The sequence below is a fragment of the Gottfriedia luciferensis genome (assembly GCF_002156865.1).
GTDB classification, from domain to species: Bacteria; Bacillota; Bacilli; order Bacillales; family Bacillaceae_G; genus Gottfriedia; species Gottfriedia luciferensis.
The window spans coordinates 57,672-115,342 of sequence record NZ_NCTA01000011.1; the positions used below are offsets into that span (position 1 = coordinate 57,672).

The following is a 57,671-nucleotide window of genomic DNA, read 5'->3' on the forward strand; positions in this document are numbered from 1 at the left end:
ATTGTGATTGGATTCAAGTATACGTTAAAGGATTTGTATAGGACTCAAAGAGAAAGAAACTGCGCCCAATCTTAATAGAATCTCAAACGTTATGAATTCCCTATTTAACTTCTGCTTCTATTATCTTGCCAGGAACATTTAACAAATAAAATTAATGGAAATTGGTTATCTTAATCTGTAATAGCTAGGAGGGATGATAAAATGGAACAAGTTAATCGCCATCCTAAAAATTACTGCATCAGAAAATGCTGTCATTGGGTCACAATATGCTAATGACAGTTTGTCGCGATGTAATCTTCGCTATAATGTAAAGGATGAAGATATTCGCGATTTACTGGAATTTGCCTTAGAATTATCAGAAACTCATTTAGAAAAAACGAAGCAATTCCTATCCTTAGAAAATTTTCCATTCCAATAGGCTTTACAGAGGAAGATTTCACAGTAGACGCTCCTATTTTATTTACTGATACATCTAAGAATATTTATTTACATATTATTACAATTCACGGTTTGACGAGATATCTTGGTGCCACTAGTGATTGTATACTAGAGGATGCCAGAAAATACTTTATTGAATGTACTTCGCAATCATTGGAACTATATGATAGGGTAACTAGTGTTTCCTTAAATATGGGAATTATTTATAAACCTCCTACTTTTAACAATCAACAAAAGATTGATTTTGTTAGGAAGCAAAAGGGTAGAGAAATTAGGTGTGTTTCGATTGCCCGTAGAAGTTATTCTGTTCGGTTATGAAATGACGAAAAAACATATTAGAGCCATTGAATTAGTCCCAGAAATTCGATTAAACAGAGAAAATTCGTTTATTACTTGATAATGGAAACTATATTTTTGACTGTAAAAATCCTAATCACGTTCAGTTGAAACGTTAGAACGGCTTAAAATGATACCGGGAGTCGTTGGAAATGGTTTGTTAGTTGGAATGACTGACTTGGTGGTCACTTTATATCAAGAAAAAATGTTGTCATGTTAAGAAGGTAAAAACATAAGAGAGAGACTTTGAGTCCCTCTCTTATGTTTTCTATATCTTTACAATGATTCTACCTCTTGCTTGTCCTTTTAAAATAGTAGGCAAGTTTTCAGGTAATTCTTCAAGTGTAATTTCTTTCTGTATAATTTCAGAAAAAGTAGAAGGTTTTAAATCGGTTGCCATGCGATTCCATAGTTCTTGCCGAACATCCATTGGACAATTAACAGAATCAATTCCGAGAAGGTTTATGCCACGTAAAATAAACGGAAACACGGTGGTAGGAACGCTTCCTCCACCAGTTAAACCACTGACCGCAACTGAACCATTATAGTGGATTTTACTTAAAATGGAAGCAAGTGTCTCTCCTCCGACTGGATCAACCGCTGCAGCCCAATTTTGTTTATCAAGAGTTTTTATTTTACCATTAAAGACATCTTCACGAGAGATAATCTCTTTTGCACCAAGCTTATGTAAAAAAGTATGCTCAGAATTTTTACCCGTACTAGCGACAACTTCGTATCCTCTTTTAGAAAGCATGGAAACAGCTAAACTTCCTACCCCACCAGTAGCTCCAGTGACAAGGACTTTGCCTTTTTCTGGCGATAAACCGTTATCTTCTAACCTTTGAATGGAGAGGGCTGCAGTAATACCTGCTGTCCCCAAAATCATTGATTCCATCAACGTTAAATTTTCGGGTAAAGGGACAATCCAATCACCAGGAATGCGGGCATATTCACAATAACCACCATAATGGGATACCCCAAGATCATAGCTTGTTGCTATGATCTTATCTCCTTCGCGGAAGCGTGGATCTTTAGACGCTACGACTACACCTGCTAAATCAATACCTGGAATAAAGGGATAGGTTATGACAATTTTTCCATTGGGAATACTAGCTAAACCGTCTTTATAGTTAATCGCAGAATAAGAAACCTTGATTAAAACATCACCTTGAGGTAACTCATTTAAGGTAATATTTTTGACTTGAACAGAAAAATCGTTTTCATTTTTATCTATCATCAATGCTTTAAATTGTTCCATCATTCTTTAACTCCTTACTTGAACAGCAGAATAGAATTATATATTAACTGCTAATATATAACGTATGGAAGAAAATTACAAGTACATACTTTTATATTATATAGTGAAAAAAGTATACTGTGGGTTATAATAAATATGGAGGTGATGTGAAATGTCGCGAATGCAGGATAAGATGTTTAATTGTGAAAAAGAATTAACTCTTTCTGTTATCGGTGGTAAATGGAAGATGCTTATACTATGGCATCTAGGAAAAGAGGGAACGAAGCGATTTGGTGAACTGAAAGCTCTTATGCCAGGGATCACGCAGAGAATGCTAGTTAATCAATTGAGAGAACTGGAAGAAGACTTGATTGTAAAACGCGAAGTCTATCCGGTGGTTCCTCCAAAAGTAGAATACTCCCTTACTGAACAAGGAAGAAGCTTGATGCCGATTCTCGATGCTATGTATAACTGGGGAAAAGATTATATGGAAACTGCTGGGTTGAATCCTTTAGTAAGACAAGAGGCGATTAGGTAAATTTTAACTCGCAATCTAAGGTTGACTCCGGCCAAGGGGGTCAACCTCTTTTTATGATAATTTAATAATTATTTTTAGTATTTTGTAATGCCTGAAAATAAAAGTGTTAATTAACTTTTATTTTCATTTACTGAATTAGAAATGAAAACTATGGACCTTATAAAAAAAATGCAAGAGCTGAAGGTGGATCCTCTTCAAATCGGGGTACGGGGTACACACCCTTAGTCCCTTTTCCAAACCCATCAGCGAGAAGGTATGGTTAGCCGCTTGGGGAATGGTTGAAATACAAACTAATACAATTAATACTTTGCTCGCAAAAACCGTTTCAACCTCTGCTTGACCGATAACTATACCACCAATACCCCCTAAGGTTTGACTTGATTTGGTCGGTATCCGTAAACTCGCTTCTTTTATGATTTCAAGAACAGTTAACATCACTATTGTTCTCCAAATGGTGTAAACAGTATTTTACTTCTAGATTCCACTATAACAAGTATTTGTAAGGTAATCATTTGATAATGGTGGGTTGTTAGTGCAACATAAAATGGTATCAGTGTGACGGACAAAAAAAAGCTTAATATCGATCGAATAACTCTTGAAAAACTTGCAACCGGCCAACGATTAATATAATCCTCAGGTCATTGGAAAAAGTGTAAAAAGGTGATTGGTGCAATTAATACAAACGGAGTGTTCTCTACCAAGACTAGTTAATTTACCGAGCCCTGAGGAATAAGCACAAACATCTGGGCGTTCAGTTTGTTTTGACTAGATCCTCTACAACAGCTAATCCAAGATCATGTTTTGATTGAAAATAATGGTAAAATTGTCCTTTTCTTATATTAGTAGCTACCATAATAAAATATAGTTGACATCCTAAACTGTAAACAATAAAATTACAGTACACTCATTTAAATTGAGTTTGGAGGTCAACCTAATTCGTTTTATTAGATAATACATTATTACTCGTTTTTATCTTAACTGTAATTTTTTTTGTTACATTTCAAATATAAGGAGTGTGTAAAAGAATGGTGAATCTATATGTAACATCAAGTTGTACATCCTGTCGCAAAGCAATAACATGGCTAGAGGAACATCATATTAATTATAGTGTTAAAAATATTATGAATGAATCACTTTCACTTGAGGAGATTAAATCTATTCTTCGCATGACGGAAACTGGTACGGAAGAGATTATATCGAAAAAATCAAAAACGTTTCAGGAATTAAATATAAATATTGAATCGCTCCCACTTAATGAATTATATAAATTAATAATAAATAATCCCAAAATGTTGCGAATGCCAATAATCCAAGACGAAAAAAGATTACAGGTTGGTTATAATGAAGATGAAATTCGTAGTTTTCTTCCTCGTAAGCTACGAACATTCTCATACATTAAATCACAAAAAGTAGCTAATTAATAAATAATATTAATAGTAATAAAATATCAGTTTTCTTGACAAGACAATTTGTAACACATAGTATTACAGTACTTAATAATATCATCGAAGAATTTAAGAAATTAATGATTTTTAGGAGGCAGGCCATGAATAGTGATTTCACTCTTGCCATTCATAGTTTAACTTATCTTGCGCTACAGCTGGATCGGATGTCTACAAGTGATGCAATATCTGCGAGTGCCTGTGTCCATCCAGTACGTATTCGTAAAGTGCTTAGTTTGTTAAAAAAGCATGGATTTATTAAATCGAAAGAAGGAACTGGTGGTGGTTTTATATTTGCCTTAGATTTAAATGTAGTTAATCTATGGGATATTTATATGATCACTTCTGAGGGGGCATTGCAGCCTAAGTGCCCTGAATCAAATGAAAAGTGTGTTGTTGGGGCAAATATGCAAAATGTTCTTTTTAATATTTTCTTAGGTGCGGAAGAACATCTTGGAGGATATTTAAAGCAATACACTATTAAGGACATTGTCGAACATATCAAATGTGAGAAATGAGCAGCTAAAAAAAGTGAAGGCTAAGCCTTCTATTAATCGAAATGTAATAAAAAAAATTACAGTTCGATTTAGTACTGTTATAATCACAAATTTTTTTAACTTATAACTCTAAATAAGAAGGTGGAAAAAATGAACTTAAATAAAGATTCTATTTTAAAAACAGGTGACTGGGTTAAAGGTAAATCAATGGATGGAGAATTAGTAATAGGTTATATTGAATCACTTTCTATTCTTGATGAATTAGTAAAGGTGAATGTAATAACTTCAGATAATAAAACAACTGTTGGGAAAACCATTCAAATGCTAAATAAAAACGTAAAGAAGATGCCTTATTCGAAAGTGGCAAACAAAGAACAGCTTCGATTTCTAATTGACTTGGCCCTCTCGACGGGCGATGAGGATTGGTTTAATGAGTTATCTTCTCAGGTAAACTCCATGAGGCAACTTGTTAATGGCGTAAAATAGGGATTAAACTATTTGTCGAATTATGTAAATTATTTCATTAATCTATATAGGTGCGGTTTTAAGTGTAAGAAAGATTTAGAACAAGTTTTCTGAGACTTTTATCTCTTTTATGAGATGATGATTGATATTTAGTACATTGAAAAGTCTAGGAGTGAGATTGTTTAAGGATATAAACATCGCTTTGAGGGAAAAACAAGCACAACTAAATAAAAAACTTATAGATTTTAAAAATTGTTCCTATGATCCTTTTGTTACAAAAAATCATTCTAGTTATATGAGTAGGAGGGCAATAAAATGGATTTTTCAAATAACTGACTCAGCAAAAGAAGAGTTTAGAAAAAAAATTGGGGATAATCGATTTATACAATTATCATTCGATCGTGGAAGTTGCAATATTGTAAATAATATATACGAGATGAAGATCGTTAACAAAAGATGAAGTGACCCTTATGAAAAAATATTATCAGTTGATAACATTGAATTTTTAGTTAATAATGACTTTGACGAAGTGTATGATAATCAATTAGTAAAAGATTATTCAATCGGATTATTTATCTTTAAAAATAAAAACCAAATATTTAATAATAAAAATAGGCCTTAGATATGTTTAGTATTAAAAACACACCATTGGTAGTCATAAAATATTAAAGTACAAAAACTTCCGACAAAATAATATAGAACTAAGAAGGATAGAAAAGCAGAAGTAATATCTGCTATTTCTATCCTATTTTTGTACTACAAATGACATCATTTACTACAACAACATTTTTAGAAGATTATTTTACTAACGTATGCGTTAGTTGAACAACAAGCAGAGGATTATGATCGAAGAATAGTCGGTCTATTATTCTAACCCATGCTTTAGTGCTTTAGTTAGATTATTTATGTTGAGGTGATCCGTATCATAAGTAAATGAGGTGTATTTCGACTGAAAAAAGTATTAGGAATACCTAAAAAAATGGGAGTGTGCATATATTAATGGATATTTTACTATGAAATATAGCAAATTTGGAAAAGAAATAGTAATTTCTCCTCTTTATAATCTAAGTTAGGGGGGAAGAAAATGAATTTATTAAAGAAACAGGATTCATATCAAGTTTATATTTATACATGCTTCTTGTCGCAATTATTTTTTACTTTTATTACTACTGTTAATCTGTTATATCATGTGAAAATAGTATTGCTTGATCCAATGCAACTTGTTTTAGTTGGAAGCGTGTTAGAGGTTGTTGTTTTCCTATTTGAAATTCCGACGGGATTACTCTCCGATGTGAAAAGTCGGAAGCTTTCTGTCATAATTGGATATTTTTTAATTGGTGCTGGGTTTTTAATTGAAGGATTGTTTCCGTATTTTGTAACTGTTATATTCTCCCAGATAGCTTGGGGAATCGGATATACATTTACTAGCGGTGCTCATCAAGCTTGGATTGCAGATGAGATAGGAGAAGAGCGTGCTTCATTAGCATTTGTAAGTGGTGCAAAGGCTGGTAATCTTGGAAAGGTCATAGCGATACCTTTTAGTATTATTACAGGTTATTTTATGATTAATCTACCAATTATTATTGGTGGAATATGCATGGTTGGATTAGCTTTCTTTTTAATATTTTTTATGAAAGAGGAGAATTTTAAACCAATCAACAAGGGAGAAATATCAACATGGAAGACCATACAGAGTAATATTAGCGAAATTATTCATTACTCTAAAGCTAGTTATTTAATGCGAATTCTCTTCCTTATTGCATTGTTTTTTGGATTATATAGTGAAGGGTTCGATCGTTTGTGGATTTCCCACTTCATGGAGGAAACCTATTTTTCATTATTGTCTGAAGGCAATTTAGTGGTAATTATGGGAGTTATTCAATTTGTCGTTGTGCTTACTTCATTTGCAGCACTCCATTTAATTAGTAAAAACTTAATACATCAGCAGCTTAGACAAATTTATGTTTCTTTATTTATCGGAAGTATACTTATTATTACTTCATTGATAGGTTTTGCTTTATCTACTCATGTTATCTTTTTACTAAGCTTTTATATCATTATTCAAGTGGCAAGAACTGTCATGTCACCAATGGAGGATATCTGGTTAAATAAAATCATTCCGGATTCCTCAACACGCGCTACTTTCTTTTCAGTAAAAGGTCAAGTCGATGCAATTGGTCAAATTAGCGGTGGCCCGGTTATTGGCATGATCGCAACGAACTTTACTATTAAAATAGCCATTATAGTAAGTGCTGTTCTTTTAACTCCTGTTATATTTTTGTATAACCTAATCTTGAAAAAATTTCGAGGGTGATCATGTCACCCTCTTTCTTTTATCGGAATGTAGATTTCCATATAAATCTTTTCAAAATCCCAGTAGTGGCAATGTTCATCATAAAATTCAAAGTCAAAGCTATCTTCATCCACTTCATATGCTGATTGAGGAAACCAATCTTCCAATATATAGATCCAAGTCCCTTTAATGGCTGAAACGAACTGTTCCAATTCAACAAGAGGTGTTCTAAAAATGGCATAGGTAGTATCCGGAATTTGTAAATGGGTTATTCCATCAGGAAGCTCAATGTCTTGATCATATTCTACAGCAAATAAATAGTTAAATTTATCTTCATTATAGGAACTAGTTAAATTGATACAATATTCCCCGTGCTTTCTCGGGGATAATAATTTATATAGAAACCTTTCAATGGATCCGTCTGTTAAACCTTCTTGTTCCCAATAGGCTGGTGCGTCTCTTGTATAAGTTACATTTTCCTTATTAATTTCAAACGTTTTACCAGCAACAGAAAAAGACTTTGTTTTAACAATCTTTGGCTGCATTACAATTCCGCCAGTATTTTTTTTATGAAGGCTCATTAAATCTAGTTTTTGTGGCAACGATTTCGGACAATGTTGCTTATATAAACTTGGAGGAGTTCCAAAACATTTCTTAAAAGCTTTTGTAAAACCAGAATGTGTTTCAAACCCATAATCTAGAGCAATTTGAAGAATTTTATTGCCATTCACTAATTCGTGTAAAGCAAACTGGAGCTTTCTTTTTAAGACATAATCCATTATGGTATAACCGATATGTTTATAAAAAATTCTAGAAAAGTGATAGGGAGAATACCCAACCAATTTCGCTAGTTTCTCAGGATTAATTTCATCCTTGATATGTTCCTCTATGTAATCGATTACTTTTTGAAGTAAAGTTAACTGTTCGATTTGACTCACCACTTATTTAATCTCTTTTTTTAATAAAATCATGTTCTTTAAATTATACAAGATATTTTATTAATTATATCATTAGATTTATAAAACTGTGAGGTGAACCACATTTAGGGAGTATGACAGAAGCTGCTTTTTATTATCGTCAAGCTATCTTTCAATTAAAGTAATTCAGTTTGAACCTGGGAAATTGTTTTTCAATAGCATCTATTATATTAATTGGTCAGGCAATTGGAGAAAAAAATAAATCAGATATTAAGGAATATCGAAAATGGAGTTATTTTCAGTCTGCTGTTTCAATGACATTTGTTACAGGCACTCTAGCAGTTGCAAGCCCTTTGATTGGAAAATTATTTACTCATAATCAAACAGTGCTTCACTTATTAGTAATTACTTTATTAATCGATACTGTATCTTAGCCATTTTTAGCTTCTGTTACTATTGACACTGCTGTGGTACAAGAAGGTGGTAACAGTAAATTACGATTTAGGCCGCTATATATTAATATAAATTGAACTCTACTTGAAGAAGTTTCCTAATTGTTTCATTCCCTGTTAAATCTAAGCGAATGAATTTCGACTCCCCACTCACATGGAGAGAAAAATTAATAAATGGACAACAACGATTTTCGTACGCGATCCAATCAACAATTTTTTGTAAAAATGATGGTTCGTTTGGATAAACAAACGTATAGCCAGCAGTGGGGTGTTGATAAAAAGGCACCTGATTTATACGATTGGATCGGTGCAGCAATTTGTTTAGTGGGTGTGTCTGTTATTTTATGGACTCCTCGAAATTTACTAGTTAATCACAGTTCCTAATTCAATTAACTAACGCATTAGTTTTATTCACTCATTTTCTTAACTAACTTTCGGATGCATTAGTTGAATAGGTCTCTTTAAATCAAATAGTCGCCCTTTCAAATCCATCTTTAATTGCACTAGCTAATTCACCAGTTCTTATTTTTCCTTATTTCTTTTTTTCTTGAGATTCCTTTTTGATTTTCGCTTTGGCTTTATCTAGAATAAAAACCGATCATAAATGCTTCTAGGTTGTCTTTTATAAATTCTTCCATCGTAATTGGTTCTCTACCAAGTAATTCTTTTAATTCATTAGTTACGGTTTTCGCCAAGCCAAGCTTGGCAGTTGTATAGATACCAATCATCACAATAATAAAATCTCTTTTTAATCCTTTTTTCCTCATTTTTCTCCAAAACGCTAAGATGCTAGGGTTTGTATAACGAATTTCTTTTTGTAAATGTTTCGTTAGTAACCTTGCGACATCATAGTAACTAAGAGCTTCTTTTCCAGTTAATGAATAAGCTTTAAAACGATGTCCACTTTCAGTTAATGCTTTTGCAGCAACTACCCCAATATCACGAACATCGATAAAACTTGTTTTCCCTTGCCCTGCTGGCACAAAAATAATCTGTTCGTTTAACAATTCATCACCATGTTGTGTCAATAAATTTTGCATGAAAAAGCTAGGTCTTAAAAACGTATACGGAATACGAGACTGAATGATCAGGTCCTCAATTTTTGCATGGGGAACGATCTTGTTTTTTTCGGCTCCTAACAAAGATAAAAAGACAATTTGTTCAATTCCTACTTCCTTAGCTGCTTCAATGACTGGTTCAAAGTACTTCTTATCGGCAAGGTGTGGTGGACGAATGAGAAATAACTTCTTAATTCCTTGAAGAGCTGGGCGAATTGAAGAAGGATCTTCAAAGTCCAAATAAATATGATCTGTATTTTTTCGATGCGTAGATAGCTTAAATTCACAATGTAATCTTTGTAATTCTTTTACGACTTCTCTTCCGACATTTCCGTTTGCACCGGTTACTAATATCATTCTATTTCCTCATTTCTTTTTTCATTTGATACAAAAATTTTATCCAATAATACTAAATAGTAAATTTTATCTTCAACTATCAGCCTTAAAGACAAAAAGAGTAACGATTACGGAAATATATGAGTAAAATTGCGTTATGTTATATTGTGCTCTTTTTGTTTTGTAGGATTCAAAAAAATAACTATTGATTTAGAAGAAATACTTGGTAGAGAGCCAATCACAATTGAAAGATTTATTATATATAACTTAAATGCTTTTAAACATTAAATCAAATAAGCATAAAAATATAAAAAGGCTCGTTCTTATAATATTCTTAGATGCAGTTACAGAATATATAAGAACGAGTTAAATAGGGTTAGTATTCAACGTGTGACAGTAAAATACCCAAGGCAAAATATATCATAATTTTTCTCAGGTATACTAATTTGATCGGTAGATTACTGAATAAAATTGTTAATAAAGGAGAGTTAAAATAAATGGTTGTAGAAGGAAGTATAGTTAAGCGAACTTTAGCATCTTTAAAAAAACGTTTAGAGGAAAATGGGAATATTATTCGGTTTCAAGGTGAAGAAGGTTATTTATCAAGAGTGGAATGTACATTTAATTCACCAGCAAGCGATGAGGAATTAAAGAGTTTTGAAAAGGAAACAGGTTTTATCTTACCAAATGATTATAAAGAGTTTTTAAAGATTTCTAATGGATGTCGATTATTTGATGATGTTGAATATGCGGAGAAATCGAACTATATAGCTTGAGCAAATTATTGAATTAAATGATCATTATGATGAATTTGAAGGATGTTATGATATAGCCTACATTTATCAAGATAATATAGTAATAAATTCAAAACATTTAAGTGAGAAAAAAAAGAATTACCTTTTCTGGAAAGGTCATATCGATCAATTTGAAGAGGCAGTTCCACTAGAGATGAACTTTGAATTATGGTTGGATAGATTTATCATTAGCTCTGGTGCGAAGTTTTGGTCATGGTCAATTTATACAGCTGAAAATTACTATGAATTATCATAGCCTTATGCAACTAACGAGCGCGTTAGTTCAATATCATGAGTAGCATATTACAACTTTTTTTATGGAGAAGCTTGCAGTTAGTTATTCATCGTAAGAACAGCTTAGATTAAATTGTACAATAATGCTAAATATGGCCATGGAAAAGGGTCCTTCATATTTCAATCAGTTTGCTTGATAATAAAAAGAGATGAATGATTAAAGGAGAGAAATAAATGACATTAAATGAGGGATTTATTGATGTAACAGGTGGGAAGGTGTGGTATCAGGTTCATGATACGGATACAAATAGAACACCTGTAATTGTTTTACATGGAGGGCCTGGTTCTTCCCATTATTCAATGCAGGGGTTACAAATACTTGCAGAAGATCGTCCGGTTATTTTTTATGATCAGTTGGGATGCGGGAAGTCTGATCGTCCAACAGACACTTCTTTGTGGAAAATTGATCGGTATGTTGAAGAATTAGGTCAAATCCGCGAGGCGCTTTCTCTTGATAAATATCATATACTCGGTCACTCTTGGGGGACAACCCTTGCTGCAGCTTATTATTTATCCAAACCAGAAGGCGTGAAGAGCATTATATTTTCAAGCCCTTGTTTAAGCGCTCCGTTATGGGCGGAGGATCAAGATAGAAATCGGAAACTGCTGCCTTTGGATGTTCAGCAAACATTAAAGAGATGTGAGGAAAATGGAACAACAGAGACGGAAGAGTACAAGAAAGCTACAGCCGTATTTAATAAACATTTCGTTTGTAGGTTAGACCCGTATCCGGAATTTCTGAAAAAAGGTGCACACTACAGAAATCCAGAAGTATACAATATCATGTGGGGACCATCAGAGTTTCACGTAACCGGAAACTTAAAGGATTTTGACTGTACTTCGCAATTAAATGAAATTCATGTTCCAACTATTTATACTTGTGGGCGTTACGATGAAGCAACTCCTAAATCAACCAAACATTTCAGCGAACTAACGCCGAAAGGAAAGTTCCACGTATTTGAGAATAGTGCTCATATGCCATACCTAGAAGAGCCGGAAGAGTATTTACGAGTGATTAGAAGCTTTTTGAAGTATGTTGACTTAAACAATTAATCTCGATTCATAGGAAATGAATCTGAGAGTATTCAAGATAAAGATTGTAGGATTAAGTTTAATATTCAAAAGGTGAAGATTTTATTCAGATTTTTTACAAACATTATACAGAAGCAGGTTTTAACCTGGATGCAGAAAATACTGAAGTTGTAAAGAAGTATGTTGGGCAAACAACTAGAGTGATTAGAGAAGTAATATTAGAAATGGTTAGACTACAAGAATATCCAGAATATCCTTCTAGATTGTCTTGCTTATATGCCGCCAAATGTTACGAGGATGCTCTGAAATGGAAGGATATATTCGATTCGTTCAATAGGAATGTTTTGCAAATCGTTAAACTTAGAGTTAAGGGGAGTTCATTTGAAGGGGATGGAAATCTTTTACCAAAAGAGGATGGAGTTCTATTTGCTCGGAAAATTGAACAGGCTAGAGAGTATTGGATGGGTAATGTTTCAAATGATCTTCCAGAGCTTTTAATTAATGGGAAAATCGAAGTAGTAGAGATTATTGATGATTTTACAGTTTAATTTAACCGTGTTTAATATTATTTGTTGCTCAACTAACTAGAAAAAGTTGAAGAAGATCAACGAGTCGCAAATGCGGCTTTTTTTAATGAAGTAAATAGCAGTTTAGCTTAAAGACATTTATTCACAAAGTTATAAAGTAAACTTTCCATTCATAAGGCTTAACGTTGACTCTGGAATATTGAACTTCGCTACCTGCTAATTGAATTCTACTTCATCTGGAGACCTTTAAATTAAAATGTTTCTATCTTCTGACAGACTTAAACAAACAATTCAATCATCTTTTCGTATAGAAAAACTTATTAAGAAACATGCACTAGAAGAAATATAAATCATATATAGGAGATATCCCGTTTGAATGCTTGAGGAGGATATTATGAAACCTATGTTACCTAGTGAAAAATATTTCGGTAATTTAGAATTAGTTTATGAATTTTATGGAGCTATGCCTACAGGTGTTACTGTTTCAGAAACCGGTCGTATTTTCATTTGCTTTCCGAAATGGGGAGACGATGTTAAATTTACGGTGGGGGAAATTGTTGAGGGTAGATTGCAGCCTTATCCTAATTTACAAGCCAATTTGGTTAACCCCGAGAATATCACAATGACTTTCATCAGTGTCCAAAGTGTAGTTGCTGATGGAAGGGGAACACTTTGGATATTAGATACAGCGGCACCCAATTTTTCTGAACCAATTAAAGGAGGGGCAAAATTAGTCGCTGTAGATTTAGAAACTAATACAATTAGTAAAGTATATACCTTTACAGAAGAGGTTGTCCTGCCAACAACTTATCTGAATGATGTCCGCTTTGATTTTCGTGCTGGAAAAGCAGGTTATGCTTATATAACGGATTCATCTTCAAGAGGACCAGGAGCTATTATCGTCGTAGATTTATCAAATGGAAACGCGTTTAGACGGTTAAATGGGGCAAATTCAACTTCACCTGATCCCTATTTTTTACCGAAAGTAGAAGGTCAAATTTTAGTGAATCGAAACAAGGACGGTTCAACTTCTCCATTTAGATTGGCGTCTGATAGTCTTGCCATTTCTGCCGATGGAAAGATATTATTTTTTGCTCCACTAACCAGTCGTCACTTGTTCTCGATTTCAACAGAAACCCTGAGAGACAGAACGATACCGGACATGGATGTATCTTATCATGTGAAGTATTGGGGAGAAAAAGGTGCGTCTGATGGAATGATCACCGATGCAAAAGGAACTGTCTATGCTGGTGATTATGAAAACAACTGCATCCGTAAGATATTTCCAAATGGTATAATGGAAACTATCGCACATGATCCGAGAATTTTGTGGCCGGATACTTTTTCAATTGGTCCTGATCAGTATTTGTATTTCATTGTGAACCAGTTACATCGACAGCCTAGATTTCATTATGGAGAAGACTTAAGACAGAAACCTTATAGTTTACTTCGTATGAAAATTGATGAATTCCCTGCTCCGACATATTCATAATAAAAATAGTGAATTAATTTGTAAAACAAGCACGAGTAAACATGAGGAATTAACTGTATTAACTTCTGCCTAATAAACACAAAATGAAAAATAGGAACAGTTTATTTGGTAAGAGGTAAACTGCTCCTTGAAACTTTTTATAATGTCGGTAAGTTCAATGCTGTATTGATATTATTTAAATCCAAGCTGATCTGTTCGTTTGTATCCCATGCATGGTACCATCCTTTTTCTGCCATATATGTGGATATTTGTTCATGCATATTAAGAGCTTCTTCTAAATGGCGAGTGAGAATTTCTTTAATTTCCGGTGTTCCTGCCTCTGTAGCTGCCATGGCATAATTTCTAACACCACTTTTAGCTGAAATGAGTAGATCCATTGCAACCACTTGATCCGTTATTGCGTCCATGCCAGTTAAAGTTTCAATAATTGGATTCATGTTTATTCATCTCCTAATTTACTGCTTAGCGTTGGAAAGGATTGAAGCATATTCTTGTAATTGTCTAGTAGATAGATCAATGTCTTGCTGCATAATATCTTTTAATAGTTGATCTGTGACTAACGCTTTCATCGTTTTGGATTTCGTTAAACAAGTGGTCTTAAATGCAGCTATCTCATGGACCTCAAGAACTTCATGTAAGGCGTAGTTCATTTTTTATACCTCCTTCCTCAAGGTTTCAAAAGGACTTTTATACAATTATCCATTTTTGTGTCAAAAATCTCATAGCCACGCTTTGCTTCACTAAGTGGCAGTACATGACTTACGACATCACCTGGGTCAATTTTCCCGGTCGACACTAATTCAAACATATATGGCATATAATGAATCACAGGTGCTTGTCCGGATCGAATATTGACGTTTCGGTTCATAATATCTCCAAATGGGAATCCATTATATTTCCCACCGTAAACACCAGTAACTTGAATTGTCCCGCCTTTACGAACTGCTTGTGTAGCCGTGATAAACGCACCGAATGAACCACCATGAAGTTTTAATCCGCTTGCCAGGAACTCTAAATCAGTCATTTTACCGTCCATTCCAACTGCATCAATGACAACATCAGCGCCGCCCTTTGTTATTTCTTTCAAATGCATTCCTACATTTTCAAAGTGTTCGAAATTTACAATCTCCACTTTGTTGGTACGTTTGGCGTGTTGCAAACGATAGTCTACATAATCTACGGCAATGACACGCTTCGCTCCTTTTAGCCAACAAAATTTTTGAGCAAAAAGACCAACCGGACCACAGCCAAGAACAATAACTGTATCTCCACTCTTTACTCCTGCATTGTCAACACTCCAAAAACCAGTAGTCATCGCATCGGCAATAACTGCTAACTTTTCATCTGGTTCTTCACAAGTCTCTGGAATTTTGAAATGGGTAAAGTTGGCAAAAGGAACTCTTAAATATTCGGCTTGCCCACCTGGATAGCCACCCGTATTACCAGAATATCCGAAATAGGCACCCATATCACCATTATCATTCGAATTATCACATTGGCTTTCTAAATTTGTTTTACAGTAATGGCATTCACCGCATGCTATATTAAAGGGGATAATTACTCGATCTCCCTTTTTTAGCTTAGTCACACCTGGACCTACTTCTTCTACGATTCCCATTGGTTCATGGCCAATAATATAGTTTTCCTGCAGGTTAGGAATCATGCCATGAATTAGGTGAAGATCAGACCCACAAATAGCTGTACTTGTTACTTTTATAATCATGTCATCTGGTTTTTCAATCTTCGGATCTGGAACTTCTTTCACTTCTACATTTTTAATACCTTGATAAGTTACTGCCTTCATTAGTTACAAGCCTCCAGTGTTAATGTTCATCAGGTGTTCGGTCAAACAAGCCTTTTCTATTGTTATCAGCAGGAAATAGATGCATTTTGCCAATCATTAATGTATTGTTGGCAGACAGTTGGTCTAATTGATATTGTTCACTTAGTTCGTATGGATGGAACCATTTTTTACTAATCATTAGTTCTGTAATTTCTTGGTGCATAGCAATCCCTTGCATTAAATGGCTTCGTAAGAGCGTTCTAACATCAGGCGATGCTGACTCTGTTAATGCGACCGCAATATTGCGAACACCTTCTTTGGCACGAAGAAGAAAATCCATCGCAAAAGTAGTATCTGCTAGTTCTGGTACGTGTAACGAGTTTATAGGATCTAAATAATCATTGTTCAATGAATTTGCCTCCTTTTCAATTAATTATTGGTGTTGGCCGGTTTTGAGGAACTGGAGCTTCAAAAGGTGCACGTTGATAAATTGACTGTAATTCCCCTAGCTCTTGCATGGATTGTTCAACATCTTTTTGCATTAATGCTCTCAAATCATCATCAAATACCAATCCTTGCATTAGTTTTGATTTCGCTAAGCAAAGGGTTTTGAAATTAATAACTTCATGTAAATCCAATGATTCATGATCTGCTAATTTTTGATTATCCATTTAATTCCCTCCTTTTTGAACAAATACAAGAGTATTATTCCAAATGCAAAAAGAATCATTCTTTAGAGGCGGAAAAATGTTGATTAAATCATAATGTAATGAAAAATTCTATTCGATATATTTTGATTAAAAGGGCATAGGGTTAGTCCATACAACTTAGATTGATGGCAAATTATTCGATAAATTAGTTATGTATTATAGCGCTAAAGAGTCATAATTTGTTGGATGAATGGACTTGTCCTTCTGAAATTGGAAAAAATATAAATGGTACTGAATTTAGAATTGAAGATTAATTTAGAGAATGTTTATATTAGTTCAATGATCAGCTCGTTACCAGAAACTAATCTATCTAATTTAAGGTTTATTCTCTTGTCAAAGCATGAATGGACACTTGAAGAAAAAAACTCGATTTTATATGAAGAGGAACTTGGCCTTGGAAAAGTCATTAGATATAGAAAAACTGGGATTATTTGTAGAAAAAGCAAAAGAGGAGACAAACTCTTAAATAAAGTAATTTTTTCTCAAATTAATAAGGTGAAATGGAAATACATGAATTTGAATAGAATGGATAAGCTTTAGTTTGACATACTAAATAATAATTAAAGAAATATAAAAAAGGAAGCATAAATTTATGAGAAGTCAAGTTACAGTAATAGATGCTCTTAAGCAAGAATTTCAGGCATCAAAAGATTTAATTGTCCATTCTTTTGAATATTACGAACAACAAATCTGTTTGATCTATCTTCAAGATCTATGTGACTCAGATAAAATTAAAACTGATATTATCCAACCACTTATGCTTTGTGAAAAAGAGAGTAAATTTCTTTTACATTTACTCTCCTTATCTTCTTGCGAATCGATTCAAAACAAAAGATATTTAGGTGAGTATATTATTTCCGGTAACGTTTTAATTTTCATATCCAATGGGATATACTCTTATAATGCGATTCGTTCTATGGATACTCAATCTGAAGAGGCCACAGTGGAGACATCAGTTCAAGGGCCTCAAAAAGCTTTCTCTCATGACCTAAGTACAAATATTGCATTAATCCGCAAAAGATATCCTTCCAATAAATTAAGCGTTGAATATCAAACAGTTGGAACAATATCAAAAACAAGTATTGCAATCATTTATGATGTTGACTTTGCAGATAAAAAGGTAATTCAAGAATTAAATAGTCGCCTCAAGAGGGTAAAGATTGATGTTATTCAAGCAGTTGGCCAATTAGAAAATAAACTTTCAAATAAAAAGATTCATTTATTCCCTTGCATGATGATAACAGAAAGACCTGATCGAACTGTCCTAAACCTTGCCCAAGGTAAGGTTGTTATTATTATGGATGGAACTCCCTTCTCTTTAAGTACGCCTACCGTTTTTTTTGATTTTATTACATCAATGGATGACATATATCATTCATTCTGGATAAAAAAACTATTGCAAGTCATACGCTATTTAGCCCTTATTATAACTTTGGTGTTACCTGCTCTTTATATAGCTATTACTTCATATAATCCTGAAATATTAAGATCGCAACTTTTATTGACAATAGCAGGTAGTAGGGCAGGAGTTCCTTATCCATCAATTTATGAAGTTCTTTTTATGATGGTAGCTGTAGAAATGTTAGTGGAAGCTAGCATTAGACTACCAAGAGTAATGGGACCTACAGCTACTACAGTTGGTGGACTTATACTTGGTCAGGCCGCACAACAAGCTCAACTTGTAAGTTCTATCATGATTATTATTACAGCTTTTGTGGCTATTTCTAACTTTACAATGCCAATCAGTGCCATGAGTTTTGCGATTCGTTGCATTAGATACCCATTGATAATATTAGCAACTTTATTTGGGATGGTTGGATTAGTTGGAGGATTAATTGCACTTATTTGTTATTTAGCTAATAAGCGAAGCTTTGGGACTCCTTTTTTAGCAATCGAATGGGGATCTACCAATAAAATTGAAACGATAACTCAGAATCCAAAGGAGGGACATAGCTAGTTGACTCGTCACTTTTACTATACTGTTCTACTAACCATGATGTTGAACATTATTATCAATGTACCAATGGTTTTAATTGGCGAACGTTACAATGGATCTCTAATGGCTATGTTGTTAAGTGTTTTTATTGGTGGACTTTTTATTTATTTGTTTACGATTGGCATTAGTAAATTTTCAAATAAAGGATTACCCGAAATATTGGATAAAAGAATACCTTCTCTTATGAAAAACTCCTATTTAGCATTCTTAGGAGTAATGTGGATGGCTGCAGGTGCTTTTGTATTAATTTCTTATAGTTATATCATTAAACTCTATTTAAACACTGAATTAAGTATGGAAGTCATTTTAGCTTTTTTTCTAGTAATCGTTATTTTTGGAGCGAGTAATAATACAAAATCAATACTTAATGTAATTGAAATAATCGTTCTTGTCACTACTCCAGTTGTAGTTTTTATCATCTATAAATCGATAACTAGCCAATACTTTTATTTCGACCATATTAAAAGAATACTACATTATTTTTGGCAAATGCCGAATTATAATTCTCTTTCTGCTTCCACGTATTTTTTCACAGGGTATATAAATTTAGTAATCCTTAATCGTTATCTTGATACTAAAAAGGTTATTAAATATATTTGGATCTTGCCTATTATAGGTTTGGTTGTAATTAGTTTTACATTTTTTGTGCCAATTGGATTTTTAGGGGTGAGAGGGGTTAACGATGTAGTGTTTCCTTGGTTATTTATATCGGATTCTTTAAGAATGGAATATGGATTTATTGAAAGAGTTCTATATTTGAACCTTTACTTATACCTTTTGTTGTCACTGTTATTTGGCATATTAACATGGCATGTTGGGTTAAAACTATTTGAAGGAATGTTCTTTAATTATTATATGAAACCTGAAAAAAAAAGAAAAGTTAATGGCTATCTATTCTTACTATTTTTTGGAGTTATTACTATGATACTACAAACAATCACTAACCAGCGAGAAATATTTGAACTTATTAAACTATGGCAAGATATACGGTTTCCATCTGAGTTCATCTTAGTGGCTTTGATATTTTTCTTGTCTCTAAGGCAAAGAGTAGCATGAAATGTATTATAGGGATTTTGTTAATATTTGCATTATGTTTTATGTCAGGTTGCCAATTAGTTGATGTAGATAAACGTTTCTTTGTTGTATCCATAGGGATCGATAAAGCAGATGATGATGATACTAATAAATACATTGTGTCATTGAAATTAGCAATACCTTCAGCACAAATTGAACCAGGTAAATCCGATTTTCAAATTATTTCTCAAAGCTCAACTTCAGTAACTGATGCAATTAGAATTATCCAATCATTAGTAGATAAAAAGCTGGATTTTGGGCAATGTAGGGTATTACTAATTGGTAAGCAACTTTTAGGTGATAACCAAATAGATTTAATGAATTGGTTTATTAAAAGGCCAGATATTCAAGGGATTGCTTACGTAGGTGTAGGAGAACCTTCTGCAAAAGACGTTTTATCGTGGAAGGTTAAATCAGAAAGATTACCAGGTAATGCACTTGTCTTAACTTTTAATGAAGAGGCAAATAAATCACCGTATATAATGTCAGAAATACTTAATGACTATTACATGAGATTGAATGAAGAAGGGATCGATCCATATTTACCGATTATACAACCTATCGAAAATACCTTTAAAATCAATACATCTGCCGTTTTTAAAGGAACAAAATTTAAAGCGGAATTAAATCCAGACGAAACAAGGTTACTAAATGAGCTTATAAACCCAGAAAAAACAAATATAATTAATGTCGGAAAAGGAAAAAATCAATTTTCCATAAATGCTGAAAAGACTAAAACAGACATGAAAATCGTTATACCAAAAAACAAGAAACCATATGTAGATGTTCATATAAAGATAAAAGGGGTTATCGAAGAGTCAAAAAAAACATTACATAAAATTGGTCAATTAAAAGAATATGAAAATAAAACATCGAAATTAATAAACTTAAGAACGAAACGATTTCTAGAACATCTTCAAGATTTAGATGTTGATCCACACGGACTTGGGTTAAATTATCAAGCAAAATACGGAATGTCAAAAAAAGAAATAAATAAGTGGAAACAAATTTATCCAAAAATAGAATTTCGAGTTAAATCTGAAGTTATTCTTAAGGCAACTGGAACTATGTACTAATTTTGATTTACAGTAAAAACTAATTAAAGTACATAAACATAATAGGGAAAAATTATTTATTATAAGGGCTACCGTTGAGAAGGTTGATATCAAATTAAATTTTATTAGGCATAAGAAAAAGAACTTCAATTTGAAATGAACAATTGGAAAAGGACAAACTTGATATAAGATAATACTGAAAGTGAGATCCCAATTCAAATAACGAATGCATTAGTTGAACAACATGAGCTGCAAATATGCGGCTTTTTTTATTTGTGTAAAAGGCAGGGATATCAATGAAAATTTTGAATATAAATGGATATGTACTTATTAAACAGAAATCTTTATTTAAAAGGTTTTGTAGTAAGACAACCAAACCTAAATGATCGAAAGGGCTACTAATGTCGTACTGACAGAAGAAGGAAGAGCATTACTGACGAGATTTTTCCCAAACACGTTCCAACCAGTTCTCATTCATTTATCTAGAATGATGAAAAAGAACAGCTAATTGATTTATAAAAGAGAATTGGAATTGGTGCAAAAAATTTGGAAAAATAAACATTAATAAGCTAAATAGGAGGAAAAAGACAATGACTAATGAAAAATTAAATGTAGGTATTATTTTAGGTAGTACAAGACAGGGACGAGTTAGCCCACAAGTGGGAGAATGGGTTAAAGGAATTGCTGACAAACGCGGAGATGATGCAAACTATGAAATTGTAGATATTGCAGATTATAAATTACCTTTTTTAGGAACAACTGATGGGACTGAACCAGAAATTGCAGCTTGGAACGAAAAACTTAAAAGCTTGGATGGATTCGTATTTATCGTTCAGGAATATAATCACAGTATAACAGGAGTATTAAAAAATGCACTTGATTTAGCTCGTGAAGCCTGGAATAACAAAGCAGCAGGTATCGTTAGTTATGGTTCAACTGGCGGTGCTCGTGCAGCTGAACATTTACGAGGAATAATGGGTGAGCTAATGATTGCAGATGTTCGTGTTCACCCTACACTGTCTTTATTTACCGATTTTGAAAACTTTACTACTTTCAAGCCAGCTGAATTACACCTTAATAATGTAAATGCAATGCTTGACCAAGTTGTTGCTTGGAGTGGTGCATTAAAATCCTTGAGAAAATAGCCTTATAAAGTACTATTTTAGAATATCAGACGCTAAAAAAAATGTCTGATATTCTTTTTTTAACTAGTGAAACTAATCATTTTCGAGAATGCTCTCTACAATGAATAGTTTGTGAACCTTTACTAAATTTAATTAATGCTTATTCAACTAACGCTCAGCATTAATTTAAGTTCACGAGTCACATAAGTGGCTTGTTTTTTATTAAACAAACTGGCAATTAATTTTAAATAAGAACATGGTAAAATGATGTGAAAAGAGGAAAATTAATGGTTACACAATCTATGTTAGAGAGAAAGAAGGCGACTACAATATGTCCGAAGATGAATTATTCTCAAATAAGGCATCAAATATTAAAGAAATATATTCAAAAATACTCGATTTATTGAAAGAAATAGGACCATTTGAAATTGAGTATAAAAAGACCTCTATTCATCTTTTAAATAAATCTTCCTTTGGTGGGGTTCATCCAAAAAAGAAATGGTTAGATTTTAATTTAGTTACAAACTATCAAATTGAACATGAGAAAATTACTAAAATTGAACAAGTTTCTAAAAACAGATTTCACAATAACTTTAGATTCTATAATATAAACGACTTAGATCAAGAGTTTTTAGTTCTTCTAAAAGAATCATATAAATTGATGGGTTAATACGAGAAATGGAATTTATTACAATGAACAGCATTTACTTAGGAGTTATTTGGTTTAGTATCTGTACTAATAATGCTCCCGATGAAATTTGAAGATAAACGCATAGCTCTTATTAGTTCGTTTATCAATCGTTTTACGTTTGGTTTCATAATATCAGTAACTGTCCTTCCTATGTATTGTTGGACGAAAGGAATTTTAATAGGCTTGTTAATTAGCCTCCCAGATGCACTGATTACAAAAGCCTATAAACCAATTATTGGCTTAGGAATAATCTGTGGAGCAATTATAGGAGCCTTTATCGGCTAAGGTGATTAGAAGAGGGTTTATAAAATATTATATATAATACATAATCTAGATTGGGAAAATCGAAAATCCATTAGTAAAATTCATTTCAAAGAATAAAGATGAGGTTACTACTAAAATAGAAGAAATGATAAATTCTTTTTGAACTAACGAGAACGTTAGTTTCATAAAAGTACAATAATTTTGTTGTAGTAAATGAGGTCATATGTAGTATAAAAAGGATTGAAATAGCAGATAACATTCCTGCTTTCCTATCCTTCTTTTTTTACAATATAATGTGTGACATTTAATAATATAACCTTATTATAAAGAGTTATTGAAATTCAGTTGACTTTTAATAAAAAACTTGTCTTCTACTTTTTTAATTTCTATATATGTTAATCTAACTTAGAACCGTTTTTTTGGTGGTACGAGTTCGGAAGTTAGTGCACTCTCAAAGTAGATTCTAATTCATATTTATTTGCTTAATGGTTTTTAATCACTCTTTCCAAATGTTCTCTTAATTCTTTTAGATATTTTTCAATATTAGGATTACTTACAACATCATACGCCGCAAAACTTTCTAAGTGTGTCAAACCTACGAATTGTTGTATTTTATGTAGATGTTCAATAGCCTCATCTAATGGTTTTCCATTAAAGAATTTTTCTTTCACGTTAAACTCGTTTTCAGGGGCATTCCATGTAGTTGAATACATATATTTTTTACCAGTCATTAAACCGCCCTTACCGTATCCTTCAGGAGATCCAATGAAAAATACACCATATGAGTACACTTCATCAATATATTTCTTAAACAATCCTGGTAAAGAAAACCAATAAATTGGTGTTTGAAAAATAATAAGATCAGCCCACTTATACTTTTCTTGTTCCTCTTCTATGGAATATCCATCTTGAATAGTTGTGGTCTCAATTTCAAAATCGTTTGATAATACTTTTTTAATTTCTTCAAAAAGTGTTTTATTTAATTGCCCTTTCGCGAAATCATAATATTCATGCCCATTAATGATTAAAACGTTCTTCATAATAGCTCTCCTTTATTTATAAAAAATAAAACTATCTTTACCTTATTAGCCTAGAACAAACTCTTATTGCGCTAATAGAAAAAAGAGTACAACTTGGGTGACTCTTTTTCTATTAGTTTAAAGGTATTTGATAATTTGAAAATAATATCATGCTGAGTTTCAAAATTGAAATAGAACATGCCAGTAAGTTTGTTTATAGTTTGAACAATGATTTTCATTTTAAACCCACAAAAATTGTGATTTAACCATATATGACATCCTTACCTTGAGTTATAGATCTTAAAGGCTATAGTCCTTTAAATTCGAAATAAATTTATAAACTAGATTTGTATTGGTATTCGTTTTACAGAATACAACTAACGGAAGCGTTAGTTGAAGTACTAGAAGACTGCTTCGGCAGTCTTTTTAATATATTTTAGATTTTTTATGTGAACAAGGAAGTGTTCAAATAATGTCGAATTTTATATTTATAGAATCTTAATCAGCTACTAAAATCATTAAGGTTAAATATAGGTGAGAAATAATGTATGAAGTAAAAAATAATACGATTACTGAAGAAGTTATAATAGCATGGGATCAAAAATTTGTCCCTGAAGTAGATTACTTTTATTTTGAGGACCTTCCGTATTTTGTTCCGGTTAATGAACGTGAAACAGTTGAGTTTTCACTAGATATTAAAACCTCTTATTTACCTTGGAATATTTCTGCAAAAGCTCGTTATATTGGTATTGTAACTAAAGATGAGTTTTTTAAATGGAAGAAAGAGGTACAAAAAGAAGTCTTGAAAGGACAAATACGTCTAAACAGAGGTTACATATTTGAGTTAGATCATTTACTAAACGAAATTGGAGACGTTTCAATAGAAGTAAAAAATGCTCTAGATACTTTTTCAATTAATATTGATGGAAAGAAAATGATCACATTTCAAAACTTTTCATGGAAAGCTCTGCCTTTCCAAGTAAGGACGAGCATTTTACTTTATGTTGCAAATATGTTTGTTGATATGCATTCATTTTCAGTTACAACAGACCTGAATGACTTGAAGATTAATTATCCAACATTTGCTTCTTTACTAAATACATTTGGAAACATGAATGGACCAAACTGCTTGGGAGTTGTATTAGCAGCATTGCAAACGGATGAAGGTAAAATTAATACTCTTTTAAGTAAATGGGTACTACCAACAGAATTTTATAAAGAACTTGAAAATAAAGATTATGTAAAAATTAATACTAGTACTATCCAATCGAATGACGTATTGATTTGGGAAAAAGATCAAAATACACTTCATTCATGTTTTGTATTGAGTAATAAATTAGTATTTAATAAACAAGGGCAAACGGTGTTTAATCCATATCAGTGTGTTCCTCTTGATGATATATTGAGTAATTGGAAGTGGGTCCAGTTATCTGGCGGTCAGTTAAGTATTTTTAGAAAAAAATGAAATGAATTTATAGAGTCTTATTTAACTAACGATTGCTTTAGTTGAAGAACAAAAGGGATGATGATCATAAATCAATCATCCTCTTTTTCACTATATAGTAGGATGGTCGGCAAAGAAGATTTGTTTAATATATACAATACAATTAATAAAATTTCAAACTGAAAATATTCACTGTTAAGCGCTAACGCATATCGTATTCCCATAAACCTAATTTTCCTTTAGCTGGTATAAAATCGATTAACATTTCTTTATTGGAAACTTCCCAAATATAATTCCCTACTCTAAAATCTCCTAAGAAGTAGTCATTTCCTGAAACAATACGTCCATCTTCCAATACTGCACTTTCTTGATTATCTTCTATTACTTTTAAACAATTAATAAGATTACAGACACCAATAATCATGCCGGTTGGTAGATTGCTCCTATTCAACTCGTGCTTACTAAGCAAATGCTGAATTGCATTGTTATTACAAACATTACTATCTATTTTTTTACTTGTGTGAATCGCCAATGGACCACGATATTTAGTTTTCCATGTTCTTGTTTCGTATTGTGCTTCATTAAAAAGGAAAAGGCTGGCCCAAGGTTGAATCATTGAAAGTACCTTCATATATGTAATTACACTTCCTTATATATATCATATGGAAAAAACCGTATTCCTAAGAGTAAGACTTTACTTCTTGTTTTTAATTATGGTTTTAGAATGAACTTGGTACGCGACTGCTTAAATGTGTTACCTCCTGAATTTTTATGATACTTCCATAAAATTTCCAAATGAAATAAACATTATTCAATGCAATTTTTAAAAAATCTTTTGCTTTTCTTAATGCAAATGTGTAGAGGAAAATACCTTTTTGTAGAATCAAGTCGCCGCAGTCAACTCAAAAAAGTTCTGATGAATCAATTACTAGAAAAAGACATTTAGGCTTAAGCATAATACAGTACGAAGATAGTAAACAAGAGTTCACATTAAACATAACCCAAGTGTTAGTTTTCCAAAAGTACAATAAACTAAAAAAAGCAATAGTTTGTAGATTGAATCTCCTATATAACTAACGAGAGCATTAGTTGAACAACATGATCGACTATCTAGTCGTTTTTTTATTGAGCTAATAGTAGCTTATTTATGAAAAAGGGATTTTATTTTTTAAAGAGAAGTAAATGATAGAAAGTCTGTTTAATGGTGATCTATTTGATACTAATTAGATTAAAATGGGGTGATGAAATTGAAAAAGTATTCTCTTATCATCTTGAGTATTGTTTTTTCATCAATCATTTTCACTGGGTGCGGTAACGTTAATGGAGAACAAGAATCTTCGGATTCAATAGCAGCAATTGTTTACAATACACTATCTGAGGGCGAAAAAGCAGAATTAGCAAATGACAAACCAGATGGTGACGGGAAAGTTGAACGAAAAGTAGTTACAAAAGAAATCGCACAACTAACGGACAAAAGTTACGATGGAAAAGAAGTTTATGCTGTAACTTTCAAGGTGAAGGATAACAATTTGTTAGGAGATATTACAGTTTATTTCGATGGTGAAACTAGGGAAGTAATCGGTAGAGGTTTTAGAGAATAAAAGGATAGGAAAACCCTTATTTTATTTAGCTTTTATATAAAGAGAACCGAGAACCGTTCCCATCATGTTGTTTAACTAACGAGTGCGTTAGTAAAATAACAAGGCAGCCATTGGCTGCCTTTATTTTAGTATTTGGTGGTTTAGTTCAATATGAAATACTGGAATTGTTCAAAATTAAAGCAAAAAATGTGGTAAAGTTAAATGATTAATATAATAACTTATTTGTCATGGGAGATAAGAATTGTGAAGAAAATTTTTTTACCAATGTGGCTGGTTATATGCTTTGTAGTTGGCGTTTTTGGAATATCAATAACCTATAAAGGTGTAAGTCCTGATACAGAATTTCCATTATTTATGGATCTTTCATTAATATTTATTTTAATCCCATGTTTTTCAATAGTTTTGAGCACTTTTATATTCATCCTTCTTAATATAATAAAGTCAAAATTAGTTTTCATTTCATTAAGTATGGTGCTTGAATTAACTGCTCTAGTATATTCTTTTTCATTTTTTAAAGGGGTATACGGACCTGTGGGCTTATTAATTATGAACTTTGAGATCATTACATTGACCATATTACACTTTTATATCACTAGTCTTCTGAAACTATTAAATTTTAAAAAAATAGAAAAAATATAACATTGAACCTAATTCAACTAACGCATTTGATAGTTTAATAAGAACATGAAATGATCGGAGAAGATTATGACTTAACCTGCATTCGATGACATATTACTTAGGATAAAATTAATAATATCAAATGAGTTATCACGAAAAGAAGTAGCCGACTGGGCATCAAAATATGTAATGGCTGATGAACCATTGGTTGCCAACGATATAGTTTGGCAGTTGTTACAAATATTAAGTGGAATTGATATTTTAGATTCGCCAACAACATATCTTCATAATATTGAAGATATTGAGTTTTGGGCAACACAGATTAGTATGAAAAAATATTTCAACTAATGCATGCGATAGCTACATAGCTAATTAATTAAATTGGAGGCAACATGACCGAATTAGAAGAGCAGCCAATAACTACTTTATTGCCTCAATTAACTTATAGTCCTTTATATATCTTCACTGTGATACTGGCACTTGGTGTACTTATTTTCTTAAGAAGTGAAAAAGGTTGTTTAATATTAGTAGGTAGGGTATGGGCTGTGATTCATTTAATTATTTACATACTAGCTATCTATTTTTATTTTACAAATTCAAATTAACCCTTTATGGATTAAATATGAGTATACAATGGCTGCCCTTTTTTAATGTTTAAAAAGGATTTTTCACCTTCTATATTTAATATTTATTTAGATATACTAAGTTTTTAATAACTTAGTATGAAAAATAGTAAATTTTTTAATTTTTTAATGGTGAAGAATAGAAGGGGATTTGTTATTATGAGGCTAGATATGTTTATAACGTTTATTTTATTTAGTGTATATACAAGCTTACTCTCCAAAATTGTAGCAGGTTTTTTCCATTTTTTAAATATACTTATGTATGGAGTATCTGGTATGGTAAGCGGTGCTTTAATTTTCTTAATCATAACAAAAATACTTAGAGTATCAGGTAAGATAATTAATTTGAAATTAGCCATTGTTATCATTATGATCAACAGTGGATTATTTGGAGTTATTGGAAAATACTTTGACCTAAACTAATTGTAAAATAAATAAACAAATATAAAAAACTTATTTAACTAACGATTGCGTTAGTTAAAAGATTACGAGTCGCTAATGCGACTTTTTTTATTTAACAAATGGTGGTCTAGTTCAATTAAGCAGGTATTTATATATTATGTATTTAATACGTTATAAAATAAATAATAACTTTCGGTAAGAAGGAGGAATCCAATTGCAGATTCCTTCTTTATTAACAATGCCAAAAACTCAAACAAGAGAAGGAGGTTTTAACTTGTATAACGATTTAACAATACGAATCAGACCAATACATGAAGATGACTTATTTTCACTTTGGACGTTGATGTATAAAGAAAGTTCTCCAGAGTGGAAGAAGTGGGATGCACCTTATTTTGAACATAAAGCAATTACTTTTGAGGACTATTTAGCAAATAATAATACTGTAGTAGATCAAGAGAATAAATGGGTTATTGAAATAGATGGAAAAGTAATTGGACAAGTTAGCTACTATTGGGAACATCAACCATCGAATTGGCTTGAGATGGGAATCGGAATATATGATCCGAGATATTGGAGTGGAGGTTATGGTACTAGGGCGTTGAAGCTTTGGATCAGTCATTTGTTTAGTACATTACCACTTGTCCGTGTAGGATATTCAACTTGGTCTGGTAACCATCGTATGATTAAAGTTGGAGAAAAATTAGGTATGACAATGGAAGCAAGATTAAGAAAATGTCGATTGTATGACGGAGTTTATTATGACTCGATTCGTATGGGTATATTACGAGAAGAGTGGAATGAATTCATAGATAAAGAGGATTTAATTGAAGGTCAGAGAAAGTTTGATAAAAAAGAGTGAAGCAAATTTTTTATTAAATAATTAATCCATTACTGTGGGGATAACCTACAGTATTTTTTTATTAACAGTTTCTAATTGTACAATTTGAGAGTGAAGCATTATTATTAGTTTATAAAGTTAACAGTTTACAATGTAAACTAAAATAAAGGATGGTAAGATGTCAAAAATTCAGCAAGCTACGGAATTATCGCACTTAATTGTCTCAATTGCTCGTCAATTGAAAAAGTTAAGTGTTCAAACAGCTACTAAACTTGGGGTTACTTTCCAACAGATGATTATCCTTAACTCAATTCGAAACAATGAAGGGCAAACACAAAAAGAACTAACTGAACGATTACTATTTGCTAAAAGCAGAGTAAGCCTTAGTATTGATGAGTTAGAGAAAAATAATTATGTAAAAAGAGAAACATCATCAATCGATCGACGAGAAATTCAATTATTTTTAACGCCTGATGGTGAACGATTATGTCAACGCTATCGCGAAGAATCAGAAGCTTATAAGAATCTAGCAAATTCACTGGAACAATTTTCTATGGATGAGCTTACTATACTTATAGACATGCAAAAGCAAATTTTAGCTGATTTATTAAATGAACAAAATAATGATTCTAAATAAAAAGGAGGTTTAATTATGGCAGGAGGATTTGGTGGACCACCTCCAATGGGTCCCCATGGATTTGGGCGAATGAAATTTGATAAAAACGCACAAAAACCAACTATTACAAAGGCAATATTGTTTCGAATTGCAAAATATTTTATTCCTTATTGGAAGCAAACAATACTTGTCATGCTTATTTTATTAATTACTTCAGTATTAGGCATTTTACCGCCAATCATTATACAGCATATCGTTGATACTGCCTTACCGAATAAAGATATGAGCCTATTAGTTTATCTAGTACTTGCCTCTCTTTGTACTACGATTATTTCAGGTTTATTGGGTGTATGGCAAAATTATTTAAATGCATATGTTTCACAAAAAATTATTTACGATATGAGAAACCAAATGTATGTTCATCTACAACAAATGCCACTACAATTTTATTCAAATGTAAAGCAAGGTGAAGTAATCACTCGAATGACGAGTGACATTTCTGGTGTTAAGGCTGTATTTGATAGTACGATTGTGAGCTTTGCTAACAATCTATTCATTTTAATTTCAACTGCTGTTACCTTACTTGTAATAAATTGGAAGCTTGGAATATTAGGGTTAATTATCGTGCCATTATTTATTATTCCAACTCGTAAAATGGGCAGTGTTCGATGGAGTATCTCTAAACAGACACAGGAAAAAACGAGCGAGCAAAATCATATTATACAAGAAACATTAAATATTAGTGGTTATTTATTAATGAAACTTTTTACAAAGGAACAAAAAGAATTTCAAAATTTTGATGAAATTAATGAACAATCTACTACTCTTAAAATAAAGGAATCTATGGCAGGTCGCTGGTTTATGATGATTCTAACAACATTCACTAGCATCGGTCCAATGCTTATTTATTTATACGGTGGGTATTTATTTTTTAATGGTGAGATTACAATTGGGGCAATTATCAGCTTTGTCGCATTACTTGATCGTTTATACGCGCCAGTTGGTCAATTAACAAATCTATATATCAATATCATTAGTTCAATTGCTTTATTTGAACGCATTTTTGAATATTTTGATATGAAACTAACCATTAAAGATCGAGAAAATGCGACTGAAATGAATGTTACTCATTTAGATATTGAATTTAAAGAAGTTTCTTTTGCTTATAAACAAGATAAAATTGCATTACAAAACATTTCCTTTACTGCTCCATCTGGTACGATGACAGCTTTAGTTGGACCTAGTGGCGCCGGTAAGACGACGATTACAAATTTAATCCCTCGTCTGTATGACATCACATCAGGTTCAATAAAAATTGGAGATCGCGATATAAGAGAATTTACTTTACAATCTTTACGGTCTCATATTGGCCTTGTTACACAGGATAGCTATTTATTCAACGGAACGATTAAAGAAAATTTATTATATGCAAAACACGACGCCACAGATGAAGAAATTATAAACGCATGTAAGGCTGCTTATATTCATGACTTTATAATGGAATTACAGGATGGTTATGATACAGTAGTTGGAAATCGAGGTATTAAGCTTTCAGGCGGAGAAAAACAGAGAATCTCAATCGCTCGTGTATTATTAAAAAATCCTGAAATCATTATTCTTGATGAAGCGACTTCATCATTAGATACGTTGTCTGAATTTTACATCCAAAGTGCAATACAGGAGTTATTAAAAAACAAAACATCTATTGTAATTGCTCATCGCCTATCAACCATTATGGCCGCAGATCACATTATTGTCTTAAAGGATGGACAAATTGTTGAGGAAGGCAAAAACGAAGAACTGCTAAAGCAAAATGGCTTATATACAGAATTGTATAAAAAACAATTTGGTAAAAAAGCAGTTGTATCAATTGAATAGCTAGTAAAAGGTGAGAAAAACCATTCTATAGTGAATGATTTTTCTCTTTTTCATAGTTTAGTGTTGTACTAGAGTCATTTAAAATACGATTTAATACTTTTTCAGTTAATGGCATAAAGTAATTCAGTATGAATCCACCTAGACAAACGGTTAGTATAGTGCCAACACCTATTGGTCCTTTAAAAAACAGAGCTAATAGTAGGAATATGAGGTAAATAAGTGTTTTTGAAAAAAATAGATTTGTTTTAGTTAATTCTTGAATGATTAGAGTTAATCGATCAACTGGAATTGGTGCGAAATTTGTGTGTAAATATGTTGCAGTTCCTAGTCCTGTAACAACGATCCCAAGGACAAAACAAATAACTTTGCTAAACCATAATTCTGGTGTTATGAAATTGTGTAATAAAAAAAGCCACATATCAATTCCTAAACCGGTTATAAATGCTGTTAACAACCCTAGTACTTCTGGTTTTTGTCTCTTTAAGATTGAATTACAACAGACCAAAGATAGAGCAATTAGAATTTCCCAACTTCCCACAGTTAGACCCACATGTATAGACAATCCTACTAATAATGCATCAAAAGGTGAAGTTCCGAGGTTAGATTGGATTGTAAATGAAACACCTAGCGTTAATAGTAAAATTCCTAATACATAAAATACAAATTTTAATTTATTTGACCACTTTAACATTTATTTACTAGACAATTCTTTTATCATTAAAATATGTGGAATTCCATCTTCCATAAAGATAGAAGAGGAAGTACGATAGCCAAGTTTTTTATAAAAACCTTCTGCATGCGTTTGTCCATGTAATTTAACCTGCTCCACTCCGCGTTCTTCCGCGATTTCTTCTAACGCTTTAATAATGATTTTTCCAAGACCAAATTTACGGTAAGGTTCAAGAATGCAGATTCTTTCTAATTTACCTACATGATCAATAAACCTAACTCTACCTGTTCCGACTGGTTGTTCCTTGTGATGGACTAAGATGTGTTCGCAAATACCATCTAAATTGTCAAACTGATCAAACTCATCACTAAGGGGTACGCATTGTTCTTTTACAAAAACATCCTCTCTTATAGCAAAAGCTATCTTTAAATCTTCATTCGTCCTTATTCTTTTTGCATTCATTTTATCAGTCCTTTTAAATTAAATTTTCTATCGTTTATTTTTGTTGCAATTGCAATAAAAAAAGTTTAAATTAAATATATACCATTTTTGTTGCATTTACAACAAAATACTTTGGAGGTAACTATGAAGGAAATTCTTCGCGAAATTGGAATGATCGCAAGGGCATTAGATTCTATTAGTAATATAGAATTTCTAGAATATGAGCTTACAAAAGGGCAGTATTTGTACCTTGTGAGGATATTTGAAAATCCAGGAATCATTCAAGAAAAATTAGCTGAGATGATAAAAGTAGATCGTACAACAGCATCTCGTGCTATAAAGAAACTTGAAATGAATGGCTTTATCGAAAAGAAAGAAGACAATGATAATAAAAAAATAAAAAAACTTTTCCCAACTGAGAAGGGGAAGACTGTTTATCCATTTATTAAAAGAGAAAATGATTATTCAAATAGCGTTGCATTAGACGGATTTTCCGAAAGTGAAGTAGAAACCATTTTTAATCTACTTCAAAAGGTTAGAAAAAATGTAGAAAAAGATTGGGAATTTGTTAAAAAGGGAAATAAGAGAAATTATTGATTTTAGAAAAGGGAGAAAATCAAAATGACGATAAGAATAAAGAAGTGCACCCTTGAAAGTTCGCACGAGCTTAAAGAAATTGGTTATGATACCTTTCATGAGACATTTAAACATCAAAATTCTCCAGAAAATATGAATGCTTATTTAGAAAGGGCATTTAACTTAAAACAAGTAGAAGAAGAATTATCCAATACTTCTTCACAATTCTATTTCGTTTATTTAGATCAGGAGATTGCCGGATATTTAAAAGTCAATACAAATGATGCTCAGTCGGAGGAAATGGGTGACGAATCTTTAGAAATCGAGAGAATTTATATAAAAAACCAATTTCAAAAACATGGTCTTGGTAAATATCTGTTTAATAAAGCGATGGAAATAGCACAAGAACTAAATAAAGAGAAAATCTGGCTTGGTGTATGGGAAAAAAATGAAAACGCAATTGCTTTTTATAAGAAGATGGGCTTTGTTCCAACTGGAGCACACCCTTTTTATATGGGCGATGAAAAACAAATTGATTTTATAATGACGAAAACACTCATCTAACTAGATTGAAAGGTGGTTTATTATGTATATTCCAAAATACTATAAGGTCACAAATGTTGAAGAAATTTGGGATTTTGTTCAAAAAAACGCTTTTGGAACAATTGTCACAACAGATCAAGGGAAACCAATTGCTACTCATTTACCTTTAGGGATAAATAAAATAGATGATGATTACTTTATTACAGGGCATTTGGCATATGGAAATCCTCAGTGGAGAACATTTGAAACCTGTGAAGATGTATTAGTAATGTTTCAGGGACCACACTCATACATTTCATCTTCTTGGTATGAGGATGAGGAAGTTCCAACTTGGAATTATCAATCTGTGCATGCATATGGTAAAGCAAGTATTTTAGCGAAAGATGAATTAATAAAAGAATTAACAATAATGCTAGAAAAATATGAACAGCATCGTGAAAATCCTGTATTATGGGAAAAACTTTCTCCACAGTTGTTAGAAGGTGAACTGAAGGGGATCGTTGGATTTAAGATAAAAGTAGAAGAAATTCAGGCCGCATATAAATTAAGTCAGAACCGTAAAGAACATGATTATATGAATATTATCGATAAATTAAAAAATGAAGGAAATCCAAATTCAAATCAAATGGCTGAAGTAATGGAAAAGAGATTAAAAGAAGACAAATAACCCCATTTAATTTCAAAGAAATAAGGGAGTGATGAAATGATATTAGAAGCAGTTGTACTTTATGTAAGGGACGGTATGGAAGAACAATATGAAGACGCTTTTCGAAACGCATCAAAGATTATTTCTTCTATGAAAGGCTATATATCACATGAATTACAGCGATGCATGGAAGTTAAAGGGAAATATCTATTACTAGTTCAATGGGAAACATTAGAACATCATACAATTGGTTTTAGACAATCAAATGAATACCAAGATTGGAAAAAACAACTACATCATTTTTATGATCCATTCCCAACAGTTGAACATTTTGAAAGGGTAAAACTTTAGTAATGGACCTTAAATTATTATTTTTATCAGACGAATGGTTGTTTTTAGTTGACGATCAAAAGCTGCTTAATTGCAGCTTATTTTAATGAATTTTTCAGATTAGCTGATAAAAATTAAGATTCTAAACGAACTATTTTGATATAATTAGGTAAAAATACATGGAATTTTTAGGAGTTAAAATGATAAAAAAAATAAAAGCCTGGGCAAAAAATTTAAAACGCCAGATCTTTACACTTTATTTTGCTTGTAAAGATGAACGTGTACCTTGGTTCGCAAAAATGTTTACAATCTGTGTAGTAGCTTATGCTTTTAGCCCAATTGATTTAATCCCTGATTTTATACCAGTTCTTGGCTATTTGGATGATATTATACTTGTACCACTTGGTGTTATGCTTGCTTTAAAGATGATTCCCAAGGATGTAATTTCTGACTGCGCACTTAAAGCAGAGGAAAGAATGCAAAGTGGGGAACCAAAAAATTGGTTTGTAGGTTCACTTATCATATTGTTTTGGTTATTAATCACTGATTGGATTATTATTAAATTGATATCTTTATTTCATTAAAGTTTACATTAGTTGGATTTGTGCCAAAGCATAATCCAGCTTTTTTTTGTATAAGTAAAAGAATTTGTCACTGCTTGTTTAGCAGTTTACTTGTTAAACATTTTTAGGTCAGATTACTACTTCCAACTTTTATGATTAGTATCTTGCTTTTCGACTAATTCTGTAAATATTGTTGAAGAATTTTCATTCAAACTTTCATTTAATTTATTATGTATCATTGTAAATCCATATGACTCCATTAGTTGTTTAAACTCTCCGATCGTTAATGGTTTAGCATCATCATTTAATTCGTATCCTAATAAGCCATTTGGTTCGATTGTGGCAAACTTAAGCTCATCAAATCTTGTAATCCCTTCATTTCTTAACCGCATTTCTAATTGATCCACCGTTAAACGCAACTTTTTTAAATTCTTTCTATTTAATTTTCCATTTTCTATGACAATTTTTGATTTGCCTGTAATAAAACTTTCTAAATTATTCGATTTCAACTGCAAATATTCTAAAATAATGAGCGTTATTACAAAGGTTGAGGTAGCAATGATTGTTTTACCTAAACTTTTTTGAATAATTGGTGTAACAATTATCGTACCAATCGATATCATCACAATCGTTTGTGGTAAGGTCATTTGAGATATTGATTTTCTTCCAGCTACTCGTAATAGTAAGATTCCAGTTAAAATTAATAAAAATGAGCTATAGACAATATTGTTCATGACTTTTCCCTTTCAATGTTAATTTTTTGAAGAGAATCTATTTTTTGTAACCGGCTGAAAGACTTCAGCTATTCAAAGTTTATTTTAAGAATAATTACGTGATCTTATGCAGGTAACCCATATTTTAATGGAAAATCACTCGTGCTTGCAGCTCGTTTTTTATAGAAGTTCAGTTAAGAAGGAATCGTTTCAACAATGGACATTTCTTTAATGGGAGAAGTAACACTGTGTCGAATGTGGTAAAATATGGTATATGCTTTATTCTGATTTGTTCGGAGGTAATTAGTTTTGAAAAAACCTTATTTACTTTTAATTGCTATAGGAATTTTCGCAGTATTTCTAGGTGGTTTTCAATATATTAAGACATTTAAGGTTCCGTCAAATAATGAAATTTGGATCGGTTATAACAGAACTAATAAAAGTAGAAGTATAATAGATTTTAAGCGAGTAAATCTAGGAAGCCAGTCCAAGGTAGATAAATTAGAAGAAATTTTATTGTTTGGTAAAACAATAGAAAAACCGAAAGTTGATTTAGGAGAATATGATATTCAATTATCGTTCAAGGTTCCCGATAATATAAAATCGTACAATTTTTTAATTTGGTTTACGAATAATGGTGCCTTAATTAAGATGAATAGATTGAATAAATTTCATGCATATATCAGTTTGGATAATCAAGATACAAACTTAGTAAAAGAGATTATACAGTATAAAAAGTCTTAATTTTGAACTTGTGAAACTTCTTATTAACGAACGGATAATCTAGTTGATTAAGGAATATAAAAATTGGAGGGATTTAAATGACTCTATTTGGCTATCTATTTTGGGGATTTGTAATTGTCGCAATTGCATTTAGTTTCTTTATGCAAAAAAAGTTCGGAACAAAAGCACCAGATAAAACGGAAAGACAAACGATGAATGAAGAAATTACAAGAAATTCACATAGTAATGATAGACCACGGTTTTAAGTCAGACTTAAAATTTATTTTACATTGTATTTGGAGTTAGTTTCTTAATATTATCATGATCTTCTTACGAGTCTCGATTGTGACTCTTTTTTTGTTCTTGTAAGTTTAAATTCCTTGTCCTAATCATCAAAACTTCATTTTGTTTGATGGCAAACAAATCAATAATGACACGAATCAGTCAAAATGATAGAGTAATTGTTGTGAGAATAGACAATTAGGTGGTGGAATGATTATGAAGCATCTTCTTCCAAGCATTGAAGACGTGTTGCAAACGGATTTTACTTTGCTTTCTGATATGGATGAAAAAAATGGATGTGAAAGTGCTTATGTGTTTAAACAACATCAAAGTGAAGTTTGGATGTTAACGGTAAACGAGTACTTTTATTATAAAAGGAGAAATTCAGAAGAAATTAATTGGCAGCAAGCGGATGCCTTAAGTGAAAAAGCTTATATCAAAGAAGTAATTCAACAAGTGAGAACATCAGGGATTGTGGTCATCACGGATAGCGAAGGGAAAATCAAGGGCTATATCTCTTCTACGATTTTACTTTCAAAAGTGTTTGAATCTTATCAATATTTAGAGGCTTATTTTCAAACAATGATCGATACTATGGATGGTTCAGTCTCGATTGTGGATGAGGCGGGGAAAACCGTTGTTTGGACCCCTGGTGCAGAACGGATTTTTTCGATACCCAAAGAGGAGATTGTTGGTAAAGACATGGATCAGTTTTTTCCTAAAGAGATGTTGTTAAATAAAGTAACGATGGAAACAGGTCAATCGTTTCGCTATAGACAACATAAGCCTCGCGAGGATTTATTTGTCATGATTAATAGTAGCCCCGTCATAATCGATGATCGGATTGTCGGTGCTGTGGCAGCGGAAACGGACATTACGAGTCAAGTGTTAATGAATCAAGAGCTGATAAATGCTTCCTCAAAAATTCATCAACTGCAACAAGAGGTTTCAAGACTGCAATCGTCATATGATTCTTTTCAACTAATTAAAGGTTCAAGTCAATTAATAAAAGAAACGGTATCCTTATCAAGGAGAATGTCTGAAACAAATGCGAACATTTTATTACTTGGAGAAACAGGGGTTGGTAAGGAAATCTTTGCAAAAGCGATTCATCATTTCAAAGGTTCAACGACACCGTTTGTTGCGGTAAATTGCGGTGCTATTACACCATCTTTGTTTGAAAGTGAATTTTTTGGATATGATAAAGGGGCATTTTCAGGCGCAGATACCAAAGGTAAGAAAGGAAAACTAGAGGTAGCGAATGGAGGAACGCTCTTTCTTGATGAAATTGGTGATTTGCCGCTGGATATGCAAGTTAAATTGCTCCGTGTTCTCCAAGATAAAACATATTATCGTGTTGGAGGAACAGAGCAACTAATTGCTCATTGTCGGATTATCGCCGCCACGAATAAAGATTTGGAAGCAATGGTCAAAGCAGGTACATTTCGAGAAGATTTATACTATCGACTAAACATTTTATCCATTACGATTCCACCATTACGGGAACGAAAAGAAGACATAATGGAACTACTTCATCTGTTTATATATGAATTTTCTATATTGTATCATCGTACGATTGAATACGTAGACCCACAGGTGATTTCGATCTTATTGAAATATGATTGGCCAGGTAATGTTCGGGAGTTGCGCAATACAATCGAGCGATTAGTAATATTATCAAGAGACGGTAAAATTACGATCGAAGCATTACCCGAAAAGCTGTCACAGGCTGCTTCTTTATTGAATTATGGTGAATCATTGCAAGAAGATCTCAATCAGCATGAAAAAAATAAAATTATCGAAGCCATCCAAGCAGAAAATGGAAATAAGCAAGCAGCGGCTAAGAAACTTGGAATTTCTCGTGCTACTTTATACAATAAGCTTAAAAAATTAAATATTTACCATTAGGATTTAAAACAGTGCCAAATAAAAATTGTCGGCGCTGTTTTTTTGTTGTCTAAAAAAATAGACACTTGTTAATTGGAGTGTCTAAAAAAATAGACAGGTGCTTTCGAAATGCCTATTTACCGCCATATTTTCAAAATGGCATGAAACTTGCAATTACTTAAATGCGAGGAGTTGAACAGTTCATTTTACACTGACTAAAGACGAAACAGGATAAAATTAGCATTCAATTCAAGAAAAAAGGAGGTGGATTCTGGTTGTAAATCATTGTTCCCTATTATTGGGAAGATACAATACGATTTCCTTAACCAGAAATGAACATGCAAAAACGATTAGAAGCACTGCAAGACTTTTTACAAAAAGAACACATACAAGGTGGGCTAATAACATCGCGTCATAATATTTTTTATTTATCACAATTTGATTACGACCCACATGAACGGTTTGTTGGTATTTTTGTATTTGCAAAACGTGACCCAATCTTTATTACACCAGAGATGGAAGTTCAAATGTTAAAGGAAGCAGGTTGGAACAATCAAATTATTAGTTATACAGATTCTGCTAACCCTTGGAAACTTATTCGCGATGCTATTCAAGATGGGAATGGGATAAATCGATTTGCTGTGGAGAAACATGCAATCTCCTATTTTTATGTAGAAAATTTAAAACAGATTATGTGTGACGCGGAGTTTGTAGCGTTAGATGATAAGCTGACCGAAATGAGACTTGTAAAAGAAGATAACGAGATTGCGATTTTAAGAGAAGCGGCCGCTTTTGCTGATTATGGGGTGCAAGTCGGTATTGAGAATTTAAAGGAAGGGATAACTGAACTTGAAGTACTGGGGAAAATTGAATATGAATTAAAGAAGAAAGGGATTCGGGAAATGTCATTTTTACCAATTGTCTTGTTTGGTCAAAATGCAAGTAATCCTCATGGAATATCAGGAGAAAACAAGTTGAAAAAAGGAGATCCAGTCTTGTTTGATTTAGGTGTGAAGTATAAGGGCTACTGCTCCGATATTACAAGGACGGTCTTTTATGATCATGTCAATAATGAACTCGAAACGATTTACAACATCGTTTTACAAGCAAATCTTGCCGGGGTGGAGGCTTGTCAGGCAGGAAGTCGAATTGGAGATGTTGATCTAGCTGCAAGAAACATCATTCAGTCCGCTGGCTATGGTGATTTTTTTCCTCATCGAATAGGCCATGGATTAGGCATTGAGATCCATGAATCCCCTTCAATGAATGAAGCCAATGATGGAATCTTGAAACGTGGAATGGTGCTCACTGTTGAACCAGGCATTTATTTAACAGAAATTGGTGGAATCCGAATTGAAGATGATCTTGTTGTTACAGAAAACGGTTATGAAGTTTTAACGAAATTTTCGAAAACACTGCTAGTTGTAAGGGGGTAAAAGGAAATGAACCGAATTGAAAAAATACAGAAACAGCTGACAATGAATAATGTCGATGCGATATTAATAACTAAGTATGAAAACCGTAGATATACAACGGGTTTTACAGGTTCGGCAGGCATGGTGTTGATTTCCCAAGAGGGCGCTATCTTTATCACAGATTTTCGTTACGGCGAGCAGGCACAAACTGAAGTGAAAAATGCAAAAATTGTTGTACATGATGGGAATATCGAAAAAGAAGTAGCAAATGAAAGTGAACGTCATGGTATTCAAAGGGTAGCCGTAGAGGAAAACGCCATGACGTTAAAAACATTTTCGGCTCTAAAGGAGTACGTAAAAGCACAATTGGTTCCATTGGAAAACATAGTTGAAAAGGTGCGCGAGATTAAAGAACAGTCAGAATTGGAAACAATGCGAACGGCGGCCCGTATTGCTGATAAAGCGTTTGAAAATATTTTGAATGTGATTAAGCCGGGTATAACGGAGAGAGAAATCCGCGATGAACTAGAGGGCTATATGCGTAAGCAGGGTGCCACATCTTCTTCATTTAACATTATCGTTGCCTCTGGACAACGGGCAGCCTTGCCACATGGTGTTGCTTCAGAAAAAGCAGTCGAGTATGGCGATATGGTGACCTTGGATTTTGGCGCAATGTACAACGGATATTGTTCCGATATTACAAGAACGATAGCTGTCGGGAACTGCTCAGATGAATTTCACGATATTTATCATATTGTCTTGGATGCACTAAAACGTGGGACGGAAGGAATTCGAGCGGGTGAAAATGCGAAAAAAATTGACGATTTAACAAGAAATTATATTACTGAAAAAGGCTATGGTGATCGCTTCGGACATTCAACCGGTCATGGCTTGGGTATGGAAGTGCACGAACCACTCCGTCTTTCTGATAAAAGTAAAGAAGTGCTGCAAGCTGGTATGGTCGTAACAGTTGAGCCAGGTATTTATATCCCTGGTTGGGGTGGCTGCCGAATTGAGGATGATATAGTGGTGACAGAGAATGGGTATGAAATTATTACTCATTCACCTAAGAAATTACTGATTTTATAAACGTTAAGAAAATTGAAAAGGTCACCGTAACTGAATAGTACGGTGACCCTTCATGTGAATGGAGTAGGATACAAGATGAATGATATCGTTATCAAAGTGATGATTGGGTTTATGCTGCTTGGGGCAGTGGATCAGTTGATGGGGAACCGATTAGGTATCGGACAAAAATTCACTGAAGCATTTCATTCCATGGGAGCTTTAGCATTGTCAATGGTAGGGATGATTTCATTGTCACCTGTTCTTGCCAAAGTGTTGTCACCAGTAGTCTCACCTGTTTATCAATTCCTCGGAGCGGATCCTTCGATGTTTTCATCGACGTTTTTGGCACTTGATATGGGCGGATACTCTCTTGCAAATGAAATGGCAAGGTCTAGTGATGCAGCTTTATTTTCTTGGGTTTTTTTAGGAACAATGATGGGACCAACTATCGTATTTACAATTCCGGTTGCCTTAAGAATCATACAAAAGAAAGATCATTCTTTTTTTGCAAAAGGGATATTAATCGGACTTATGACCATTCCGGTTGGCTGCTTGGCAGGAGGATTCACAGCGGGATTTGACTTTGTATGGATGCTGAAAAATTTGCTACCGTCTATCCTGATTTCGCTCATAATCGGGATCGGTATGCTTAGCTTTCCTTCCGTGATGATTCGCGGTTTCGTATGGTTTGGAAAAGGGATTGAAATCATCATCATGATTGGGCTTGTAGCTGTTATGATTGAAACTTTGACAGGATTTGTTCTAATTCCTGGAATGATGCCGATGAGGGAAGGGATTGTGACGGTCGGGAAAATCACATTTACCCTTGCTGGTGCGTTTCCGTTCGTATACGTATTGACAATAGTGTTGAAAAAGCCTTTTACCCTTTTAGGGAAAAGGTTGGGGATTAATCAACAATCATTGGGCGGATTCATTGCGTCCTTCGCTCATCACATTCCGATGTTTGCGACACTGCACGAAATGGACGATCGTGGAAAAATCATAAATACTGCATTTGCCGTAAGCGGCGCATTTGTATTTGGAAGTCACTTAGGATTTGTGGCGGGTATTGAGAAAAGTTTTGTTATACCATTAATAGTTGGGAAATTGACTGCTGGCTTTTTGGCTTCAGCTTTGGCATTGATCGCAACGAAACAAAAATCAAGCTAACAATCCAATAGACTGTTCAAGATTACTAAAAAAAAACAAACATATAAAATAAAAACGCCTTAGAATGTTATTCTAGGCGTTTTTAGACTACATTTAATACTTCTCAAGTATCATATAAATTTTTTACTAACGAGTTTAATTTATTAGATTTTTTTATTGATAGCTTAAACAGATATGAAATCATTTTAAATAGACAAAATCCAATTAACGTTCCTGTGAAATTGAATATGACGTCATTAATATCAACAATTCTTAAAGTGTAACGATTAAGTAGACCAATAATCCCTTGTAAAGACTCACTTATGACTCCTATTAATAATCCTGCTACAACGATTTTTTTATATGTACTTTTTGTAATAAAAGGAAGTCCAAAACCAAATGGTATTGTCATCAGAACATTTAGTATAGAAGTCACAAAATCCTGCTTTGTAAGGTTTAAAAGAGGGACTAGATTCAAATTTGCCCATACATGTAGCCCAACCATTTTTCTGAGAGAAGGGAGTGCATAAATTGGGAATTGAGTATAATTTATAACAGTACATAAATAGATATACATAATAGTGAAAAAGAATAAATACATAATATGTTTTTTGTATTTTACCTTTAAAACGAATAGGATCATTAATAATAAAATGATTGATCCATATAGTATCCATCCACCATGGAAATCAATCATCGTCTCCCTCATCTTCCATCGAACATGGAAATCTATCATCATCTGACTCATATTAGAGAATCTCCTCCAAAACATTGAGAATTACATAACCACTAAGTTTATGCCACTCATAATATAATGGTTATATAATTCCGAATTTTACCATTATATTACTAGAAATTGAAATCGATTTTTTTGTTAGAAAGTCAAGATAGTGATTGCCTTCAATTGAAATAGTTTCAATTTGATCTATTTATTATAGAACTTAAGAATCAATTAGAATAGAGGACAAAAGAACTCTCGTGATAGGAATTTGCAATAAATTTGTTGAATCATTCTACGAAGAGCACTTTTTAAGGAGGTAAAATATGAAAATCAATCGAATAGATCATGTGAGTATAAACGTAAATAATCTTTCAGCGGCTAAAGCGTTTTTTCTTGATTTAGGACTTGAAGTGAAAGCAGAATGGGAATTGGAAGGCGAACAGTTGGACAGAATCGTTGGGCTGAAGGGTGTCAAAACAGCATGCATAGGATTGGGGATGCCAGATGGTCAGGCATGGATCGAGTTAGTCAAATTTTATACCCCGGCAGATGAAATAGAGATTCAGCAACCTTTTGCAAATACGCTCGGTATCCGACATATTTGCTTTGCTGTTGAAGATATTGAAGCGATTATTTCAAAATTGAAAATGAAGGGCACGGAAATCTTTAGTGAGATACAGCAATATGAAGAAAGTTATAAATTATGCTATGTTCGTGGTCCTGAAGGAATTATTTTAGAGTTGGCGGAGAAGATTTAAAAAACATATAGACTTACCAAATCTAAATACACTTATGTTACAGACTGGACGACTGTCTTTTTTAGGGCAGTCGTTCTATCTCTTTGTAGGGTAAACAAGGGCATTTGCTTAGAAAAATGGAGAACCTTGTCAATTGAAGGTTCTCCACATTGATTTTAGATAATTAGTGAATGGCTGAAAATAAAGGGTCGATTTTCACTTTCCATGGAGAAAAAGGAGACGTTCTCACCAATGTAAAAGAAAGTTTGGTTCTAATCGGATCTACATTTTTTATTAAGAGATTAACTTCAACTGGAATTTCAGTTGTAAAAGAGTAAAGATCGGTCTCCTTTGTTTTGGGTAAAGTCCACTGTATCGCTTCTATTTTTTTTATTTTGTTAAGTTCGTTATTAATATTTTTTTTATTACTTATGGCTATGCTTTTAGCCAAGCCTTTATCTCCGTTTTTAATGGTTACGAAGAATACATTTAGCAGTTGGGAAGGTGAAAGATTATTCGTATATTCATCAAACCTCCCAGCAGCTTTCAGGATCATAATATGATGAGATAAGTCTGATTTTCCTGACCGGTGTGTGGTACTTCCAAAAAAATGAATGCAAAAGTGACCATGAAAACCGTTTTGAAGTGAACCTGTACCATGTGGCATACCATGCATGGAAGCAGGGATCAGGTTGTCATGAGCTAAAATTAATACAGCCCTTCTTCTCCAACTCCAGTTCCCATCGTATATTTCCTTCATTATTTCAGTATCTTCTTTTGTTAATGGCTGAACATCTGCATGCCTACTACCAGCTCTTCGTTGTACGTTAAAGCTCTTGCCACTTTCAACATCGATAACAGTAAACATCGAATATTTTGGGAGTATATTATTGACGGCATCCCAATCCTGAATTTCTATTTGAAAACTAATGGGGGAGGGAATTGATTCTTCTTTTGTAGCGTATGTAAGTTTGGTACTGTAAAAGAATGAAATGGACAAGATTACAATAAAAAAAGCTTTTTTCACAACTATATGTCAACTCCGATATTTAGTAATTGAATATATCTATTTTGTGTTATTTTTTATATAAAATAGCTAGTAAAAAAAATTGGTAAGATATTCTTGATAAGTTGAAGCGCAGAGGATGTTCATGAACAAGGGTTTTTTGAAGAAGGAATTTAATTTATTAACGTTGAATTAATTACAAAATTGCATTTACGGAATGAAAACTGAAACATTTATTCATTAGAACTCCAGAAGTTAGATTTTTTAAAGCAGAACTTTCAATATTAAATGGAATATCAAAGGAGTGAGAAAGGATAAATGAATCAACCGTATTTTTATTTAAAACTAGAAACACTTCAATTACATATGTCTTATAAAAATGAAAAACGACGAGTTCGAGTTTTGTTACCGAAAAATTATGAAAAAGATGAGGCTGAAAATTATCCAGTTGTCTATATGCATGATGGACAAAATCTTTTCTACAGTAATGAAGCATATAGCGGGTATTCATGGAAAGTTATTTCGGCAATTAAGTTAAACCCCGATATACCGAAGATGATTGTTGTTGGGATCGATAACGCTGAACAAGATCGAATGAATGAATATACGCCTTGGAAAATTACTGAAAGTCCACTTCCTAAAGATTATGAACTAGGCGGAAAAGGCGTTAAGTATGCAAACTTTGTCATGACAGTTGTGAAGCCATATATCGATCAGCATTACCGAACTAAATCAGATAAGAATCATACAGCGATGATTGGCAGTTCACTTGGAGGAAATATTTCCGCTTTTATGGGGATTGAATATAAAAACCAAATAGGTGGGTTAGGCATTTTTTCTTTAGCAAATTGGATTACTAGTAAAGCTTTTGACAGTTATATTGCTAGTGAAGAGTTAGATCCTGAGCAACGCGTATACATTCAAGTTGGGACCCAGGAAGGTGATGATGCCGATCGGCAATTGATGTTTGGGAATATGAAGCAGGCATATATCGATTGCTCTCTTAAGTATTATAAACAACTGATAAAAGGCTCTGTTCCAATTGATAACATTCGTTTAAATATTTTTGCAGATGAGGAACATGATGAAAAAGCTTGGGCAAAACATCTGCCAGAATGTTTACGTTTCTTAAGTGAGAAGTGGTCTTAAATAAACTTTTAAATCATGTGTTTGACCTAGGAATTTAAATTGAAATAATGAACTCTAGTTTGAAAATAAATTTTTTGATATCTGAAAGGAGCGTTTTTATGAATTATATTTTGATTTCACCATATTATCCAAGTAATTTTCAGTCATTTGCTCTTCGTTTAAAAGACGCAGGTGTCAATGTATTAGGAATTGGCGAAGAGCCATATGATCAATTAGGTTCCGTATTACAAAACACTTTAAGAGAATATTATCGTGTAAATAATTTAGAAGATGTAAATGAAGTGAAACGTGCTGTTGCGTTTTTATTTTATAAGCATGGTCCAATAGAGCGCATTGAATCAAATAACGAATATTGGTTAGAACTTGATGCGCAGTTGCGTGAACAATTTAACGTATATGGTAATAAAACGAGTGACTTGAAAAAAGTTAAATATAAATCTGAGATGAAGAAGTTGTTTAAAAAAGCAGGTGTGCCTGTTGTAGTTGGACGAACTGTTAAAACTAAAATGGAATTATCTAAAGCTATAGATGAATTAGGACTACCGGTTATAGCCAAACCAGATAATGGAGTTGGATCAGCTGCAACTTTTAAATTAAGTACAGAAGAGGATGTATTTCATTTTGAAGAAGAATGGGAAGAAGCACAAGTATACTTCTTAGAACCATATGTTGAAGGTGGCCTGCTTTGTACATTTGATGGTTTAGTAGATCAAAAAGGGAAAATTGTTTTCCAAACTAGCTTTACATATAATGTGCCAACTCTGGAACTCGTTAAGGGGCAGTTGGATTTAGCTTATGTGATTCAAAAAGAAATTGATCCGAAGCTCGAAGCTTATGGAAAGGCGATTGTGAAAGCTTTTGGTATGAAAGAACGCTTTTTCCATATCGAGTTTTTTAAATTAGAAGATGGGGATTATGTTGCACTTGAATATAATAACCGCTTAGCTGGAGGCTACACGATTGATATGTACAATTTCGCGTACTCAATTGATTTATTTGCTCAGTATGCGTCCATTGTCACTGGCAGAGAATTTACGAAGCCTGATGTCGAAAACCAGTTTTGTGTTGGTGTAACACAGCGTGATGTATATGAGTATGAACATGATACGAATGCTATTTATGAACGATTTGGAGACAGTGTAAAGTTTGAAAAGCGTATACCAGATGCGTTTGCGAAACTCCAAGGTAATCAATTTTATGCGATTAATGCAAATTCACAGGAAGAAGTCGATGAAATTATCCGATTTGTACATGAACGAAAAAATTACAGCATTGTAAACGTATAGGAATAGGGGATTTTTCAATGAATATAGAACTTTTAAACCATTGGAGTGGCGAATTAGGACGTGAAATGTATATGAACAGATATGGGCACAGTGGTATGCCAATCTTAGTTTTTCCTTCATCTGGGGGTACGCATTTTGAATACAATAATTTTGGAATGATTGATGTGTGTCATGAATTTATTGAATCCGGAAAAGTTCAGTTTTTTACACTCGCTAGTATAGATAGCGAAAGTTGGCTGCACGATTCAAAACCCGTGCATGACCGTGCATTAGCTCATGAAGCATATGATCGTTATGTTATTTCAGAAGCTATTCCATTTATAAAACATAAAACAGGTTGGTTTGATCCAATGATGACAACGGGTTGTAGTATGGGTGCATACCATGCGTTAAACTTTTTATTGAGACATCCGGATGTCTTCCAAGCAACCGTTGCACTTAGCGGTGTTTACGATGTGCGTTTCTTTTTTGGGGATTACGGAAATGATCCTCTAGTGTACGAAAATTCACCGAGTGATTATATATGGAATCAAAATGACGGCTGGTTTATTGATCGATATCGTTCCGCGGATATTATTATTTGTACCGGGTTAGGTGATTGGGAACAGGATGGGCTGCCTTCATACTTTACATTAAAAGAAGCATTCGAAGAAAAACAAATCCAAGCGTGGTTTGATGAGTGGGGCGAAGATGTTTCGCATGATTGGGTATGGTGGCGACGCCAAATGCCGTATTATTTAGGGGAATTATTTTAATAAATCAATAAAATAAACACAAAAAGCCTTGATGTTTTTCAAGGTTTTTTGTGTTGTAACGCCCGTTTATTCGATTACGATTTCTTTAGGAACGCTCTTGTTATTATTGAAATCGGTTGTATATAAACTAATTTTCTTACCTTTTACATCGTGATAATGAAATGGAAAGCTTATTTGTTGTTCGCTTCGAAATCTTTTATCAGTTGAATATTCACCCGTTTCATAATAACCATTTTTAAATTTATTACCGAAACTGTAATGTACAGCGCGAATTGTTTCATCTGCATAAGTAGTAAAATTAACACTGACTTCATTACTAGAAACCGTATACTGTAGTTTTTTGATTCCTCTTGGTTTGCTACTGACATTCGTTGTTGTCACTTTCTGGTCAATGGATGACAGGACTTTTCTGTCTTTAAGCACTTGAATGGTAATCAAGTAGGAAGAATTTTTTTTTAACCCTTGATAAACAGTGATATCAAAATCCTGATTATTTGATGGTAAGGTCATTTCATATTCTAACGAGTTCTCGTCTTCATCTGAAAAACTGGATGTACGTTGGCCGTTCACAAGAATCTCGATTTTTTCTCCATCCTCGAACCTCCAAGCAGTTCCTTGGAATTTAAATCCATGGTTAAATGGAACGAAACAATTGATGGCTATTTCTTCCTTATTTTTTTTAATTGTTGAGTTACTGGACTCTTTCTTACCTTTGTGTTGCTCATACTTTGATTGTGATGGTTGTGGCGATAATTGACTACAACTTGCCATGAGTAGGATCGATGCAAAAATTGTGAGTATGAATTTTTTCAAATGTCGTTACCTCTTTTCTTCATAGATATAAGCGTATTCAAGTATGGAACGAAATACAAGGGGAAATTCTAGTTTTCTTTTCTTGAATCTTGTGCAACTATGCATTACTTAAAGATCAGATAGAATTGTTAAACAGTCCAATTAATGGGCTATTTTGCAGGAGAATTAGAAAAAAAACCGAACTATTTTAAATGCAACTGTTATTTTTGGGAGGGGATATGATGATTTGTATAGATAAAAAGAAAACTGCTGAAAGATGGTTCAATGAATACTTTACCAAGGGGAATTTAGATGCATTAGACGATCTAACAACTGCAGATTTCGTGTATCACTCAAGAAATGGTGATAACTCAAGAGAAAAGATGAAGGAATTTATGAAATGGTATCATTCTGTTTTCCAAGACGATGAGTGGGAAATTGATGATTTTATTGAACAAGGACATAAATTAGTTGTTCGATATACTGGTTGGATGACCTATAAAGGTGGTTGGTTTAATATCCCATCTGACAATCAACGTGTTAAAGAAACGGGTATTATGATTTTTTTATTCGAAAATGGAAAAGTTAAAGAGCTATGGTGTGAAAACAGCGATGCTGCAATCCTATTTGAATTAGGAGCATTACAAGAAAACACTCATAAGGTCTTTTAATCCTTACTTTTTAAGAACGACTAGTAAAAGCAATGTATTTATTTATCTAAGATAGTTACTAGTTTAAATAAATAAAAGGGATTAATGTTAATTGTTGATTTTTTACAAAACACATTTTTGAAAAAGATTCTATGTAATTTAAAGACATTGAATTGGAGTGAAAGGTGGGAGACTCCTATGGGAGTAGCGGGAAGGGTGAGACCCCGCAGGCTTGCCGAGGAGGCTCAGCTCACGCCCCATGGAAAGCGAGCATCCTGTAACGGAAATCATCAACATTCTTTTTTTACAGAGTCTATAGATTAAATATTCCTTATCATTTTAAAGTCATGTCGTTCAACTAATATATTGATTAGTTGAAGATTTACTACTACGATAAACTTTGTACAAGAAAGTATGAGAGTAACATGTTAATTGTAGAAAGTTATGAACTAGATTTTTTCCACAGGTACATCCCTTATTCGATCGATGAATAAGGGTGTTTTGTTTCTAAAAAAGTTCTTATCATTTTATTTGTTTATTCGATTAATTTTTATTGAACTAAGTTCGACGGGGATATAAATCTTATTTTTAAGTACAACATTCCCCATTGAATCACATAGATTTTCAATTAATAATACAAATAAATTATTATTTGAATGTAATTCATGGTGTGAAGAAGGAAGAACTGTTTCTGTAAATTTTATTTCGATTGTTGATGAATGAATGAGATGATAAATATCTTCTTCAAGTATTTTTAGTACATTTTGCTCATCGTTGAGATTCATTTGATAAAGGGACGCTGTTTCACTTGGGAACATTGTAAAAGCATGTGCCACTATTTTATTTTTACTCTTATACCACCTATTAAATCGAATCATCACAGCTGAGTCTCGATTAAATATCTTTTTTATGTAATCATAATCGTCTGAAAAACTAATTTCAAAATATGCATCAATATCATCAATCGTTTCTGTACAACATTGAAAAACAGTATTATCTATTTTTTCTAAGCCAACACCTTTTACATTTACATTTTGTTTTATATAGTTCCCTTGTCCATGGATTGTTTCAATATAACCTTCCTCTTTTAATAAACCCAATGCTTGTCTTAGGGTCATCCTACTAACATTCATCATTTTAGAAAGTTCTGGTTCGGAAGGTAGCTTACTTCCAATCGGATAGACTCCCTCATTGATTAGTTTAAATAATTTTTCAAAAACCTCTACGTATAGAGGTGATTTTTTTTTATTTTCGGTAGACATAAACAACACTCCTTACAAATATTATATCGAGTTATAAATTAATCGCAATCTTGTCTATTTAAGGAGAAATGTAAGGAAGACTATTATTCTTTTAAATCAAGCTCCTAAAATGATTAAGAGGAAGAATATTCTGGAATTTAAGATTGTTGTTGCTTAATTTAATCTGTTGAAATATAATTTAAATAAATTAGACAACTAATTAGACAACTGTATTTCGTAGTATTATTTTTTACGCAATGAGATAAAAAAGAAATTTGTGAAAGCGAATACATTAAAAAATGAAATGAACAGATTACTTACTATCTAAAAGAGTAAGAATAGTACTGAAATAGTTTTTGGTCGTTAAAGGATTTAAAAGAATAGAATGGAGAGATTCATATGACAACACCACATAATACAGCGAAAGTTGGAGAAATTGCAAAAACAGTTCTAATGCCAGGAGATCCACTACGTGCGAAATATATTGCGGAAACATTTCTAGAAAATCCAGTGAAGTTTAATACTGTACGTAATATGTTTGGTTATACAGGAAGTTACAAAGGAAAACAAATATCTGTAATGGGATCTGGTATGGGAATGGGAAGTATTGGAATCTACTCATACGAGTTATATAAATTTTATGATGTGGAAAATATTATCCGTGTAGGTAGTGCAGGTGCTTATACAGACGAACTAAACATCCATGATATTGTGCTTGTAGATAGTGCTTGGAGTCAATCAACATTTGCAATGACTCAAGGTGGCGTAGATGGTGATATTCAGTACCCATCTGAGGTGTTAACGAAGAAAATTGAAGATACTGCAAAGCAAAACGGTACTCCTATTGTTAAAGGAAGAATACATTCGAGTGATGTATTTTATTATGAAAGTAATGTTCCAAATTATGTTGATTTTTATAATAATCATAAGTGTATTTGTACAGAAATGGAAAGCTTTGCATTATTCCATAATGCGAAAATGTTAGGAAAACAAGCGGCTTGTTTACTTACGATCTCAGATTCTTTAGTTACTCATGAGGAAATTAGTGCGGAAGCAAGACAAACTTCATTCAATAAAATGATGGAAATTGCATTAGAATCTTGTTTGTAAAGTTAAGGAATATGATAGCGCAACATACCTACAGACATGTAGTAATTGAAAATCAAGAACTGTTTCGACAGTTCTTTTTTTATTAGAGTGAGTTTGATGAGAGGGGATTAGTATACTTTGGTTAATGAAATGGGTTTAGATAATCAAATTTAGGAATAAGGGGATGGAGAAATTAAAACGTAATTTCCCCATCCAAAACATAGCGTTTTCTTATAAAAGATCACTTAACTGATCTATTTTTTTGAGCCACAGATCACCAAAATATTAAGCTTCATTAAAAAGCGAGGTATTAGCATATAACGCTGTAGAGCCTCCGGAGTGTACAAATAGAATATTATCGTCCGGCTTAAAGTAGCCTTTTTTTATTAAATCGATGAGACCCGCAGCAGCTTTACCTGTATATACTGGATCCAGTAAAATCCCTTCCGTTCTTGCCATTAGCTTGACAGCTTCGACCATTTCAGGAGTAGGGATAGCATAGCCTGGTCCGACATACTCATCAAAACACGTAACTGCATCACGAGGGATTTCATTAGGAATGCCAATGTGTACTGAAGTTTCTTTAACAATCTGAAAAACTTTCTCTTCTTGCTCTGTTTTTCCTCTACTTACGTTTATTCCAATTACTGGAATGTTACTGTGATTTCCGTAAAAACCAGCAACTAAACCTGCATGCATTCCGCCGCTACCGCTTACACAAACGACAGCATTCAAATTGACTCCTTGATCAAAAGACTGAGCCAAAATTTCCTGAGCACAAGCAGCATATCCCGTTGCACCAATTTCATTTGATCCTCCAACCGGAATTAAATAAGGTTTATTTCCTTCTTCCTTTACTTCTTGAGCTATTTTTTCCATTTCTTTCATCAGGTCAGTTCCATTAGGTACAACTATGACTTTTTCTGCGCCCAGTAAATGATAAAGAAAATAGTTACCATTGAAATCTGGTTCAGAATTCGTTAAAAGTCCTTCTTCCAATACAAGAATGCACTTCATTTTCTCTTTAACAGCAGCAGCAAGTGTTAAACGGCAATGATTTGATTGGATACCTCCACATGTAATTAATGTATCTGCACCCTTTTCCAATGCATCCGCAACAAGGAATTCTAGTTTTCTTGTTTTATTTCCTCCAGCTGTAAGCCCAAGTAAATCATCTCGTTTAATATAAATTGAAGGGCCTCCCAGAACTTCAGAAAAATGATGTAATTTTTCAATTGGTGTATTTGTTGGTGTATAACGCTTTCTAGGAAATTGCGCTAAATTCATATTAAAATTCCTCCTGTTTCTACTGTTTAAGACTAGACATATGTAAATGAAAGCAAAGAGAATATCAATCTGACGTTCTCTTTGCTTCCATTATGATTAAATCATAGAACTCGCTTCGATTTCAATCAAAGCATCTATAAAAAACCTTATTTTTCTTCAAATATCGGCAAAACGGTAGAAGATTTAATTTCCCTTAAAGCTAAACTTGTTTGAATTCTTGTTATTCCAAGCTGATTTAACTTCCGTATAAAGTTCTCTAATTCCTTTCGTTCTCTATTCGCAACTTTTAGTAGATAATCATACTCACCTGTTAATAAGTGGCACTCTAAAACTTCAGGCATGGATGTTAATTCTTTCTCTAACACTTCTAACTTATCGGCTTGATGGATATTTGTATTGATAAAAATAAAACAAAGTAAGTCAAAGCCTAGCTTTTCTTGATTTAAAATTGCTACGTGCCGGTCGATATATCCTTCGTTTTCTAATCGTTTAACTCTCGCGTGTGTAGCTGGTGGTGACAAATTTACATGTCGCGCTAGTTCTGTATTACTTATTTGAGCTTCCTTTTGTAACTTATCTAAAATTTTAATATCTACTTCATCTAACACTTTATTTCCTAGATGTTCCACTTCTATCTACTTCCTTTCAATTATTCGGAAAATGCTTTGAAAATACTTAGTAAGGTGAATTTTATTTCTTGAAATGTTATTTTTAATTATGATTATTTTGTATTTATTTCATTATACAAAATATTATACGGTGAAATAAATAATTGTGTTAAACTATTTAAAAATTAGAAAGGAATCACTGTAAAAAGTCTATTTAAACCTTAAAGAACAGTGAAAATAGGGGCTTTCGAAATGCCGATCTTTTATATATTGTTGCTATTATTAACAAGTTTGTTATGGGGAGGTAATTTTGTTGTTGGAAAATCACTTGTTGGTCATGCCTCTCCAATGACTTTAACGACCTTAAGATGGGGGATTGCAGTTATCGTCTTATTACCAATGGTATGGTGGAAAGAAAAGAAGATTTTACCCCCACGTAAAGCTATACTTCCATTAATCATGATGGGAGTAACAGGTGTTGTTCTTTTTAATCTTTTTCAATTTTTAGCATTGGAAAAGACAACTGCAACAAATGTTGGTTTAATTTCAACCCTTAATACTATTTCCATTGCTTTATTTTCATCTTTATTTTTAAAAGAAAAACTTAATTTCTTACAAATATTTTCGATGATTATTTCTTTCTTAGGGGTTATTCTTGTGCTTTCAAAAGGAGATATTAATCTATTATTTTCAATGAAGTTTAATTTAGGTGATTTATGGATGGTTATTGCCGTATGCATATGGGGAATCTACTCGGTTTGTAGTAGATGGGCAACGAGGCTAATATCACCTCTGATGTCTACACTATACTCAGGGATCTTTGGACTCCTTGTAATTATTCCTTTTAATCTCTCAGATTTTACACTAATAAAAATAAATGGTTCATTTATTTTCTCAACTTTATATACTGGGATTATTTCAACAGTCTTATGTATGGTGTTTTGGAATATTGGCGTTCAAAAAATTGGTGCAACTTCTGCAGGTATTTTCCTAAATTTCAATCCAATTTTCACAGCAATTTTAGCGTTTTTCTTATTAAATGAAAAAATGACGTGGATTCAAGGACTTGGGAGTATGATTGTTATAATTGGTAGCTTCTTATTCAATTACTTCAAAACAAGTAAAATCTCAAAAAATAAAGGGATACTAAAGAATGGAATCAAATCCTTAGCTTAGATACATTTCGGCTGTTGGGTAAAGAGGTCCAACTTGAAACATCGTTTGGTATTAAAAACTGTGTTGTTTTAATATGACGGAAGGATTATTCATAAAAATTTTAGCCACCTAGAAATAGGTGTTTTTTTTATGTCGGGGGAGAAGGGGAAGTATACATACAGCTCCTCCCTGATGTTTTTAGCAAGATAAGATTTATAGATTTGGTCGCACCCATAGTTTTGAAAAGTCTACATAACCAAACTGCTTAATTTGAATATTCATTAAATCAGCTGCAAAAGGTATTTGGCGTTTTTCATAATATAGTGGAATCATTATTGAATCTTCAATTAATGCCTTTTCAACTTTTAAATTTAATTCCGTCCATTCCAAAAATGGAGTATGTAGATATTCAGCCATGTAACTTGATATTGTTTCATTTGTTTTTATACTGTCTACTAGTGGTGAAAATCCATTGCGAAGAAAATAAAAAAATGAAAAATCTTGATTCATTTCAAAAATTTCACTATGGATGAATAGATCAACTTCATCCTTTGCGGATTTATTTAGGCTTTCTTCAAAGGATAGCCACTTTAGTTCCACGGGTATACCTTCTTTTTCTAACGTTTCCTTTAACCATAATGTTGTAGCCATGGTAAAATTTATGCCTTGTAGAATAATTGGTTCCTTAAAATGTGGACGATCGATTACAGGAATTTTATAATTTTGATTTTTTCCTATTAAACAGCTTTGATTATTTGATCTTATTCTTTCCGAAATATCGTTTAATTCATGTCGGTGCCTTGCTATTACATAATGTATATAATCTCGAACGTCTTTTTTTTGAATAGCAGAATTTCGAAACTTATTCATAATGACAACTCCAAAGCCAGAATCACTTTCTACTTGGAATGTGGAGCGATCCTCTAAGGTTGTTGAAGAACGATAGATCACATCAAAATCTTTAGGTACTTGAATGAATTCTACAACATCTAATAATGGTCTTTCTTGAAAATAGTCCTTAAAAGCGATTAATGTTGTTTTCTCATTGTTATTTTCACCAATAAAAAAAGAACCGGTACCATAAACAGAACCTTCCATTTCTTTATAAATACTAGCATTCATTGTTCCTAACATTTGCAGACAGTAGCTACAACCATTCGGAAAGTATAAATCAACTATGTGAGGAGTTATTGTACAAATATCTGTAATAGGTTCCCATAGTTTCTGGAAATATTTACTATTGCGAAGACGCTGTAAACAGTGAACAACGTCCTCTGCATGTAAAACTGAACCATCATGAAATTTTATATCCTTTTTTAAATAGAGTCGCAGCTTCGTTTCAGAAACATCCCAACTATGCACTAATTCAGGGTTAACTACGCCTTTTTCATCAACAAAAACTAAGCGATTATAAACATTTTCTACGATGTTTGCACTACCTAAATCGGCAGCCTCCAATGGATGAATTGTTAGAAATGGATATTTCCTAGGGATCACAAGTTTCTCTATATTGTTATTTTGATTATATCCAAGTTTCGTCCGAAATTTATTCATTAATCGTAGTTTACTATTGTTTGACCAGCTGCATGTCAAATATTTACTAATCGTTTCAACTGAAGAATTGTCCATCATCGTCATAACTTTTGCTTCATAAATTTCTTCAACATTTTTTAACCATTCTAATTTTGAAAGATTTCCTCTGCCATGGCCAGGTACATAATCAAGCCAACCATCATTTTTCCATTTTTGAAGTTTACGCGATGTTTGCTTTTCACTTAGTCCAAGGTATTCGGCAATCTCTTCTTGCTTCACATTCCCAGATGTTACAGCCTGCCATAAAATTAATAAACGATTATCCATCCGATCCTCCTTACTATAAAAGTGGACATTATAATTTTAATTGTCGGTTTTTATTTATTTTCGTCCAGTTTAATATACAAGAGTAGGGGGGAGGTTTACAATATGTTTTGGAAAGATTATCCACAAAATATTCGAGTTCGTTTAGTAACTTCATTTTTTAATCGCGCAGTATCATCGGCCGTTATGCCTTTTATGGCTTTATTTTTTGCACAAGAAATGAATAAAGTTTGGGCAGGTATCTTTTTAGTCCTTACAGTTTTTATAAGCTTTTTCGTTAATTTGATTGGGGGCTATTTATCAGATCGTTATCCTCGAAAAAGCATGTTAGTAGTTACTTCATCAATAAGTGCACTCATGTTCTTAACAATGACGATTAGTTTATTACCGGAAGAAAATATAATTTGGTTATTTTCATTTGCTTATGTTGTATTTATTGTGTCAAGTA

General features: G+C 32.8%; 62 protein-coding genes and 5 pseudogenes (2 of these 67 cut by a window edge). 46 read left to right on the forward strand and 21 right to left on the reverse strand.

The window, feature by feature from the left end; genetic code table 11:
- The 3 genes and pseudogenes from B7R67_RS10130 to B7R67_RS22745 form a co-directional block, all read left to right on the forward strand.
- Positions 1-39 (forward strand): annotated as a pseudogene (locus B7R67_RS10130) (glucose-6-phosphate dehydrogenase); its annotated part reaches 457 nt to the left of the window's first position; the annotation flags it as partial.
- 154 nt (positions 40-193) lie between these two features.
- A pseudogene (locus B7R67_RS10135) lies at positions 194-756 on the forward strand (DUF3231 family protein).
- Positions 725-835 carry a hypothetical protein gene (locus tag B7R67_RS22745; RefSeq protein WP_328587370.1) on the forward strand — a complete coding sequence of 37 codons (111 nt, stop codon included), beginning with the start codon at positions 725-727 and terminating at the stop codon, positions 833-835. The pseudogene B7R67_RS10135 and the gene B7R67_RS22745 overlap by 32 nt, the downstream one beginning before the upstream one ends.
- Before the next feature lie 207 nt (positions 836-1,042).
- Here the strand turns inward: B7R67_RS22745 and B7R67_RS10140 are convergent, their stop codons facing one another.
- Positions 1,043-2,035, reverse strand: a complete 993-nt coding sequence (locus B7R67_RS10140) for an NADPH:quinone oxidoreductase family protein (RefSeq protein ID WP_208615644.1) — start codon at positions 2,033-2,035, stop codon at positions 1,043-1,045.
- A gap of 148 nt (positions 2,036-2,183) precedes the next feature.
- On the opposite strand from B7R67_RS10140, the gene B7R67_RS10145 reads away from it, so the two are divergent.
- Positions 2,184-2,549: a winged helix-turn-helix transcriptional regulator gene (locus tag B7R67_RS10145; protein ID WP_088070048.1), complete on the forward strand. Its 366-nt coding sequence runs from the start codon at positions 2,184-2,186 to the stop codon at positions 2,547-2,549.
- A gap of 273 nt (positions 2,550-2,822) precedes the next feature.
- On the opposite strand, the pseudogene B7R67_RS10150 reads toward B7R67_RS10145, so the two are convergent.
- Positions 2,823-3,311, reverse strand: a pseudogene (locus B7R67_RS10150) (spore germination protein); the annotation flags it as partial.
- 263 nt (positions 3,312-3,574) lie between these two features.
- Here B7R67_RS10150 and spxA point away from each other — a divergent pair.
- The 4 genes from spxA to B7R67_RS10175 all read left to right on the forward strand — a co-directional run bounded on the left by spxA (position 3,575) and on the right by B7R67_RS10175 (position 7,267).
- Positions 3,575-3,970, forward strand: a complete 396-nt coding sequence (spxA, locus tag B7R67_RS10155; RefSeq protein WP_088070050.1) for a transcriptional regulator SpxA — start codon at positions 3,575-3,577, stop codon at positions 3,968-3,970.
- 125 nt (positions 3,971-4,095) lie between these two features.
- On the forward strand, positions 4,096-4,509 hold the full coding sequence (locus tag B7R67_RS10160) for an RrF2 family transcriptional regulator (protein ID WP_088070052.1): 414 nt from the start codon (positions 4,096-4,098) through the stop codon (positions 4,507-4,509).
- 129 nt (positions 4,510-4,638) lie between these two features.
- A complete protein-coding gene (locus B7R67_RS10165; protein ID WP_088070053.1) occupies positions 4,639-4,974 on the forward strand; it encodes an IDEAL domain-containing protein in 336 nt (111 codons plus the stop codon).
- 1,063 nt (positions 4,975-6,037) lie between these two features.
- Complete coding sequence (locus B7R67_RS10175; protein WP_088070054.1) at positions 6,038-7,267, forward strand: MFS transporter; 1,230 nt, start codon at positions 6,038-6,040, stop codon at positions 7,265-7,267.
- 5 nt (positions 7,268-7,272) lie between these two features.
- Here the strand turns inward: B7R67_RS10175 and B7R67_RS10180 are convergent, their stop codons facing one another.
- Positions 7,273-8,187, reverse strand: a complete 915-nt coding sequence (locus tag B7R67_RS10180) for an AraC family transcriptional regulator (RefSeq protein WP_235822133.1) — start codon at positions 8,185-8,187, stop codon at positions 7,273-7,275.
- Between the two features lie 167 nt (positions 8,188-8,354).
- Here B7R67_RS10180 and B7R67_RS10185 point away from each other — a divergent pair, with 167 nt between their 5' ends.
- Positions 8,355-8,597, forward strand: coding sequence for an MATE family efflux transporter (locus tag B7R67_RS10185; protein WP_088070055.1), 243 nt, complete (start codon positions 8,355-8,357; stop codon positions 8,595-8,597).
- Between the two features lie 282 nt (positions 8,598-8,879).
- Positions 8,880-8,999 (forward strand): annotated as a pseudogene (locus B7R67_RS22500) (hypothetical protein); the annotation flags it as partial.
- Between the two features lie 194 nt (positions 9,000-9,193).
- Here the strand turns inward: B7R67_RS22500 and B7R67_RS10195 are convergent.
- On the reverse strand, positions 9,194-10,030 hold the full coding sequence (locus B7R67_RS10195) for an SDR family oxidoreductase (protein WP_088070057.1): 837 nt from the start codon (positions 10,028-10,030) through the stop codon (positions 9,194-9,196).
- A gap of 476 nt (positions 10,031-10,506) precedes the next feature.
- Here B7R67_RS10195 and B7R67_RS10200 point away from each other — a divergent pair, with 476 nt between their 5' ends.
- The 4 genes and pseudogenes from B7R67_RS10200 to B7R67_RS10215 all read left to right on the forward strand — a co-directional run bounded on the left by B7R67_RS10200 (position 10,507) and on the right by B7R67_RS10215 (position 14,148).
- Entirely contained in the window at positions 10,507-10,785 is a 279-nt protein-coding gene (locus B7R67_RS10200; RefSeq protein ID WP_088070058.1) for an SMI1/KNR4 family protein, read from the forward strand.
- Between the two features lie 486 nt (positions 10,786-11,271).
- Positions 11,272-12,150: a proline iminopeptidase-family hydrolase gene (locus B7R67_RS10205; protein ID WP_088070059.1), complete on the forward strand. Its 879-nt coding sequence runs from the start codon at positions 11,272-11,274 to the stop codon at positions 12,148-12,150.
- Between the two features lie 65 nt (positions 12,151-12,215).
- Positions 12,216-12,677 (forward strand): annotated as a pseudogene (locus tag B7R67_RS10210) (DUF2441 domain-containing protein); the annotation flags it as partial.
- Positions 12,678-13,050: 373 nt separating this feature from the next.
- Positions 13,051-14,148, forward strand: coding sequence for an L-dopachrome tautomerase-related protein (locus B7R67_RS10215; protein ID WP_088070061.1), 1,098 nt, complete (start codon positions 13,051-13,053; stop codon positions 14,146-14,148).
- A 137-nt stretch (positions 14,149-14,285) separates the two neighbouring features.
- Here the strand turns inward: B7R67_RS10215 and B7R67_RS10220 are convergent, their stop codons facing one another.
- The 5 genes from B7R67_RS10220 to B7R67_RS10240 are packed head-to-tail and all read right to left on the reverse strand — an operon-like array spanning position 14,286 to position 16,602.
- Complete coding sequence (locus tag B7R67_RS10220; protein WP_056470416.1) at positions 14,286-14,585, reverse strand: spore coat protein; 300 nt, start codon at positions 14,583-14,585, stop codon at positions 14,286-14,288.
- Positions 14,586-14,603: 18 nt separating this feature from the next.
- A complete protein-coding gene (locus B7R67_RS10225; protein WP_088070062.1) occupies positions 14,604-14,798 on the reverse strand; it encodes a hypothetical protein in 195 nt (64 codons plus the stop codon).
- Between the two features lie 17 nt (positions 14,799-14,815).
- Positions 14,816-15,952, reverse strand: coding sequence for a zinc-dependent alcohol dehydrogenase (locus B7R67_RS10230; RefSeq protein WP_088070064.1), 1,137 nt, complete (start codon positions 15,950-15,952; stop codon positions 14,816-14,818).
- A 19-nt stretch (positions 15,953-15,971) separates the two neighbouring features.
- A complete protein-coding gene (locus B7R67_RS10235; RefSeq protein WP_088070066.1) occupies positions 15,972-16,340 on the reverse strand; it encodes a spore coat protein in 369 nt (122 codons plus the stop codon).
- A gap of 16 nt (positions 16,341-16,356) precedes the next feature.
- Positions 16,357-16,602, reverse strand: coding sequence for a spore gernimation protein GerQ (locus B7R67_RS10240; protein ID WP_088070068.1), 246 nt, complete (start codon positions 16,600-16,602; stop codon positions 16,357-16,359).
- Positions 16,603-17,233: 631 nt separating this feature from the next.
- On the opposite strand from B7R67_RS10240, the gene B7R67_RS10250 reads away from it, so the two are divergent.
- The 5 genes from B7R67_RS10250 to B7R67_RS10270 all read left to right on the forward strand — a co-directional run bounded on the left by B7R67_RS10250 (position 17,234) and on the right by B7R67_RS10270 (position 22,560).
- Positions 17,234-18,598 carry a spore germination protein gene (locus B7R67_RS10250; RefSeq protein ID WP_088070072.1) on the forward strand — a complete coding sequence of 455 codons (1,365 nt, stop codon included), beginning with the start codon at positions 17,234-17,236 and terminating at the stop codon, positions 18,596-18,598.
- A complete protein-coding gene (locus tag B7R67_RS10255; protein ID WP_088070074.1) occupies positions 18,599-19,693 on the forward strand; it encodes a GerAB/ArcD/ProY family transporter in 1,095 nt (364 codons plus the stop codon). It abuts the gene before it with no gap.
- Complete coding sequence (locus B7R67_RS10260; RefSeq protein ID WP_088070076.1) at positions 19,690-20,787, forward strand: Ger(x)C family spore germination protein; 1,098 nt, start codon at positions 19,690-19,692, stop codon at positions 20,785-20,787. The genes B7R67_RS10255 and B7R67_RS10260 overlap by 4 nt, the downstream gene beginning before the upstream one ends.
- Positions 20,788-21,356: 569 nt before the next feature.
- Entirely contained in the window at positions 21,357-21,911 is a 555-nt protein-coding gene (locus B7R67_RS10265) for an NADPH-dependent FMN reductase (protein ID WP_088070078.1), read from the forward strand.
- A 310-nt stretch (positions 21,912-22,221) separates the two neighbouring features.
- Complete coding sequence (locus tag B7R67_RS10270; protein WP_088070080.1) at positions 22,222-22,560, forward strand: DUF5655 domain-containing protein; 339 nt, start codon at positions 22,222-22,224, stop codon at positions 22,558-22,560.
- A 767-nt stretch (positions 22,561-23,327) separates the two neighbouring features.
- On the opposite strand, the gene B7R67_RS10280 is transcribed toward B7R67_RS10270, so the two are convergent.
- Positions 23,328-23,885 (reverse strand): NAD(P)H-dependent oxidoreductase, encoded by a 558-nt coding sequence (locus B7R67_RS10280; protein WP_088070084.1) that lies wholly within the window; start codon positions 23,883-23,885, stop codon positions 23,328-23,330.
- A gap of 523 nt (positions 23,886-24,408) precedes the next feature.
- Between B7R67_RS10280 and B7R67_RS10285 the strand changes: the two genes are divergently transcribed.
- Entirely contained in the window at positions 24,409-25,329 is a 921-nt protein-coding gene (locus B7R67_RS10285) for a hypothetical protein (protein WP_088070086.1), read from the forward strand.
- A 181-nt stretch (positions 25,330-25,510) separates the two neighbouring features.
- Here B7R67_RS10285 and B7R67_RS10290 read toward each other — a convergent pair whose 3' ends face one another.
- On the reverse strand, positions 25,511-25,939 hold the full coding sequence (locus B7R67_RS10290; RefSeq protein WP_088070088.1) for an ASCH domain-containing protein: 429 nt from the start codon (positions 25,937-25,939) through the stop codon (positions 25,511-25,513).
- A gap of 616 nt (positions 25,940-26,555) precedes the next feature.
- Here B7R67_RS10290 and B7R67_RS10295 point away from each other — a divergent pair.
- The 7 genes from B7R67_RS10295 to B7R67_RS10330 all read left to right on the forward strand — a co-directional run bounded on the left by B7R67_RS10295 (position 26,556) and on the right by B7R67_RS10330 (position 31,884).
- Positions 26,556-26,909 carry a hypothetical protein gene (locus tag B7R67_RS10295; protein ID WP_088070090.1) on the forward strand — a complete coding sequence of 118 codons (354 nt, stop codon included), beginning with the start codon at positions 26,556-26,558 and terminating at the stop codon, positions 26,907-26,909.
- Between the two features lie 807 nt (positions 26,910-27,716).
- Positions 27,717-27,875, forward strand: coding sequence for a nucleotide-binding protein (locus B7R67_RS10305; protein WP_235822134.1), 159 nt, complete (start codon positions 27,717-27,719; stop codon positions 27,873-27,875).
- A 44-nt stretch (positions 27,876-27,919) separates the two neighbouring features.
- Positions 27,920-28,132: a hypothetical protein gene (locus B7R67_RS10310; RefSeq protein ID WP_088070096.1), complete on the forward strand. Its 213-nt coding sequence runs from the start codon at positions 27,920-27,922 to the stop codon at positions 28,130-28,132.
- 177 nt (positions 28,133-28,309) lie between these two features.
- Complete coding sequence (locus tag B7R67_RS10315) at positions 28,310-28,573, forward strand: hypothetical protein (RefSeq protein ID WP_088070098.1); 264 nt, start codon at positions 28,310-28,312, stop codon at positions 28,571-28,573.
- A 217-nt stretch (positions 28,574-28,790) separates the two neighbouring features.
- Entirely contained in the window at positions 28,791-29,411 is a 621-nt protein-coding gene (locus B7R67_RS10320) for a GNAT family N-acetyltransferase (protein ID WP_407920391.1), read from the forward strand.
- A gap of 157 nt (positions 29,412-29,568) precedes the next feature.
- Positions 29,569-30,027, forward strand: coding sequence for a MarR family winged helix-turn-helix transcriptional regulator (locus B7R67_RS10325; RefSeq protein WP_088070100.1), 459 nt, complete (start codon positions 29,569-29,571; stop codon positions 30,025-30,027).
- 15 nt (positions 30,028-30,042) lie between these two features.
- Entirely contained in the window at positions 30,043-31,884 is a 1,842-nt protein-coding gene (locus tag B7R67_RS10330; protein ID WP_235822135.1) for an ABC transporter ATP-binding protein, read from the forward strand.
- A gap of 25 nt (positions 31,885-31,909) precedes the next feature.
- Here the strand turns inward: B7R67_RS10330 and B7R67_RS10335 are convergent, their stop codons facing one another.
- Together B7R67_RS10335 and B7R67_RS10340 are read right to left on the reverse strand one after the other, a co-directional pair.
- Complete coding sequence (locus tag B7R67_RS10335; protein WP_088070102.1) at positions 31,910-32,575, reverse strand: YczE/YyaS/YitT family protein; 666 nt, start codon at positions 32,573-32,575, stop codon at positions 31,910-31,912.
- Positions 32,576-33,016, reverse strand: a complete 441-nt coding sequence (locus tag B7R67_RS10340; RefSeq protein WP_088070103.1) for a GNAT family N-acetyltransferase — start codon at positions 33,014-33,016, stop codon at positions 32,576-32,578.
- A 123-nt stretch (positions 33,017-33,139) separates the two neighbouring features.
- On the opposite strand from B7R67_RS10340, the gene B7R67_RS10345 reads away from it, so the two are divergent.
- The 5 genes from B7R67_RS10345 (at position 33,140) to B7R67_RS10365 (ending at position 35,674) form a co-directional block, all read left to right on the forward strand.
- Positions 33,140-33,592 carry a MarR family winged helix-turn-helix transcriptional regulator gene (locus B7R67_RS10345; RefSeq protein ID WP_088070105.1) on the forward strand — a complete coding sequence of 151 codons (453 nt, stop codon included), beginning with the start codon at positions 33,140-33,142 and terminating at the stop codon, positions 33,590-33,592.
- A gap of 24 nt (positions 33,593-33,616) precedes the next feature.
- Positions 33,617-34,135, forward strand: coding sequence for a GNAT family N-acetyltransferase (locus B7R67_RS10350; protein ID WP_088070107.1), 519 nt, complete (start codon positions 33,617-33,619; stop codon positions 34,133-34,135).
- A gap of 22 nt (positions 34,136-34,157) precedes the next feature.
- Complete coding sequence (locus tag B7R67_RS10355) at positions 34,158-34,781, forward strand: FMN-binding negative transcriptional regulator (protein WP_088070109.1); 624 nt, start codon at positions 34,158-34,160, stop codon at positions 34,779-34,781.
- 36 nt (positions 34,782-34,817) lie between these two features.
- A complete protein-coding gene (locus tag B7R67_RS10360) occupies positions 34,818-35,111 on the forward strand; it encodes an antibiotic biosynthesis monooxygenase family protein (protein ID WP_088070111.1) in 294 nt (97 codons plus the stop codon).
- Between the two features lie 179 nt (positions 35,112-35,290).
- A complete protein-coding gene (locus B7R67_RS10365; RefSeq protein WP_088070168.1) occupies positions 35,291-35,674 on the forward strand; it encodes a YkvA family protein in 384 nt (127 codons plus the stop codon).
- A gap of 116 nt (positions 35,675-35,790) precedes the next feature.
- Here B7R67_RS10365 and B7R67_RS10370 read toward each other — a convergent pair whose 3' ends face one another.
- Positions 35,791-36,387, reverse strand: a complete 597-nt coding sequence (locus B7R67_RS10370) for a DUF421 domain-containing protein (RefSeq protein WP_088070113.1) — start codon at positions 36,385-36,387, stop codon at positions 35,791-35,793.
- A gap of 288 nt (positions 36,388-36,675) precedes the next feature.
- Here B7R67_RS10370 and B7R67_RS10375 point away from each other — a divergent pair, with 288 nt between their 5' ends.
- From B7R67_RS10375 to eutH, 6 genes are all read left to right on the forward strand, one after another.
- Positions 36,676-37,110 (forward strand): hypothetical protein, encoded by a 435-nt coding sequence (locus tag B7R67_RS10375; protein ID WP_088070115.1) that lies wholly within the window; start codon positions 36,676-36,678, stop codon positions 37,108-37,110.
- A 77-nt stretch (positions 37,111-37,187) separates the two neighbouring features.
- Entirely contained in the window at positions 37,188-37,355 is a 168-nt protein-coding gene (locus tag B7R67_RS22115) for a hypothetical protein (RefSeq protein ID WP_158095068.1), read from the forward strand.
- 283 nt (positions 37,356-37,638) lie between these two features.
- Positions 37,639-39,279 carry a sigma-54 interaction domain-containing protein gene (locus B7R67_RS10380; protein ID WP_235822136.1) on the forward strand — a complete coding sequence of 547 codons (1,641 nt, stop codon included), beginning with the start codon at positions 37,639-37,641 and terminating at the stop codon, positions 39,277-39,279.
- 317 nt (positions 39,280-39,596) lie between these two features.
- Entirely contained in the window at positions 39,597-40,694 is a 1,098-nt protein-coding gene (locus B7R67_RS10385; RefSeq protein WP_088070119.1) for a M24 family metallopeptidase, read from the forward strand.
- A 6-nt stretch (positions 40,695-40,700) separates the two neighbouring features.
- A complete protein-coding gene (locus tag B7R67_RS10390) occupies positions 40,701-41,762 on the forward strand; it encodes a M24 family metallopeptidase (protein WP_088070121.1) in 1,062 nt (353 codons plus the stop codon).
- Positions 41,763-41,837: 75 nt separating this feature from the next.
- The gene (eutH, locus tag B7R67_RS10395) at positions 41,838-42,911 is read left to right on the forward strand and encodes an ethanolamine utilization protein EutH (protein WP_088070123.1); all 1,074 of its coding nucleotides are present in this window, start codon (positions 41,838-41,840) and stop codon (positions 42,909-42,911) included.
- Between the two features lie 103 nt (positions 42,912-43,014).
- On the opposite strand, the gene B7R67_RS10400 is transcribed toward eutH, so the two are convergent.
- Complete coding sequence (locus tag B7R67_RS10400; protein ID WP_158095069.1) at positions 43,015-43,638, reverse strand: VanZ family protein; 624 nt, start codon at positions 43,636-43,638, stop codon at positions 43,015-43,017.
- Between the two features lie 296 nt (positions 43,639-43,934).
- Between B7R67_RS10400 and B7R67_RS10405 the strand changes: the two genes are divergently transcribed.
- Positions 43,935-44,369, forward strand: a complete 435-nt coding sequence (locus B7R67_RS10405; RefSeq protein WP_088070127.1) for a VOC family protein — start codon at positions 43,935-43,937, stop codon at positions 44,367-44,369.
- A 163-nt stretch (positions 44,370-44,532) separates the two neighbouring features.
- Here the strand turns inward: B7R67_RS10405 and B7R67_RS10410 are convergent, their stop codons facing one another.
- Positions 44,533-45,375 carry a hypothetical protein gene (locus tag B7R67_RS10410; protein ID WP_088070129.1) on the reverse strand — a complete coding sequence of 281 codons (843 nt, stop codon included), beginning with the start codon at positions 45,373-45,375 and terminating at the stop codon, positions 44,533-44,535.
- A 297-nt stretch (positions 45,376-45,672) separates the two neighbouring features.
- Between B7R67_RS10410 and B7R67_RS10415 the strand changes: the two genes are divergently transcribed.
- The 3 genes from B7R67_RS10415 (at position 45,673) to B7R67_RS10425 (ending at position 48,544) form a co-directional block, all read left to right on the forward strand.
- Complete coding sequence (locus B7R67_RS10415) at positions 45,673-46,503, forward strand: alpha/beta hydrolase (protein WP_088070131.1); 831 nt, start codon at positions 45,673-45,675, stop codon at positions 46,501-46,503.
- A gap of 98 nt (positions 46,504-46,601) precedes the next feature.
- Positions 46,602-47,789, forward strand: a complete 1,188-nt coding sequence (locus tag B7R67_RS10420) for an ATP-grasp domain-containing protein (protein ID WP_088070133.1) — start codon at positions 46,602-46,604, stop codon at positions 47,787-47,789.
- 17 nt (positions 47,790-47,806) lie between these two features.
- Positions 47,807-48,544 (forward strand): esterase family protein, encoded by a 738-nt coding sequence (locus B7R67_RS10425; RefSeq protein WP_088070135.1) that lies wholly within the window; start codon positions 47,807-47,809, stop codon positions 48,542-48,544.
- Positions 48,545-48,610: 66 nt separating this feature from the next.
- Here B7R67_RS10425 and B7R67_RS10430 read toward each other — a convergent pair whose 3' ends face one another.
- Positions 48,611-49,357 (reverse strand): hypothetical protein, encoded by a 747-nt coding sequence (locus B7R67_RS10430; protein WP_088070137.1) that lies wholly within the window; start codon positions 49,355-49,357, stop codon positions 48,611-48,613.
- A 221-nt stretch (positions 49,358-49,578) separates the two neighbouring features.
- Between B7R67_RS10430 and B7R67_RS10435 the strand changes: the two genes are divergently transcribed.
- Positions 49,579-50,007: an ester cyclase gene (locus B7R67_RS10435; protein WP_158095070.1), complete on the forward strand. Its 429-nt coding sequence runs from the start codon at positions 49,579-49,581 to the stop codon at positions 50,005-50,007.
- A 506-nt stretch (positions 50,008-50,513) separates the two neighbouring features.
- Here B7R67_RS10435 and B7R67_RS10440 read toward each other — a convergent pair.
- Positions 50,514-51,248 (reverse strand): GntR family transcriptional regulator, encoded by a 735-nt coding sequence (locus B7R67_RS10440; protein WP_088070141.1) that lies wholly within the window; start codon positions 51,246-51,248, stop codon positions 50,514-50,516.
- Positions 51,249-51,620: 372 nt separating this feature from the next.
- Here B7R67_RS10440 and deoD point away from each other — a divergent pair, with 372 nt between their 5' ends.
- Positions 51,621-52,337: a purine-nucleoside phosphorylase gene (gene deoD / locus B7R67_RS10445; protein WP_407920392.1), complete on the forward strand. Its 717-nt coding sequence runs from the start codon at positions 51,621-51,623 to the stop codon at positions 52,335-52,337.
- A gap of 264 nt (positions 52,338-52,601) precedes the next feature.
- Here the strand turns inward: deoD and cuyA are convergent, their stop codons facing one another.
- Together cuyA and B7R67_RS10455 are read right to left on the reverse strand one after the other, a co-directional pair.
- Positions 52,602-53,603, reverse strand: a complete 1,002-nt coding sequence (gene cuyA, locus B7R67_RS10450; protein ID WP_088070144.1) for a D-cysteate sulfo-lyase — start codon at positions 53,601-53,603, stop codon at positions 52,602-52,604.
- Between the two features lie 146 nt (positions 53,604-53,749).
- Positions 53,750-54,232, reverse strand: a complete 483-nt coding sequence (locus tag B7R67_RS10455) for an Lrp/AsnC family transcriptional regulator (RefSeq protein ID WP_088070146.1) — start codon at positions 54,230-54,232, stop codon at positions 53,750-53,752.
- Positions 54,233-54,463: 231 nt separating this feature from the next.
- On the opposite strand from B7R67_RS10455, the gene B7R67_RS10460 reads away from it, so the two are divergent.
- The gene (locus B7R67_RS10460; RefSeq protein ID WP_088070148.1) at positions 54,464-55,387 is read left to right on the forward strand and encodes a DMT family transporter; all 924 of its coding nucleotides are present in this window, start codon (positions 54,464-54,466) and stop codon (positions 55,385-55,387) included.
- A 192-nt stretch (positions 55,388-55,579) separates the two neighbouring features.
- Here B7R67_RS10460 and B7R67_RS10465 read toward each other — a convergent pair whose 3' ends face one another.
- Positions 55,580-57,226 carry an ABC transporter substrate-binding protein gene (locus tag B7R67_RS10465; protein ID WP_088070150.1) on the reverse strand — a complete coding sequence of 549 codons (1,647 nt, stop codon included), beginning with the start codon at positions 57,224-57,226 and terminating at the stop codon, positions 55,580-55,582.
- 102 nt (positions 57,227-57,328) lie between these two features.
- Here B7R67_RS10465 and B7R67_RS10470 point away from each other — a divergent pair, with 102 nt between their 5' ends.
- Positions 57,329-57,671 carry the 5' end (the start) of an MDR family MFS transporter gene (locus tag B7R67_RS10470; RefSeq protein WP_088070151.1) on the forward strand. Its footprint extends 920 nt past the window's final position, so 343 of the gene's 1,263 nt are visible here — the first part of the coding sequence; its start codon is at positions 57,329-57,331; its stop codon lies off the right edge, out of view.

What these genes read in the sequence shown, in the direction of transcription:
- B7R67_RS10425 (WP_088070135.1), top strand. Translation starts at nt 47,807, where the DNA reads ATGAATATAGAACTTTTAAACCATTGGAGTGGCGAATTAGGACGTGAA.
- cuyA (WP_088070144.1), bottom strand. Translation starts at nt 53,603, where the DNA reads ATGAATTTAGCGCAATTTCCTAGAAAGCGTTATACACCAACAAATACA.
- B7R67_RS10465 (WP_088070150.1), bottom strand. Translation starts at nt 57,226, where the DNA reads ATGGATAATCGTTTATTAATTTTATGGCAGGCTGTAACATCTGGGAAT.
- B7R67_RS10435 (WP_158095070.1), top strand. Translation starts at nt 49,579, where the DNA reads ATGATTTGTATAGATAAAAAGAAAACTGCTGAAAGATGGTTCAATGAA.
- B7R67_RS10390 (WP_088070121.1), top strand. Translation starts at nt 40,701, where the DNA reads ATGAACCGAATTGAAAAAATACAGAAACAGCTGACAATGAATAATGTC.
- B7R67_RS10270 (WP_088070080.1), top strand. Translation starts at nt 22,222, where the DNA reads ATGTCCGAAGATGAATTATTCTCAAATAAGGCATCAAATATTAAAGAA.
- B7R67_RS10145 (WP_088070048.1), top strand. Translation starts at nt 2,184, where the DNA reads ATGTCGCGAATGCAGGATAAGATGTTTAATTGTGAAAAAGAATTAACT.
- B7R67_RS10355 (WP_088070109.1), top strand. Translation starts at nt 34,158, where the DNA reads ATGTATATTCCAAAATACTATAAGGTCACAAATGTTGAAGAAATTTGG.
- B7R67_RS10305 (WP_235822134.1), top strand. Translation starts at nt 27,717, where the DNA reads ATGGCTGATGAACCATTGGTTGCCAACGATATAGTTTGGCAGTTGTTA.
- B7R67_RS10325 (WP_088070100.1), top strand. Translation starts at nt 29,569, where the DNA reads ATGTCAAAAATTCAGCAAGCTACGGAATTATCGCACTTAATTGTCTCA.
- B7R67_RS10265 (WP_088070078.1), top strand. Translation starts at nt 21,357, where the DNA reads ATGACTAATGAAAAATTAAATGTAGGTATTATTTTAGGTAGTACAAGA.
- B7R67_RS10200 (WP_088070058.1), top strand. Translation starts at nt 10,507, where the DNA reads ATGGTTGTAGAAGGAAGTATAGTTAAGCGAACTTTAGCATCTTTAAAA.
- B7R67_RS10290 (WP_088070088.1), bottom strand. Translation starts at nt 25,939, where the DNA reads ATGAAGGTACTTTCAATGATTCAACCTTGGGCCAGCCTTTTCCTTTTT.
- B7R67_RS10405 (WP_088070127.1), top strand. Translation starts at nt 43,935, where the DNA reads ATGAAAATCAATCGAATAGATCATGTGAGTATAAACGTAAATAATCTT.
- B7R67_RS10310 (WP_088070096.1), top strand. Translation starts at nt 27,920, where the DNA reads ATGACCGAATTAGAAGAGCAGCCAATAACTACTTTATTGCCTCAATTA.
- B7R67_RS10260 (WP_088070076.1), top strand. Translation starts at nt 19,690, where the DNA reads ATGAAATGTATTATAGGGATTTTGTTAATATTTGCATTATGTTTTATG.
- B7R67_RS10240 (WP_088070068.1), bottom strand. Translation starts at nt 16,602, where the DNA reads ATGGATAATCAAAAATTAGCAGATCATGAATCATTGGATTTACATGAA.
- B7R67_RS10385 (WP_088070119.1), top strand. Translation starts at nt 39,597, where the DNA reads ATGCAAAAACGATTAGAAGCACTGCAAGACTTTTTACAAAAAGAACAC.
- B7R67_RS10345 (WP_088070105.1), top strand. Translation starts at nt 33,140, where the DNA reads ATGAAGGAAATTCTTCGCGAAATTGGAATGATCGCAAGGGCATTAGAT.
- B7R67_RS10225 (WP_088070062.1), bottom strand. Translation starts at nt 14,798, where the DNA reads ATGAACTACGCCTTACATGAAGTTCTTGAGGTCCATGAGATAGCTGCA.
- B7R67_RS10160 (WP_088070052.1), top strand. Translation starts at nt 4,096, where the DNA reads ATGAATAGTGATTTCACTCTTGCCATTCATAGTTTAACTTATCTTGCG.
- B7R67_RS10230 (WP_088070064.1), bottom strand. Translation starts at nt 15,952, where the DNA reads ATGAAGGCAGTAACTTATCAAGGTATTAAAAATGTAGAAGTGAAAGAA.
- B7R67_RS10165 (WP_088070053.1), top strand. Translation starts at nt 4,639, where the DNA reads ATGAACTTAAATAAAGATTCTATTTTAAAAACAGGTGACTGGGTTAAA.
- B7R67_RS10285 (WP_088070086.1), top strand. Translation starts at nt 24,409, where the DNA reads ATGTATGAAGTAAAAAATAATACGATTACTGAAGAAGTTATAATAGCA.
- B7R67_RS10340 (WP_088070103.1), bottom strand. Translation starts at nt 33,016, where the DNA reads ATGAATGCAAAAAGAATAAGGACGAATGAAGATTTAAAGATAGCTTTT.
- B7R67_RS10320 (WP_407920391.1), top strand. Translation starts at nt 28,791, where the DNA reads ATGCCAAAAACTCAAACAAGAGAAGGAGGTTTTAACTTGTATAACGAT.
- B7R67_RS10440 (WP_088070141.1), bottom strand. Translation starts at nt 51,248, where the DNA reads ATGTCTACCGAAAATAAAAAAAAATCACCTCTATACGTAGAGGTTTTT.
- B7R67_RS10280 (WP_088070084.1), bottom strand. Translation starts at nt 23,885, where the DNA reads ATGAAGAACGTTTTAATCATTAATGGGCATGAATATTATGATTTCGCG.
- B7R67_RS10415 (WP_088070131.1), top strand. Translation starts at nt 45,673, where the DNA reads ATGAATCAACCGTATTTTTATTTAAAACTAGAAACACTTCAATTACAT.
- B7R67_RS10335 (WP_088070102.1), bottom strand. Translation starts at nt 32,575, where the DNA reads ATGTTAAAGTGGTCAAATAAATTAAAATTTGTATTTTATGTATTAGGA.
- B7R67_RS10175 (WP_088070054.1), top strand. Translation starts at nt 6,038, where the DNA reads ATGAATTTATTAAAGAAACAGGATTCATATCAAGTTTATATTTATACA.
- B7R67_RS10215 (WP_088070061.1), top strand. Translation starts at nt 13,051, where the DNA reads ATGAAACCTATGTTACCTAGTGAAAAATATTTCGGTAATTTAGAATTA.
- B7R67_RS10140 (WP_208615644.1), bottom strand. Translation starts at nt 2,035, where the DNA reads ATGATGGAACAATTTAAAGCATTGATGATAGATAAAAATGAAAACGAT.
- B7R67_RS10370 (WP_088070113.1), bottom strand. Translation starts at nt 36,387, where the DNA reads ATGAACAATATTGTCTATAGCTCATTTTTATTAATTTTAACTGGAATC.
- B7R67_RS10400 (WP_158095069.1), bottom strand. Translation starts at nt 43,638, where the DNA reads ATGAGTCAGATGATGATAGATTTCCATGTTCGATGGAAGATGAGGGAG.
- B7R67_RS10195 (WP_088070057.1), bottom strand. Translation starts at nt 10,030, where the DNA reads ATGATATTAGTAACCGGTGCAAACGGAAATGTCGGAAGAGAAGTCGTA.
- spxA (WP_088070050.1), top strand. Translation starts at nt 3,575, where the DNA reads ATGGTGAATCTATATGTAACATCAAGTTGTACATCCTGTCGCAAAGCA.
- B7R67_RS10350 (WP_088070107.1), top strand. Translation starts at nt 33,617, where the DNA reads ATGACGATAAGAATAAAGAAGTGCACCCTTGAAAGTTCGCACGAGCTT.
- B7R67_RS22115 (WP_158095068.1), top strand. Translation starts at nt 37,188, where the DNA reads ATGACTCTATTTGGCTATCTATTTTGGGGATTTGTAATTGTCGCAATT.
- B7R67_RS10330 (WP_235822135.1), top strand. Translation starts at nt 30,043, where the DNA reads ATGGCAGGAGGATTTGGTGGACCACCTCCAATGGGTCCCCATGGATTT.
- B7R67_RS10205 (WP_088070059.1), top strand. Translation starts at nt 11,272, where the DNA reads ATGACATTAAATGAGGGATTTATTGATGTAACAGGTGGGAAGGTGTGG.
- eutH (WP_088070123.1), top strand. Translation starts at nt 41,838, where the DNA reads ATGAATGATATCGTTATCAAAGTGATGATTGGGTTTATGCTGCTTGGG.
- B7R67_RS10420 (WP_088070133.1), top strand. Translation starts at nt 46,602, where the DNA reads ATGAATTATATTTTGATTTCACCATATTATCCAAGTAATTTTCAGTCA.
- B7R67_RS10360 (WP_088070111.1), top strand. Translation starts at nt 34,818, where the DNA reads ATGATATTAGAAGCAGTTGTACTTTATGTAAGGGACGGTATGGAAGAA.
- B7R67_RS10365 (WP_088070168.1), top strand. Translation starts at nt 35,291, where the DNA reads ATGATAAAAAAAATAAAAGCCTGGGCAAAAAATTTAAAACGCCAGATC.
- B7R67_RS10250 (WP_088070072.1), top strand. Translation starts at nt 17,234, where the DNA reads ATGAGAAGTCAAGTTACAGTAATAGATGCTCTTAAGCAAGAATTTCAG.
- B7R67_RS10460 (WP_088070148.1), top strand. Translation starts at nt 54,464, where the DNA reads ATGCCGATCTTTTATATATTGTTGCTATTATTAACAAGTTTGTTATGG.
- B7R67_RS10315 (WP_088070098.1), top strand. Translation starts at nt 28,310, where the DNA reads ATGAGGCTAGATATGTTTATAACGTTTATTTTATTTAGTGTATATACA.
- B7R67_RS10220 (WP_056470416.1), bottom strand. Translation starts at nt 14,585, where the DNA reads ATGAATCCAATTATTGAAACTTTAACTGGCATGGACGCAATAACGGAT.